The following is a 52201-nucleotide window of genomic DNA, read 5'->3' on the forward strand; positions in this document are numbered from 1 at the left end:
CTGAGGTCAGGACCAGGAACAGCAGCATCACGAACGGGTGGGCGATCTCGAACGGCACGAAGATCCGGGCGGTGGCCAGGATCAGCAGGCCCAGGCAGATCGACTTGGTGGCGGCGGCGCCGACATAGCCGGCGACGGCCTCGAACCAGGCCACCGGGGCCGAGAGCAGCTCATAGATCGTGCCGGCCCACTTGGGCATGTAGATGCCGAACGAGGCGTTGGAGATGCTCTCGCTGAGCAGCGACAGCATGATCAGGCCCGGGATGATGAAGGCGGCGTAGCTGACGCCGTCGATCGACTGCATGCGCGAGCCGATCGCCGAGCCGAACACCACGAAATACAGCGAGGTCGAGATGACCGGCGCCAGGATGCTCTGCAGCAGGGTGCGGAACCACCGCGCCATCTCGAAGCGGTAGATAGCCTTGATCGCGAAAAGGTTCATTGCGGAGCCCTCACCAGGCTGACGAAGATGTCTTCCAGAGAGCTCTGGTCGGTCTTGAGGTCCTTGAAATCGACGCCGTGCTCGGCCAGGCGCTTCAACAGATCGGCGATGCCGGTGTCGTCGGCCTGGGCGTCGAAGGTGTAGACGAGGTCTGCGCCGTCGTTGATCAGGCTGAGCGAGGGATCGGCCAGACCGACCGGCAGGGCGGCCAGCGGCTCGCGCAGGTGCACGGTCAGCTGTTTCTTGCCCAGCTTGCGCATCAGCACGGTCTTGTCTTCGACCAGGATGATCTCGCCCTTGTTGATCACCCCGATCCGGTCGGCCATCTCCTCGGCCTCCTCGATATAGTGGGTGGTCAGGATGATGGTGACGCCGCTCTCGCGCAGCTGGCGGACCATCTCCCACATGTCGCGGCGCAGCTCGACGTCGACGCCGGCGGTGGGCTCGTCCAGAAACAGGATGGTCGGCTCGTGGCTCAGCGCCTTGGCGATCATCACCCGGCGCTTCATGCCGCCCGACAGCGCCATGATCTTGCTGTCCTTCTTGTCCCACAGGGAGAGGTCGCGAAGGATCTTCTCGATCAGGGCGTCATTGCGCGGCTTGCCGAACAGGCCGCGCGAGAAACTGACCGTGGCCCAGACCGTCTCGAAGGCGTCGGTGTGCAGTTCCTGTGGCACCAGGCCGATCTTGGTTCGGGCGGCGCGATAGTCCTTCACCACGTCGTGGCCGTCAGCCAAAACGACGCCCAGGCTGGGATTGACGATGCCGCAGATGATGCTGATCAGGGTGGTCTTGCCGGCCCCGTTCGGGCCCAGGAGCGCGAAGATCTCGCCCCTCTCGATGTCCAGGTTGATCGTCTTGAGGGCCTGATGGCCAGACGCATAGGTCTTGGTCAGACCCTTCACCGATATGATTGAAGTCACGCCGTCTCCCCTAAACGCGACGGTTCAGCGTCGCGCATGCCCTGCAAGGTGGCTGATGCGGGGCTCAAATGGTGTCGCCGTCGGCGGATAACAGGGGCAGACGCCGCGTTCTGTCAGCAGATCTCCGTCAGGTCGGGATCTTGCGGACCTTCAGCACCGCGCCATTGAGGCCGATGACCACCACTTCCTGGCTGATGGCGGGGATCGGCTCCTCGGTCTCGGCCGCCCAGTCCTTGCCGTCGACGAACACCCGGCCGCGGCCTTGCTCAAAGGTCGACAGCACCTGGCCGCGCTGGCCGATCAGCCGTTGCAGCGGGTCGTTGAGGTCCGGCCCCGTCGGCTCCAGCACCGGCCGCAGGAAGCGGCGGGCCAGATAGGTCGAGGCGATGGTCAGGACGGCGAACAGGCCGATCTCGAGCACAGCGCCCGGATGCAGGGCCTGGGCGACCAGGCCTATGACGAAGGCGCTGGCCGCCGGCCACAGGAGCCAGCCCGTCCCGGTCGAGACCTCGATGGCCAGGCAGAGGGCCGCGACGGCCAGCCACAGCCAGAACGGTTGCAGAGCGTAGAAGCCGGCGATCGCGCCCATGACCTAGGCTCCGCGCTTGGCGGGCGGCGGGCTGGTCGGCGCCGCGGTCGATGCGCTCCGCGACGGCGGCGGGGCCTTGGGGGTATCGGCGCCCAGGCTCTTGATCAGCTCGGCGACGCCGGCGACGGTCCCGGTCAGGCCCGAGAAGTCGGCCGGTACGATGACGGTCTTCTGTTGCGGGCTGCGGGCCAGTTCGCCGAAGGCTTCGACGTACTTCTGGGCGATGAAGTAGTTGATGGCGTTGACGTCGCCCTTCGAGATCGCCTCGGAGACGAAGGCCGTCGCCTTGGCTTCGGCCTCGGCTTCCCGCTCGCGGGCCTCGGCGTCGCGGAAGGCGGCCTCGCGGCGGCCCTCGGCCTGCAGGATGGCGGACTGCTTCTGGCCCTCGGCGCGGGCGATCTGGGACTGCTTCTCGCCCTCGGCCTCGGTGATCACCGCGCGCTTCTCGCGCTCGGCCTTCATCTGGCGCGCCATGGCGTTGGTGATGTCCGGCGGCGGCGTCAGGTCCTTGATCTCGATCCGCGCCACCTTGACGCCCCACGGGCCGGTGGCGTGGTCGATGGTCGAGAGCAGCCGGGTGTTGATCGCGTCGCGCTGGCTCAACACCTCGTCCAGCTCCATCGAGCCGACGACGGTGCGCAGGTTGGTCTGGGCCAGCTGGGTGATGGCGTACATCAGATTGTCCACCCGATAGGCGGCCGCGGCGGCGTCCATGACCTGGATGAAGACGATGGCGTCGACCTTCACCGACACGTTGTCCTTGGTGATGACCTCCTGCTGGGGCACGTCCAGCACCTGCTCCATCATGTTCACCTTGCGCCCGATCGTCTCGACGAAGGGAGTCAGGATGCTGATGCCGGGCTTCAGGGTCCGGGTGTAGCGGCCGAACCGCTCGACGGTGAATTCGCGCCCCTGCGGCACGATCTTGATGACGCTCATCACCAGCACGAAGGCCAGGACCAGCAGGACGATTACGACGATGGACGTGCCCAAGAGCAACGCTCCTCTACAAACCTGGGTAGAGGTTAGCGCGCCGCTTCGCCGTACGCCATGGAATCCGGCGCGGGCGGCGGCGACGTCGGGCGCATCGACTGCGAGAGCCTGTGGGCCAGGACCTGGCCCTTGCGGGCGGCGGCCTGCTCGGCCTTGCGGCTGGCCTCGTCGCAGATCGGATATTCGCTGCGACGCGAGGCGAAGCCGGTGTTGAACCGCTCGCGCATCTGGGCGTCGAAGGCCTGGTCGGCCTGCTCCACCTCGGTCAGGCGAACCATGCGCGAGCGCCAGTACTGGTCGTCGACGCCCTCGCAGGCCTGGCGCAGGGCGTGGCTCTCGCCCAGCGTATAGGCCAGGTCCAGCAGACGCTGACGCTCGTCGGCGGCTCGTTCCTGACCGAACGCCTTAGGGGCCAGGACCGGCGAAACGACGAGGGCGCCGAGGAGGACGCCGATAAGGAACGGACGCGACATGAGCCTGTTATCGCCAAACCACGCCCGCCTGTCACCGTCCCGCGCCTGACGGGCGAGCGGTCGGCTTCCGCTTGGGGACAAAATGCCCCTCGGTGTCAAAAAAGCTTGAACAATAAGGGCCTTGTGATCGCCACAGATCAGGCGTTCCCTGTGGATACTGCAAGGAGGTCTGCCCATGACTGAGGTGCATTATGGTGTCGTTCGGGTCGGCGATCGCTGGTCCATCATCGGCGACAACCTGCGCTTTGGCGCTTACGAAACGCGCGGCCAAGCCAGCGCCGCGGCCCGACGCCTGGCCGAGCATCCAGCCGGCCTGGGCCTGCATGTGATGCTGCACGAGCAGGAAGAGGACTGGGTGCTGCCCGGCCCGACGACGCTGAGCTAAGGCATTCCTCCAACCGCTCATCCCCGCGAAAGCGGGGACCCAAGCTGACGCTTCAAACCAAATTCTTGTCATCCCGGAAGCCTCGCAGAGGCTGTCCGGGACCCAGGGGTCGGCGCAGTGCGGCTACCCCTGGGTCCCGGCTCTCCGCTGCGCTGCGGCCGGGATGACAAGCTTTGGATAGGGCGCAAACCGGCGCCTGGGCCCTCACCTCCGGGGAGGCTGGAGGCTGGAGGCTGGAAGATACAGTCTAGGCTTCCGCCGTCTCTTCCTCCTCGCCGTACAGGAACGGCTTGATGACCCGCCACACCTGCAGGATCGACGCGACCGCGCCCACCACGGACGCGACGACCTGGAACGCCTGCCAGACGAAGCCGACCAGCGGGTCCTCGCCCAGCATCGCCACCAGCGGGTAGATCAGGTGACTGACCGCGATCCGGAACTGAGCGTAGGCGGTGGAATACTCCACCGACGCCCCGGCGATAGCGGCGGTGACGATCACCGCCAGCACCGGTGCCCACAGCAGCGGCAGGACCAGCAGCAGGGCCAGGGCCGTAATCAGCGACTTGGTCGACAGGCTGACGTCCTGGGCTAACGTGATCCCGACGCCGGTGATCACCGCCAGGCCCAGCAGGGCCAGGGCGATCGGCAGGGCGAGGTCGGCGGTCTCCGCCAGCGGCGCGCCCACGCCGAAGACCATGGCGGCCATGACCAACAGGGTGACGACGAACGATCCGAGCCACAGCGCGCCGTACTGGCTCAGCCTCCGCCGCAGGTGTCGCTTGGCGATCATGGGTCTACTCCCTGGCCCTTGCGGAGGGTGCTTCGGAAGAGTCTCGCCGTCCACGGGAAACTAAGCCGTGCGCCGCGCGCTTATGCTGTCGAGCTTCACGGGAGGCATGCATGACCGCCATCACCCGCATCGTCCGCAGCACCGTCGAGGGCGACGCCGCGCCGACCTACGATTCCAACCGTCTGCTGGCCGCCCTGCGCCCGGACGCCCTGGCCGAACTGGCCGCGCACATGGTTCTCGTCGACCTGCCGGCCGACGCCGTGCTGTTCGATGTCGGGGACGACGTCGAGCACACCTACCTGCCCTGCGGCCCCACCCAGGCCTCGTTGTTGGTGGTGACCTCGGACGGCCAAGAGATCGAGGCCGCCAGCATCGGCTTCGAAGGCGCGATCGGCGGCGTGGTCAGCGCCGGCTTCAAGCCCGCCTATGGCCGCGCCGTCGTCCGCGTGCCCGGCCACGCCTTCTGCCTGCCGACCGCCAAGCTGGAGGAGGTCAAGCTCCGCCACGCCGTCGTCGGCGACCTGTTCGATCGCGCCGCCGACGCCTTCATCGCCCAGATGATGCAGGTCGCCGCCTGCAACGCCCTGCATCCGATCGAGCAACGTGTCTGCCGCTGGCTGCAGTTCGCCCACGACCGCTCGGGCAAGGAGCCGATCCGCCTGACCCAGGAGACCCTGGCCCAGATGCTGGGCGTGCAGCGCACGACGATCAGCGCCGTCGCCCGCGTCCTGCAGGACGCCAAGGTCATCCACATCGGCCGCGGCAAGGTCGAGGTGCTGGACCGTCCGGGCCTGGAAAAGCGCGCCTGCGAATGCCACGCGGTCTTCGAGGCGCACTTCCAGCGGATCCTGCCCCCGCACAAGCGTTAGACGCGGAAGGCGTTCGCCCGGTCCAGCGCCGCCTCGGCCTCGCTGACGAGCCGCGCCACGATCTCTCCAGCGGGCAGCACCTCGCGCACGCCGCCGGCGCTCTGGCCCATGGCGAAGCAGGACTTGGCCGGGTCGAGACCCTCGATCTGGCCGCCGATGCCGCCCATGGCCCCCGCCCGGATCGAGATCATGGCCTGCTGCGGGAAAGGCTGGATGTCGGATGGCCGGCCCTCCCAGTCGTCGACATAGGGGTTCTTCTTCACCCGCATCGGCTTGCCTGAGTAGCAACGGGTGCGGATCGTGTCTTCGTCGGCCGCCTCGACCACCGCCTGGCGATAGAGGTCGCCGGCGTGAGCCTCGAGGCTGGCGATGAAGCGCGTGCCCATCCAGACGCCCTGGGCGCCCAGGGCCAGGGCCGCCGCGAGGCCCCGGCCATCATAGAGCCCCCCCGCCGCGACGACAGGGATCTTCACGGCCTCGACCGACTGCGCGACCAGCGGCAAGGTGCCGACCAGACCGGTGTGGCCGCCGCCCTCCCCGCCCTGGCAGATGACGGCGTCGCAGCCGGCCTGCTCGGCCTTGACCGCGTGCTTCACCGCCCCGCAGACGACCATGACCTTCAGGCCGGCCGCCTTGAGGCGCGCGATGATCGGCAGCGGCACGCCAAGGCCGGCGATGAAGGACGAGGCGCCCTCCTCGATGATGACCTCGACGCTGGCGGTGAGCGCGTCCGGCGTGGCGGCCAGCAGGTCGACGCCGAACGGCTTGTCGGTGAGGCTTCGGACCTCGCGCATCTGGTCGCGGATGAAGTCCGGCGAGGTCCCGGCCATGCCCAGCACACCGTAGCCGCCGGCGTTCGACACCGCCGCCGCCAGCGGCGCATAGGACACCCCGCCCATGCCGGCCAGAAGGATCGGATGCTCGATATGCAGTAGATCGCAGAGCGGCGTGCGCAGGCCCATGACCGTTCCTCCCGTTGCTTTCAGGGAGGATTTCGCGCCGCGCCCGCGCCCGCAAGCGTGCCGCGAGGTTAGCCTAGCCTAGTTGTGGCGGACCAGCTCGGTCTCGACGTCCGATTCGGCGGTCCAGAAGCAGCTGGCCATGGCCGTCAGGACCAGGGCGATCAGCGTCAGGAAGCCGCGCGGCGGAGCCAGGCTGACAACGTCTTGGGGCGTCATCGTCTTTGTTTCCTCGTCGGCGCCCGGATCTGATGTCCAGGCTGCCGTGGAGAAAGCTTCTCACCGCGCGGACCGTTCCGCAAGGCCCTGTTTTACCTGGGTTTTTATTGGACTTCAGAGTCCAAGAAACACGCCGTCAGAAGATCGAGTATCCGCCGTCGATGACGATGGTCGTGCCCGAGTGGTAGCTCGACGCGTCCGAGGCCAGATAGACGGCCATGCCGCCGAAATCCTCGGGCTCGCCCCAGCGGCGAGCCGGCACGCGCGGGATGACCTTCTCGGCGAAGGCGGCGTTCGCCTGCGCCCCGGCCGTCATGTCGGTGGCGATCCAGCCCGGCAGGATGGCGTTGGCCCGCACGCCATAGCGGGCGTGCTCGACGGCGACCGACTTGATCATCGAGATCACCGCGCCCTTGGTGGCCGCATAGGCCTCGTTGCGGGCCGCGCCCTCGATGGCGGCCAGCGAGGCCACCCCGACCAGCGAACCGCCCGGATCGCCGGTCTTGGCGCGCTCGACCATGTGGCGACAGGCCTCGCGCAGGGTGAAGAACACACCGTCCAGATTGACCGACAGCACCTTGCGATAGGTCTCGGTCTTCATCTCGACGAACGAGGGCGAACCGAAGCCGACGCCGGCATTGGCGAAGACGCTGTCGACCCGGCCCATGGCGGCCACGGCCTCCTCCATGCCTTCGCGGACCTGATCCTCGTCGGAGACGTCGACGGTCTGAGCCTTCACCCGCACGCCCAGCGTGGTCAGCTGCTTCTCGGCCTCGAGATTGCGCTCGGGATTGGAGCCCCAGATGACGATGTCGGCGCCAGCCTCCGCCATCGCCTTGGCCATGCCCAGGCCGATGCCGCGATTGCCGCCGGTGACCAGGGCCACCTTGCCCGACAGATTGAACGGCGCGTAGGCCATGGCGAACCTCCCTCTTGTCTCTGAAACGTTTGTTTGAGGAGAGGCGGTCGGGCGCGGAAGGTCAAGAGCCCCAGAAGTGGAAGGCTTGCCAGCCGGCGCCGACGGCCGGCCGCGACACGCCCAGGAGGTCGGTGACCGTCAGGGCCGCGCCGAAGATGAAGCCGCTGACCCCGGGGACCCAGAAGATCAGGGCGAACAGGATGAGAAAGCCGATCCGCTCGATCTTGACCAGCCTGGCCCGCACGCCGTCGGAGAGGAATGGCCGGATGACGCCGTAGCCGTCCAGGCCCGGGATCGGCAGGAGGTTCAAGACCAGGGCGCTGGCCTGGAGAAGAGCCAGCAGCGACAGGGCGTTGTACAGCGGGCCCGAGGCGACGAACGGCAGGATCACGGCCAGGGCGACCAGCACCGCCAGCGTCCCCAGCGGCCCGGCCAGCGAGGCCAGCGACCGCCAGCCTTTCGACCGCATCAGGTCCTCGCGCAGATAGACCGCCCCGCCAGGAAAGCCGATGCCGCCCAGGGCCAGGGCGATCAGCGGGAAGATGAGGGTGGTGACGAGGTCCGAGTACTTGAGCGGATCGAGGGTCAGGTAGCCCTTCTCGACGATCGTCGTGTCGCCGGCCTTGTGCGCGACGAAGGCGTGGCCGAACTCGTGGACCCCGACGCTGAGGATCCAGGTCGCGGCGACAAAGGCGAAGGCCAGCGGTCCGGCGGGCGGCAGCTCGGTCGCCACCGCCCAGCCCAGACCCACGCACGCGGCGATCAGGATCAGGGCGTTGGGGCTGAGGGAGGTGCGCGGGGCGCGGGCTTCGACGAGGGTCATGGGGTGGATTGAACACGGACGATGGCTGGACGCAACGAAGCGCCGTGACGGAGGGGCGTCTAAGCCCCGAACCGCTGATACGTCTCCGCGATCACCCGCCGTGTTTCCTCCCACTCGACCAGGGCCATGGCCTCGTCCAGCGTCACGAACTTCGCCTCGGCCGCGTCGTCGCCGGCCACGGCCTCGCCGCCGGTCCATCGGGCGGCGTAGTCGATCATCACGTAGTGGCGAGTGATCTCGCCGCCTGGACGGGCCGGGAACACGCCGTCGACCACGTCCAGCAGGCCCAGCAGCTCGGCCTCGACGCCGGTCTCTTCCTTGAGCTCGCGCAAGGCGGCGACCTCCAGGGTCTCGCCCCATTCCAGCCTTCCGCCCGGCAGGCTCCACTGGTTCAGTCGAGGCGGCGTGCCGCGCCGGATCAGCAGGACGTCGCCGCCGCGCAGGCAGACGACGCCGACGGTCGGCACGGGATGGTTCATGGCCAGGTCCTTCAGGGGAAGCCGACCTTGAGATCGACGCTGGATTTCACACCGATGCAGTTTCCGCAGTCGGCCAGCCAAGCCTCCGCCGCCTTGCGCCCCCGCGCCTTGAGGTCGGTCAGGAAACTCCACTCGGTGTTGAACTTGGTGGAGAGCGACAGATCCGCCAGCGGCTTGTCGGCGGTGATGGCGTGGACCAGCATCCGGCGGTAGCGGCCCCGGGCGTTTTCCTTCAGCAGGCCCTCGTCCAGCAGCTTCTGCACGAAGCCGATGGCCCGCAGTTCCGAGGCCAGGGAGGCGTTGAAGGTGATCTCGTTCAGCCGGTCCATGATCTCGCCCGGGGACTTGGGTGTCTCCTCGCGGACGAATGGGTTGAGGCTGACGATCAGGATGTCGTCGGGGGTGTCGTCATAGAACAACGGCCACAGCGGCGGATTGGCCAGGAAACCACCGTCCCAGTAGGGCTCGCCGTCGATCTCCACGGCCTGAAAAACCTGCGGCAGGCAGGCGCTGGCCATGATGTGGCGAGACGTCAGCTCGGTCTCGCGGAAGATCACCGACTTGCTGGTCCGCACCGCCGTGGCGGCGACATAGAGCTTGATCGGGCTCTTCTCGCGGATCTGGCTGAAGGTGATCTCGGCTTCCAGCGTGTCGTGCAGCGGGTTCAGGTTGAACGGATTGAACTCGTAGGGGCTGAGCGACAGGGCGAAGGTCTCGGCCATCCGCCAGCCGGGAGTGTTCTTCAGCCAGTCGGCCCCGCCGCTGAACGCGGAGGTCCAGATCGAGGTGTCGCCGAAGACGTTGCGCCCGCCCTGCCGGTTCACCTGCCGCCAGAAAGATTCGAGACGCTTCCTGGCCCCGGCCTTGCCGTCGTCGATCAGGCCCTGGGCCAGGCAGACGGCGTTCATAGCCCCAGCCGAGGCGGCGGTGGCCGCCCGGATCTCCAGATCGTCCTCCTCCAGCAGGCGGTCGAGCACGCCCCACTCGAACGCCCCGTGCGAGCCCCCGCCCTGCAGGGCCAGGCTCAGCGTCCGGGGGCCGGACTTCTTCTTGATGAAGGGCGGGATGGGCACGCGGCCCAGCCTATTGCGCGACCCAGCCGCCGTCGACCTGGAACGCCGCGCCATTGGCCGAAGCCCCGGCGTCGGAGACCAGATAGAGCAACATGCCGCCCAGCTGTTCGAAGGTGACGAACTGCTTGGTTGGTTGGGCGGCCAGGATCACGTCCTTCATCACCGCCTCTTCCGAAATGCCGCGGGCCTTGGCCTGATCGGCGATCTGGGCCTCGACCAGCGGGGTCTTCACGAAGCCGGGGCAGATGGCGTTGCAGGTGATTCCGTGCTCGGCGACCTCGAGGGCCACCGTCTTGGTCAGGCCCAGGATGCCGTGCTTGGCCGCGACATAGGCCGACTTGAACGGCGAGGCGACCAGACCATGCGCCGAAGCGATGTTGACGATCCGCCCGCGTCCCTGCTCCTTCATGATCGGCACGGCCGCCTTGGTCGCGTGGAAGGCCGACGACAGGTTGATCGCGATGATCAGGTCCCACTTGTCGTCCGGGAAATCCTCGATCGGGGCCACGTGCTGGACGCCGGCGTTGTTGACCAGGATGTCCAGCTCGCCGAACTCGGCCTTGGCGGCGCGGACCATGTCGGCGATCTGGTCGGGCTTGGTCATGTCGGCGCCGTGATACAGCACCTCGACGCCGTGGGTTTCGGCCATCTCGGCCCGGGCGCGCTCGATGGCGTTCATCTCGCCCAAGCCGTTCATGACGATGTTGCAGCCCTGGGCGGCGAGCGCGTCGGCCAGGGCGTGACCGATGCCGCTGGTCGAGCCGGTGACGATGGCGACCTGCCCCTGCAAACCGAAATCCACGGCCATGCGCTCACGCTCCCTGCATTTGCTGCGACGCAGCATATAGCTCGCCCATGCGAGAGGCGAGCGCTTATAAATTCATCGATAGATGAATTCAGGGCTGCGGGCGAGCGAAAACCCAGTCGGCCTCGGTCGAAAGGTTCGGCTTGAAGGCGTAGCCGTCCAGGTCGAACCGCTTCAGCCCTTCGGCGCGGTCGATCCGGTTGTCGATGATGTAGCGAGCCATGCGGCCCCGCGCCTTCTTGGCGAAGAAGCCCAGCACCCGCAGCTCGCCGTGCTTCTCTTCCTTGAAGTGGCAGGTGACCACCGGCAGCTTCAGGGCCTTGGCGTCGACGGCGCCGAAATACTCCTGGCTCGCCAGGTTCACCAGGGTCGGGTCGTCGTGGCCCTCGGCGGCGGCGTTCAGGGTCGTGGAGATCGTCTCGCCCCAGAAGTCGTAGAGGTTGCCGCCGCGCTTGGTCTTCAGCCGCGCGCCCATCTCCAGGCGATAGGGCTGCAGGGCGTCGAACGGGCGCAGCACGCCGTAGAGGCCCGACAGGATCCGCAGGTGATCCTGGGCCCACTCCAGGGCCGGACGGTCCAGCTCGCGGGCGGCCAGGCCGGCATAGACATCGCCGTTGAAGGCGATGATCGCCTGCAGGCCATCCTCGAGCTCGGAGTCGAAAGCCTGGAACCGCTCGCGGTTCAGCTTGGCCAGGGCGTCGGAGATGTGCATCAGCCGCTTGAGGTCGGGCGCGGTCAGCTTGCGCGTGACCTTGGCCAGTTCGGCGATCTGGGGCTTCAGCGCCGGCGTGGTGAGCGGCAGCACATCCTTGGGGGCGGTGAAGTCCAGCGACTTGGCGGGCGAGATGACCATCAGCATGGCCGGGAGATAGAGGCTTAGGGGCGACGGCGCCAGCTATGTCATTCCCCTGAGTCGACACGCCGCCGCATGTCCGCATGGGCGGCGGCGATCAGCTCGGCCAAGGCCGACTCGTCGATCGGCTGGCCCCAGCGCAGTTTGACGTGTCGCATCCGCTTGCCGGCGCCCTCCAGCAAGCCGGCGGCATCCGGCAGCGACGCTCCCTCGTAGAGGCCTATGCTGGCATGGGCGGCGAAGGCGTCGACATAGGCGAAGGCGGCGTCGTCGACGCAGGCGGTCGGATGGCCGTCGTGCAACACCTCGCGAACGTCTTCGCCGCTGGCCCGCAGGCGCTCGAACCAGGGCTCGACAAGCCGGCGCAGCGGATCGTCGGCCGAGAACCAGGCCTCGACCTCAGGGTGACGCCGGACAGCGCTGGCGAACCGGAAGAGCGCGCTCATGCCGCCATCAAGCTCGCCCCGGTCGAGGTTGTCGAGTCCATCACTTTCCATGTTGGAAAGTTTTCACTTGCCATTCTGGAAAGTAGCGGGTTATGACTTTCCGCAATGGAAAGTAAGGAAGTCGCCATGACCCGAGACGAGGACGCCCTGCGGATGCTGGCCGAGGTCGAAGCCGCCAATACCGACCTGGCCGAACGGGCCAAGGCGCCGATCTGGTACCACCCGGCGCTGGGTGTTCTGATCGGCGGGCTGATCGGGGTGCAAGCGCTGCCGATCCCCCTCGTGGTCGCGTTTTATACCGTCTATGTCGCCGGCCTGTGGCTGCTGGTGCGAGCCTACAAGCGTCACACGGGAATGTGGGTCAGCGGCTACCGCGCCGGGCGCACACGCTGGATCGCGGTCGGGCTGGCCGCGCTCGCGACACTCGGTGGACTGATCTCGCTTTGGCTGGTGCACGAGCGGGGGCTAACCCTGGCGCCGCTGGTTTTCGGCGCGCTGGTCGCCGTGATCGTCACCATCGGCGGCTTCGTCTGGGAAGCGGCCTTCCGCGCCGACCTGCGCGACGGCGGCTCGCTGTGAGCGTGGAACTGGACCCGGTGATCCACGCCCCCAATCGCCTGCAGATGTGCTGCATGCTGGCGGCGGTGGACACCATCGACTTCGCCACCGTCCGCGAGGCGCTGGACGTCTCGGAATCGGTGCTCAGCAAGCACGTGAAGACCTTGGAGGAAGCCGGCTACGTCAAGGTCAGCAAGGCCGCCTCCGACGGCCGCCAACGCACCTGGCTGTCGCTGACCAGTCCGGGCCGCAAGGCGCTGAAGGGTCACCTGGCGGCGCTGAAGGCGATGATGGCCGGGGTTCCGGAGACCTAGCGGGTCAGGACGATCGGCTTGACCGCGCCGCCCGAGACCGAGACCAAGGTGACGATCGTGCCGCCCTCCTGGACCATATAGCCGCCGCCATTGCCGGCCGGGCTCTCGATACTGACCACGGCCGCGACATAGTAGTCGCCGTCGGGCAGGCGGTCGAAGGCGAAGCCGCCCTGGGCGTCGCAGGTCTCGATCGTGACGACCGGATCGAACGGCTGAGGCTCCCAGCTCGTCCGGCGGGCGAAGCCGCCCTGCTCCGAACCATAGGCCTGGCGCACGAAGGCGATAGTGGAAGGACCGCGCGGGAACAACCGCACCGGCGAGCCGGCGCAGCTGCGAGTCTGGCCGTTGCGCGTGCGCAGGAAGGCCGTGCCCTTGATGATGTTGCTGCTGCTCACGACCGCCGGCGGCGGCGGCGCGACCGGCCCCCCGGAGAGCGGCGCGGGCGTGTAGACCGTCGGCGCCGCCGGTGCGTAGGTCGGCGCGCGGGAGGGCGGCGGAGCCGGTGTGTAGATCGGCGGCGCCGCGACCGGTTCGGGCGCATAGGCCGATTGCGGAACGGCCGGCGGCGGCGGGACAGGCTCCGGCGGCAGGAGCTCGGCGGGCGGGTCGTAAGGTCCAGTCCGCTCCAGCTTCACGAAGGCCGGATTGGGCACGAGGTCCTGGGTGGCCCCGGTGGCGGAGTCGATGCCGACCCCGATCAGACCACCGATCAGGACGTTGCCGGCCATGCCGGCGGCGCCCGCCTTGGCGGTCTTGTGGGTGACGGTGATGGTGGCCGGGCGGTACCCCGGCTTGGTGACGGTGGCGACAAACTCGCTCTTGCGGCTCATGCGGATCGCGCACGGCGTCGCTTCGCAGAAGTGGCCGTTGGTGGTCTCGACCTTGGCGCCGATCGGGTCGCTGTTGACCTCCCAGGCGTCGGTCGAGCCGCGCGTCACAGACGCGCAGGCGCAGAGCAGGACGCACGCGGACGCCGACGCGACCAAACCAAACTTCATGATCTTTCCCCGCCCATCCCCTGACAGGTGCGCCTTATGGACGCCCAGGAGTTGAGTAACCGTGAAGGCGGCTCGACCCATCCGGGGCGAGACGGCTATGCAGCGCCCATGACCCAGACTTTTGGCCTCGTGGCCGCTCTCGCCTGGCCGCTGCCGATGGTCGTGGCCGCGTTCCTGGTCGCCCGCGACCGGACGCTGAAGTTCCGCATCGTGTGGGCGCTGATGTGCTTCGTCGGCGTCGGCGCGTTCTGGATGCAACAGGGCACGGGCCACTGGGGCTTCATACCCCTGGCGATCAACGTGCTGGGTCCCGGCTCGCAGGCCGGCTTCTACAAGGCCACGATCCCGGCTGGCGCGATCGCCGTGCTGGTCCTGCAGGCCCTGCGCGTCCGCAAGCGGCGCGCCCTGGCCAAAGCCGCCGGCTAGAACAGAATCCTGGGGTTCATGATCCGCTTGGGGTCCAGAGCCCCCCGGATCGCCCGCAGGGCCGCGACCTCGATCGGGTCCTTGTAGGTCAGGGCCTCGGCCGTCTTCATCGCCCCCAGGCCGTGCTCGGCGCTGATCGAGCCGGCGAAGCTGGCGGTGATGTCGTGGACGATCCTGGCGCCCCGCTCGCGCTGGGCGTCATGAGCGTCATCATCCGCGCCAACGGGTTTGAGCACGTCGTAGTGGACGTTGCCGTCGCCGACATGGCCGAAAGCGATGATGCGCACGCCGGGGAAAGCTTCCTCCAGCGCCGCGTCGGCCTTTTCAATGAAGGCCGGGATCTTCGAGACCGGCACCGAGATGTCGTGCTTCCACACCGCGCCCTCGGGCTTCTGGCCCGCCGAGTGCCCCTCGCGGATGTGCCAGAAGGTCTTCTCTTGCGTCTCGGTCTGCGCGACGGCGGCGTCGGCGATCAAGCCGTCGCCCAGGGCCTTGGCCAGCAGGCGTTCCAACGCCGCCTCGGCCGTCCCGGGCTCGCCGCTGGCGATCTCGATCAGCACGTACCAGGGATGCTCGGTCGGCAGCGGATCGCGCAGGCCAGGCACGTTGCGGATGGTCAGGGCGAAACCCAGCAAGCTCATCAGCTCGAAGGCCTCGACCGCGCCGCCGGTCTCGTCTTTCGCCCTCGCGAGAAGCTGGATCGCGTCGGCCGGCGCGTTGAGGCCCACGATCGCCACCGCCCGCGAGGCCAGCGGCGCGTGCAGCTTCAGCGAGGCCGCGGTGACGACGCCCAGCGTGCCCTCGGCGCCGATCAGCAGTTGCTTGAGGTCGTAGCCGGTATTGTCCTTGCGCAGGCGCTTGAGGCCGTTCCAGATCTCGCCATTGGGCAGCACCGCCTCGACGCCCAGCACCTGCTCGCGCATCATGCCATAACGCAGCACGGCCGTGCCGCCGGCGTTGGTCGAGATCAGTCCGCCGATCGTGCAGGAGCCTTCCGAGGCCACGCCGACCGTGAAGCGCCGGCCGACCCGGGCGGCCTGCTGGTGGGCTTCGTGCAGCGTGACCCCGGCCTCCAGCACCATGGCGTCGTCGAGCGGGTCGACGTCGCGGATCGCCTTCAGCTTCTGGGTCGAGAGCAGAATCTCGCCGTGCGGGATCTGGCCGGCGACGAGGCCGGTATTGCCGCCCTGGGGCGTGATCGCCACGCCCTCGGCCGCGCAGATCCCGACCACGGCGGCGACCTCGGCGGTCGTGCGCGGCGTCACCAGCAGCGGCGTCTCGCCCCGCCAGCGACCGCGCCATTCGACGAGGTGTGGCGCGAGCACGTCCGGATCCTGGCTCCAGCCGCCCTCGCCGAGCACGGCCTTGATCCGGGAGACGACATCGGCGGGGACAGGCTTGATCATGGCGCTCAGTATAAGCGGCGGATTGGGTCGATGTCAGCGTCTACGGCGTCGCGGACCTAACCCAAGGCGGGGTCGGGAAGGCCCCGGATGTCGCGCCAATATTCCTCGCGCACATTGTCGTCGATCACGGCCGGATCGCCCGCGCCCTTGAACAGCCGGTCGGCCCCGTCCTTGCGCGCTCGAGCGATCCAGTACGGATGGCCGGTCACGCTGTCCTGGAAGTTGGCTTTCAGGCCCGAGTGGCGCAGGGCCCAGAACGTCTGGCCGGCATAGTGCAGGGTCTCGCCGCTCTTGGACGAGACGACCCGCCCGATCCGCGCCGGCCCGTTGATGCCCTTGGACTTGTCCTCGACATACATGATCCGGGTCTTGCTCTTCATCGGTCTATCCTACGAAGCCGGCCGCGCGACGCAGCCGGTCATTGATCGCTTCGCCCAGGCCGTCTTCCGGGATCGGCGCGACGGCGATGGCCGAGGGGCGAAGACGGTCGGCGGCGCGCAGGTACGAGAACAGGTTGGCGGCGGCTTCGGCCAGGTCGCCGGACGGGCTGAGATTGAAGACGCGCGGACCCTGCGGCCAATCCCCGAACGCCAGATAGGCCTCGGTCGTCTCTGGGGCCTTGGCGTTGATCCGCACCGGCGCGTCGGGGGCGTAGTGCAGGGCCAGGCGGCCGGGCGAGCGCCTGGCGTCGTCTTCCGCTTCGGCCAGAGGCCCGACGATCCGCTGCAACTGGAAGCGCGTGACGGCGCCGGGCCGCAGCAGGCGCGCCTGGCCGTCCAGGACCGAGACCACGGTCGATTCCAGGCCGACGGCGCTCGGCCCCCCGTCCAGGGCGGCGGCGGCCTTGTCGCCGGTCTCGGCGACGGCGTCGGCATAGGTGGTGGGGCTGGGGCGGCCCGAGCGGTTGGCGGAGGGGGCGACGACCGCGCCGCCGAACGCTTCCAGGACCGCGTGCGAAACCGGGTGGCCCGGCACGCGGATCGCCACCGTGTCGAGCCCGGCGCGCGCCAGGTCACAGACGGCGGCCGTGTCCTTGATCGGCGCGACGATGGTCAGCGGCCCCGGCCAGAATTCGCGGGCCAGGGCCCAAGCGCGGTCATCGAGGTCGGCGATCCGCGCGGCGGTCTCCAGGTCAGCGACGTGGGCGATCAGCGGGTTGAAGCGCGGCCGGCCCTTGGCCTCGAAGATCGCCGCCACGGCCGCCGGGTTCGCGGCGTCGGCCCCGAGCCCGTAGACCGTCTCGGTCGGCAGGATGACCAGCCCGCCGGCGCGCAGAGCGGCGGCGGCGGCCTCTACTTCTTCTTGGCGGTCAGGCTGAAGCTGACCTTCACCTTCGCCGCGATTTCGTCCGTCGACGCCCATTCGCCCTGCCCAACTCCAAACGTCGTCCGGTCGAGGGTGGTTACACCCCGGGCGGTCGCCGTGTCGCCGTCGATCTTCAGAGAGAACGGCAGGCTGAGCGGCTTTTTCACGCCGCGCAGGTCCAGGATCCCGTCGGCGACGAACTTACCCTCGCCGGTCTTGCGGAACTTGGCAGCCGTGAAGGTCGCTTTTGGGTGCTCGGCGGTGTCGAAGAAGTCGCCGCTGGGCAGGCTCTGGTCGCGCTGGGCGTCGCCGGTGTCGACCGAGGCCGTGTCGATGGCGACGGTCAGCTTCGAGCGGTCCAGGGCCTCGGGCGAGAACAGGATGTCGGCGGTCCAGGTCTTGAAGCGGCCCTCGATGGCGTTCTCCGACCAGGTGGCGCTGAAGCCCAGGGTCGAGCCCTTCTGGACCGTCCAGTGGACTGGGTCCTTGAGCTCGGAGACTGCCGCGGGGGCGGCCTCGACGGCGGGCGGCGCGGCGTCGACCGGCGGCGTCACGGCGGCGGTCGGAGCTTCGGCCGGAGCAGGTTCGGCGGCTGGCGCGGGCGGCGCGGCGGGCTTGGCCTTGGTGGCGGGCATGTAGAGATAGCCCGCGGCGACCACGGCGGCGAGACCGGCCGCGGCCAGCCAGGCCCGGGGCTCTTTCCAGCCGGGGCGAGCGCCGGGAGCCATGTTGGCGAACACCTCGTCCTTGTCGAGGATCTGGTGCTTGGCCACCGCGCCCAGGTGCAGGATCAGCAGCAGATAGGTGATCTTGACCAGCACGCCGTGGCCCAGCTCGCCGATCTCGTACCAGAGGTGCTTGGGACCGGCCGCCAGTTCGGGCAGGCCAGGAATGTGCGGCCACGGCATCGTCCCGAACAACAGGGTCGGGATCGGCACGCGGCTGGCCGAGACCAGGATCCAGCCCGTCAGCGGCAGGCCGATCATGATCACATAGAAGCCGATGTGAACGAGCTTGGAGGCGACCTGCTCCCACTTGGGCTGTCCCTCGGGCGGGGCCGGCGGCGTGTTGAACAGCCGCCAGGCCAGCCGCGCCAGGCTGAGCAGCAGGATGGTGATGCCGATCGACTTGTGCAGCTGGAACAGGGCGTAGGTGGTCGGGCCCTTGGGCCCGTCGCCCATCCGCCAGCCCAGGATGATCTGGAAGATGAGGGCCGCGGCGATCAGCCAGTGAATGACGATCGCCACCGTCGTGTAGCGCGTACGGCTTGCGGCCATGCGAGTCTCCCAGGTCCCCTGAACTTTAGCTTGGATCATGGCGGGGTTCGCCCGCCATGATCCAGCGCAGTTTTACTTCTTCTGGAATTCGACTTCGATGTTCAGCGTGACGTCGTCGCCGACCAGCGGCACGTACTTGCCGACGCCAAACTCCGACCGCTTGATGGTCGTGGTCGCCGAGAAGCCCGCGCGGGTCTGCAGCGGGTTCATGCCCGGGCCCGAGCCGTTGAAGGTGACGTCCAGCACCACCGGCTTGGTCACGCCGTGGAAAGTCAGGTCGCCGGTCACCGTGCCGTGCTGGCCGTCGCCGACGTTCACGACGGTCGAGACGAAGGTGATGGTCGGGTACTTGGCGGCTTCCAGCCAGCCGTCGCCGATCAGTTCCTTGTTGAACTTCAGGCCGAACTCGTCGGCGCCGGTGGCGGTGTCGATCGAGGCCGGGTCGACCGTGACGGTCAGCTTGGCGGCGGTCGGCTGGGCCGGATCGTACTGGTAGGAAGCGTCCAGCTTGGTGAAGCGCAGGGTGTAGTTCGACAGGCCCATGTGCTTGAGCTTGGCGGTCAGGGAAGCGTGGGTCTTGTCGAGCACATAGCTGCCGGCGGGCATCTTGGCCGGATCGGTCGACGGCGCGGCCATGGCGGCCGGCGCGGTCAGCACGGCCGCGGCGAGCGTGGCGTAGAGGAAGGGCTTGTACATCGGGGCGCTCCAGGGCGGAATTAAAACAGCATTAGTTGCAGTTCCCCGACTTAGGCACTCCAGCACGGCTTTGAAGGGGGCGAAGATCACGAGGCCGTGATCTTCGCCATAAAGACGGGGATGGCTTGGCGACGTTGCGTCACCCCGCCTAAACAGATCGCCGATCCTCTGGAGCTTGTCGGCCATGACCTATCGCGCCCCCGTCCGTGACCTCGCCTTCTCGCTGCGGCATGCGGCGGACTTCGGGCGGCTGGCCGACGCCTTTCCCGAGGCCGACGCCGACACGGTGACGGCGGTGCTGGAAGCGGCCGGCGCCTTCGCCGCCGACGTGCTGGCTCCGCTGAACCGGGGCGGTGATCAGGTCGGCGCCCGGCTGGAGAACGGCGTGGTCCGCTCCGCCCCCGGCTTCGCCGACGCCTACAAGCAGTTCGCGCAAGGCGGCTGGGCCAGCCTGGCCGCGCCGGTCGAGCACGGCGGCCAGGGCCTGCCCAAGACACTCGAAGTCGCGGTGCTGGAAATGATCCAGGCGTCGAACATGGCCTTCGGTCTCTGCCCGATGCTGAGCCTGGGGGCCATCGAGGCCCTGGAGCTGTGCGGCACGGACAGCCAGAAGCACACCTACCTGCCCAAGCTGATCTCCGGCGAATGGACCGGCACCATGAACCTGACCGAGCCGCAGGCCGGTTCCGACCTGGCCGCCCTGACCACGATGGCCACCCCCGATGGCGCCGGCGGCTGGAAGATCACCGGCCAGAAGATCTTCATCACCTGGGGCGACCACGACGCGGCCGACAATATCGTCCACCTGATCCTGGCCCGCACGCCCGATGCGCCTCCCGGCGTGAAGGGCATCTCGCTGTTCCTGGCCCCCAAGGTGCTGGTCGACGCCGACGGCAAGCTGGGCGAGGCCAACGCCCTGCGCGTGGGCGGGCTGGAGCACAAGCTGGGCATCCACGGCTCGCCCACCTGCGTGATGCTGTTCGAAGGCGCCAAGGCCGAGCTGGTTGGGGGCCTGGGCCAGGGCCTGCCCAATATGTTCGTGATGATGAACGCCGCCCGCCTGCAGGTCGGGGCCCAGGGCGTGGCCATCGCCGAGCGCGCCTACCAGCAGGCCCTGCACTTCAGCCAGGAACGCGTCCAAGGCCGCTCGGCCTGGACGGGCGCCTATCCCTCGCGCCTGTTCGACCATCCGGACGTGCGCCGCTCGCTGGTGCTGATGAAGGCCCATATCGAAGCCGCGCGCGGCATCTGCCTGTCGACCGCCGTCGCCGCCGACCTGTCGCGCGCCGCCACCGACGAGGCGACCCGCACGAGCGCCAAGCTGCGCGAGGAACTGCTGACCCCGATCGCCAAGGCCTGGTCGACCGATGTCGGCGTCTGGGTCGCCTCGCAAGGGCTGCAGATTCACGGCGGCATGGGCTTCATCGAGGAGACCGGCGCGGCCCAGCACTATCGCGACGCTCGCATCGCCCCGATCTACGAGGGCACGAACGGCATCCAGGCCATCGATCTCGTGGGCCGCAAGCTGTCGATGGGCGAAGGCCAGGCCGTGGCTGACCTGATGGACGACATCCGCGACACCATCGACGCCCTCAACGCTTCGGCGCTGAAGGCCGTCGGCCTGCGCCTGGGCGCCGCCCTGGACGCCGCCGCCTCGGCCACCGCCTGGCTGGTCGAGCGCCGGACCAAGTCGATGCCCGACGCCCTCTCCGGCGCCACGGCCTATCTGAAGCTGATGGGCGATGTCGTCGGCGGGTGGATGCTGGCCAAGGGCGCCCTGGCGGCCTCGGGCGAAGCCGACGCGGCCTGGGCCGAGAGCAAGCGGGCTCTGGCCCGCGTCTTCGCCGAGAGTGTGCTGGCTCAGGTTCCCGGCGCGGCGGCGGGCGTCATGCTCGGCGCGGCCGACCTGGAGGCGATGACGCCCGAGGTGCTGGGGGCCTGACAACAAACCGTGTCATCCCGGCCGCAGCGAAGCGGAGAGCCGGGACCCAGGGGCGAGCGGCGGTGCGCCGGCCCCTGGGTCCCGGGTCGGCTACGCCGCCCGGGATGACACCGTTTTCTTGCGCGTTCAGGCCTACGCCTTGAAGAACGCCAGCAGGTCGGCGTTGATCACCTCCGGGTGCGTGGACGCCATGCCGTGCGGCAGGCCCGGATAGGTCTTCAGCGTCCCCTTTTTCAGAAGCTTGATGGCCAAGTGGGCGCTGTCGGCGATCGGGACGATCTGGTCGTCTTCGCCGTGCATGATCAGGACCGGCACGTCGATCTTCTTGAGATCCGGCGTGAAGTCAGTCTCGGAGAAGGCCTTGATGCAGTCATAGTGGGCCTTGGCCCCGCCCATCATGCCCTGGCGCCACCAGTTGTCGATCAGGCCCCGGCTGACCTTGGCGCCCGGACGATTGAAGCCGAAGAACGGACCTTCCGGGATGTCGCGGAAGAACTGGGCGCGATTGGCCAGCAGGGCCGAGCGGAACCCGTCGAACACCTCGATCGGCAGACCGCCCGGATTGGCCGGGGTCTTCAGCATGATCGGCGGCACCGCGCCGATCAGTACGGCCTTGGCGACGCGGCCCGGCTTGGCGCGGGCGACATAGTGAGCGACCTCGCCGCCGCCGGTCGAGTGGCCGACGTGGATGGCGTTCTTCAGGTCGAGGTGGTCGGCCAGGGCGATGACGTCGGCGGCGTACGCATCCATATCATTACCCGTATCCGTCTGGGTCGACCGGCCATGGCCGCGACGGTCGTGAGCGATCACGCGATAGCCCTTGCCCAGGAAGAACATCATCTGGGCGTCCCAGTCGTCGGCGCTGAGCGGCCAGCCGTGGTGGAAGACGACCGGCTGGGCGTCCTTCGGACCCCAGTCCTTGTAGTAGATCTGGACGCCGTCCTGGGTGGTGACGAAGCCGCTTTGCGAACGGTTGGCGGCATGCGGCGTGGCGACGGCGGCCTTCGGGGTCGCGGCCTGGGCGCTCTGGCCCAGCGAGGCGGCCGCCACGGCGGCGAGACCGAAGCCGGCGGTCATCACGCCGCGACGGGAAGCTTGGTTCGACTGGCTCATGGATCAACCCTCATTTTCTAACCGCGATAATTGTTATCGCTACAACGAGTAGCGATCTAAACCGCGGCGGCGGCCCTGTCCATCATTTTATTTATCGCGACATCATTTTTCGTGATAGGAAGGATCCATGACGACGAAGACCCCACGCCCATACCCTCTGGATCAGCAGATCTGCTTCACCCTGTACGCCACCAGCATGGCGATCACGCGGGCCTACAAGCCCCTGCTCGACGCGCTGGGCCTGACCTATCCGCAGTACCTGGTGCTGAACGTGCTGGGCGAGGCGCCTGAAGGCAAAGGAGGCGGGATCACGATCGGCGGCATAGCCGAACGGCTGGACCTGGAGTCCAGCACCGTGACGCCGCTGGTCAAACGCCTGGAGGCCGCCGGTCTGGTCGCGCGGCGGCGCGGGCTCGAGGACGAGCGCCGTGTCGAGGTGACGATGACGGAGGCTGGACGCGCCCTGCTGGGCCGCTCGGGATGCCTGAACGACATGCTGCTGGAGCGGTCGGGCATGGAGGGCGAGGACCTGGGGGCGCTCAACAAGCGGATCCAGGCGCTGCACGAGGCCATAGTCAAAGAATAAAGGGCGCGGCGGCGGCCGCCGCGCCCTTCGGGTCTTACAGCTGCTCGAGCAGGTACTCGGCCGACGAGACCTTGAACTGGCCGGCTTCCTCGACGTGCAGCTGGGTCACGACGCCGTCCTTTGCGATCAGCGAGTAACGCTGCGAGCGCTCGCCCATGCCGAACTTCGAACCGTCGAAGTCCAGGCCGACCGACTTGGTGAAGTCGCCATTGCCGTCGGCCAGCAGCAAAACCTCGCCGTCGATGCCCTGGTCCTTGCCCCAGGCCTTCATCACGAAGACGTCGTTGACCGAGACGCAGGCGATCGTGTCGACGCCCTTTGCCTTGAGTTCCGCGGCCTTCTCCTTGAAGCCCGGCAGGTGCTTGGCCGAGCAGGTCGGGGTGAAGGCGCCGGGGACGGCGAACAGGGCGACGGTCTTGCCCTTGAAGATGTCGTCGGTGGTGATCGGCGCCGGCCCTTCGGCCGTGCTGGTCATGAAAGTCGCCGCGGGCAGCGTGTCGCCAACCTTGATCGCCATGGGCCGTGTTTCCTCGTGTGCGTGTGAAATCGCGCCTGCTCGAATATCCCTCGCGAGAGCAGACGCCAAGCACGCTTTGAAACGTTCAACGACTTGAAACCGTCACGACGAAAGCCAATGCTCTTACCATGGACACCTTCATCGAAGACGGCCCCCACGGCGAGGAGGACGGCGATTTCCTGGTCGGGCGGCTCTTGGTGGCCATGCCCGGCATCGAGGACCCGCGCTTCGAGCGCATCGTGCTCTATCTGTGCGCCCACGACGAGGACCAGGCCATGGGCCTGGCGGTCAACCGCCCGGTCGAGGGCCTGACCGTGTTCGAGCTGCTGGAGCGCCTGGGCGTGAAGTCACGGCTCCAGGCCCCGAGTGATCTGGTGCTTCTGGGCGGCCCGCTGGAGCGCGAACGGGGCTTCGTGCTGCACACCGACGATTTCATGTCGCCGGACTCGACCCTGCCCGTGGCCGACGGCCTGAGCCTGACCGCCACCCGCGACGTGCTGGACGCCCTGGCCAGCGTCAACCGCCCGCGCAAGGCGATGCTGGCCCTCGGCTATGCCGGCTGGGGTCCGGGACAGCTGGAGCAGGAGCTGCGCGACAATGTCTGGCTGATCTGCGACGCCGACGAGGCCCTGCTGTTCGACGAGGACCACGAACACAAGTGGACCCGGGCGCTGGCCAAGCTGGGCGTCACCGCCGACCACCTTTCGGCGACGGCGGGACGGGCCTAGCCCCGCGCCTTCACCGGCGCGGCGCCATCCACATAGGCTTCGTTCAGATAGACCTCGGCCTCCTGCGGCGACAGCGCCGGCGCGTAGCCGAAGCCCTGGCCGTAGTCGCAGCCCAGCGACTGCAGGGCATGGGCCATCTCGGCGTTCTCGACGCCCTCGGCCACGACTTCCAGATCCAGGTCCTGGCCCAGCTTGACGACCGAGCGGACGATCTTGGCCGAGCCGGCGTTGCTGCCCATGGTGCGGACGAAGTAGCGGTCGATCTTCAGCGTGTCGAACGGCAGGCGCGTCAGGTACGAGAGCGACGAGAAGCCGGTGCCGAAGTCGTCCAGCGCCAGGCCGGCGCCGGCTTCGCGCAGGGTCTTCAGGATCACGGCGGCCCGCTCGGGGTCGCGCATGATGTCGCTTTCGGTCACTTCCAGCTTCAGGGCGCCGCGCGGCAGGCGGTTGACGCGCAGGGTTTCGGCCACGTCGGTGACCAGGCCCGGACGGTCGATCTCGCCGGTCGACAGGTTGACGCTGACGGTCAGGGCGCCCATCGCCGGATGGCTGTCGCGCCACGTGGCCAACTGCTTGGCGGCGGTGTGCATCATGTGCGCGCCGAGCTCGCTCATCAGCCCCATCTCTTCGATCAGCGGCAGGAACTCGTCGGGCGGCAGCATGCCCCGGCGCGGGTGGATCCAGCGGGCCAGGGCCTCGAAGCCCGACAGCGCGCCCGTCGACAGGCGCACGACCGGCTGGAAGTAGGGTTTGATCTCGCCGCGCGCGATGGCGCCCCGCAGGTCGGCCTCCAGGGCCAGGCGCGAGAGGCCGTCGGTTTCCATCGAACGGCCGTAGGCGGCGGCCCCGCCACGGCCGGCGGCGGCGGCGGCCTCGACGGCCAGCTCGGCGCGACGCAGCAGTTCGCAAGCGTCCGGAGCGTCCAGGCCGCCCTCGGCGGAGACGGCGCCGATCGACAGGGTCGGGTGGATGTCGAACCCGGCCACGCGCAACGGCTGCTCCAGGGCCGAGCGCAGCATCTCGGCCGGCTCGTAGCCCTTGGGCGCGCACAGCACGGCGAACTCGTCCTCGCCGATCCGGCCCAGCAGGGCGTCGCCCGGGAACGAGGCGGCCAGGCGGGAGCCGAGGGCGGCCAGGACCAGGTCGGCGCGTTCGTGGCCCAAGGCCTCGTTCAGGCGGCGCAGGCGATCCAGGTCGGCCACGACCAGTTCGTGCATCCCGTCCTGTTGCAGGCGCTCGCGGGCGCGGGCGATGAAGCTGCGGCGATCCAGCAGGCCTGTGAGCTCGCAGCGCTCCGAGGCCGAGAATTTCGTTTCGGGGGCGACGACGCCGGCGGCGCGGACGCCCTCCTCCAGCCAGACGCCCCGCCACAGGCAGGTCTCGCCGCCGCGCACGCGGAAGCGGGCGATGACCTCGCAGCCAGGCTCGCGCAGCTTGAGGACTTCCTCGGCCTGCGCGCGGTCCTGCGGCAAGGCCAAGGCGCGAAAGGCGGCGGAGGAACATTCGGGGGCCAGCGGCCCCAGGCCCAGGGCGCGGGCGGCGCCATTCAGGCGGAGGCGATCGGCTTCGGGCTCCCAGATCCACAGCGCGACATCGGCGCCGCCCAACGCCTCGAGCGTGGCGGTCGTGTCCCAGTTCCGTCGTTCGCTGGTCTTGAAAGACATGCCCGTCCCAAAAACTCGTCGGTCGGGCCGCGGCGCTACTCGGGCGCGACCATGCCGAACAGACGATGATCTCGCCAACCGCCGTTAATTTTCAAATAAGCGGGCGCATATCCCTCCTCAGAAAACCCACATTTCAATAACAGGGCGGCCGAGGCGGCGTTCTGCGGCATGCACGCGGCTTCAAGTCTGTGGAGACCCAGACCCTTGAAAGCAAAGCGGATCAGGGTCTGGACGGCGTCGCTCATCAAGCCTTGCCGTGTAAAGGACTGGCCGATCCAATATCCAATCGAGCCGGTCTGAGCGACGCCACGTCGCACATGAAAAAGTCGCACGGCGCCGACCAGGACGTTGTCCGAACGACGAAAGATGAAGAATGGATAGGCTTCGCCCATCTCCAGCTCGCGGGCATAGGCGCTGAGTCGGGCGCGAAAGGCGGCCCGGGTCAGGTCGTGTTCTGGCCAGGTCGGCTCCCACGGCTCCAGGAAAGATCGGGACTGGGCGCGCAGGGCCGCCCAGGCGCGATGATCCTGCGGACGCGGCGGCCGCAGATAGACGGCGCGGCCCTCCAGCTGCAGGCGGGGGCGAGTCTTCAGGAACGGTAGAAGGACGGACAAGGACGAAGCTCGATCTCAATCACGGCCGTCACCTTCCGATGTCAGCTTTTGGGGGACAATGCTTTGCCGAACGCCTCGCCGGCCTTCAGCGCCGACTTGGCGCCGAGCACGGCGGTGGCGGCCTGGCCGGCCAGCAGGCGCCGACCCAGACGCGCAACGTCGGCGGGGGTCACCGCATCGACCTCCGCGGCCAGTTCGGACGGCGGATAGAGGCGGTCGAACAGCAACACCTGCCCGGCCCCCTGCTCGGCGCGCGACAGCGGCTGCTCGCGGGCCATGAACATGTGCGCCTTCAGTTGGGCCTTGGCGCGGGCCAGCTCGGCGTCGTCGATGCGCTCGACCAGCTTGACCAGTTCCTCGGCGCAGACCTTGGCGGTCTCGACCGCGTCGCCGGCCGCGCAGCCGGCATAGATGCCCAGCGCCCCGTGGTCGGCATAGGTGTCGGCATAGGCGTCGATATTGTAGGCGAGGCCGCGCTTCTCGCGGGCTTCCTGGAACAGGCGCGAGGACATGCCGCCGCCCAGGGTCTCGGCGAAGATGCGCAGGGCGAAATAGTCCCGCTCGCGCGCGCCGCAGGCCGGCAGCATGAACACCAGATGCGCCTGCTCCAGCTTGCGGGTCTCGGCCCGCGGGCCGCCGATGAAGGCCGCGGCTTGCGGGACGGGCGCGCCAGGCGTGGCGGGCAGGTCGCCGAAAGCGCGCTCGGCGGCGGCCATCAGCTCCGCCTCGTCGACCGCGCCCGTGGCGCTGACCACCAGGCGGTCGGCGGCGTAGAGCTGGGCGCGCCAGTCGGACAGGGCCTCGACCGTGGCGGCCTCGACCGTGGCGTCGCTGCCCAGGATCGGACGGCCCAACGGGTGGTCGCCCCAGCTGGCGCGCTGGATCAGGTCGAAGACATAGTCGTCGGGCGCGTCGGCGGCCTCGGCGATCTCCTGGGCGACGACCTGCTTCTCGCGGGTCAGGTCGGCGGGATCGAGCGTCGGGCGACGGACAAGGTCGGCGATGACGTCCATGCCGAGATCCAGGCCGCCCTTCAGCGCCCGGACCTGGAAACTGGTGCGCTCATAGCCGGTCGCGGCGTTGACCGAGCCGCCCTGGTTCTCGATGACCTCGACGATGTCGCGAGCCGAGCGTCCGCCCGCGCCCTTGAAGACCATGTGCTCCAGCAAGTGCGACCAGCCCGACCGCGCCGGATCCTCATAAGCGGCCCCGCGCCCCGCCACGACGGAAAGGGCCAGGGTTTCGAGGCCCGGCATCGGGTCACAGACGACGCGGACGCCATTGGGCAGGGTGCGGAGGATCGTGGTCATGAGCGGCGGTATCTAGGCGCTCGCGCGCCTAAACACTAGCCCAGCCTCAAGTATTGGCCGCGAAGGTCCGCACGAAGGCCTTGATGGACGCGCCGTCGGCCGGCAGGCGCTCGAACTTTTCCGGTTTCTTGGAGAGGTCCGGCGTGGCGCGCGGGGTCAGGGGCAGAAGGCCCGTGGCGGCCTGGACCGCTTCGGGGAACTTGGCCGGATGGGCGGTCGACAGCACCACCACCGGGACCGAGGCGGGGACGTCCACGCCCCGCGCGGCGGCCAGGCCGACGGCGGTGTGCGGGTCGATGACCTCGCCGGTCTCGTTCAGGGTCGAGAGCATGGTCTTGGCGGTGTCGGCTTCACTGACCGACGCGCCGCGGAAAAGCTCGCGCATCCAGGCGTGCGCGCCCGGCGGAATGTCCAGCAGACCGGTGTCGGCGAAGGCGCGAAAAGCCCGCCCGGTCTCGGTGCCGTCGCGGCGGACCGCTTCGAAATAGAGCCGCTCGAAGTTGCTGGCGACCTGGATGTCCATGGCCGGGCTCTGGGTCGCGGCCACGGCGCCGCGCGCATAGCGGCCGGTCTCGATGGCGCGCGCCAGGATGTCGTTGGAATTGGTGGCGGCGGTCACCGAGTGGATCGGCAGACCCAGCTTCTTGGCCACGAAGGCGGCGTAAGCGTCGCCGAAATTCCCCGTGGGCACCACGAAGGCGACCTCGCGGTTCGGAGCGCCTAGCGCGACGGCCGAGGTGAAGTAGTAGACGCTCTGGGCCGCGATCCGCGCCCAGTTGATCGAGTTGACGCCCGACAGATCGACGGCGTGGCGGAACTGGTCGTCCTGGAAGGCCTGCTTGACGATGGCCTGGCAGTCGTCGAACGACCCCAGCACCGAGATGCAGGCCACATTGGCGTCGACGGCCGTGGTCATGAACCGGCGCTGCACCTCGCTGATGCGGCCTTCCGGGAAGAGGGCGACGATGCGGGCGTTCTTGCGGCCCCGGAACGCCTCGACGGCCGCGCCGCCGGTGTCGCCCGAGGTGGCGCAGATGATGGTCATCTTCCGCGACTGCCGCTCGAGTACGTAGTCGTACAGCCGGCCCAGCAGCTGCATGGCGACGTCCTTGAACGCCAGGGTCGGGCCGTGGAACAGCTCCAGCAGGTAGCGGTTCGGGGTCAGCTGCTTCAGCGGCGTGACAGCGGTGTGGGCGAAGGTGGCGTAGGCCTCCTCGCACATGTTGAGCAGGTCCTCGGCTGGGATGTCGTCGCCGACGAACTTGCCGACCACGGCGGCGGCCACCTGGGCATAGGGCTGGCCCGCGAAGCTCGCGATCTCGGCCGCCGAGAAGCTGGGCCACTCGTTGGGCACGTACAGGCCGCCGTCGGGGGCCAGGCCGGCCAGCACCGCATCCAGGAAGCCGATGGGCGCGGACTGGCCGCGGGTCGACACGTAGCGCATCAGGGTCTCACTCTCCGCCAGAGCATGGCGGCATAGATAAACAGCAGGGTTACGGCAAGACCGAACCACGTCAGGGCGTATTCCAGGTGCCGATTGGAAATTTCTGCCGGCAGCGGCGCGGGGGTGATTCCGGCCGGCGCGGGGGCCTCGCTCTCGGCCATCAACACCAGCGGCGCGGGTTGGCGGCCGGGAAAGCGCTTCAGGACCTCGGCCCGGTCACCGCCCAGTTGCTTGATCGGCATCAGCACGCCGACCACCCGACGCGGCGTGTCGAAGGACCGCGGCGGCGGCGCCACCTGCCCGGTCAGGGCGGGGACGACGCCACGGTCCACAAGGATCATGTTGTAGGGACCGGCCAGGACAGCGCAGGGGGCTTGGGCGCGCCAGACCACGTCGCCGTCGCGAACGCCATAGACCAGCGGCAGGGGCTGGCCGGCGACGTCGCCACAGTCGACGCTCACCCGGGTCCAGGCCAGGTCCTTGGCGCGGGCCTCGGCCGTCAGCACCTGGATCAGCGGCAAGGCCGGCGCCGTCTTCAGGACCTCGATCCGCGCCAGTATGCCTTGCTTCCAATGCAGGCGCTGGACCTGCCAGGCGCCCAGGCCGCAGAGGATGGCGAAGGCGATCCCCGTGGCGATCGTCAGGCCGATCGGGAAGCCGGACTTCCTGGCTGCGGACTCAGACATGGTCGCGACCAGCTTCCGAGGCCTTGTGGGCGACCTGGGCGGCGACCATCAGCCCCTTGGCCGGGCGCATGAGGCCCAGGCTGATGATCACCACCGCGGGCAACCAGACAACCAGCAGCGCCCAGATTGGCCAGTTCCAGGCGAACATCGAAAACAGCGCCCCGAAGGCGCAGACCGATCCGGCGATCAGGATGACGAAGGTCGCCGCCCCGTCGCCGGTCTCGAACTTGCTCAGGTCGAAGCCGCAGGCCTCGCAGGATGGCGCCAACTTGAGGAAGCCCTCGAACAGATGGCCTTCCCCGCAGTTGGGGCACAGGCCGCGCGCGCCGGCGGCGTAGGGGTTGGTCTTGTGGGTGGAAGAAGGGGTCATGGGTGCGGGCCTCCGAAACGAAAAAGGCCCGGAACGCTGATCCGCGCTCCGGGCCCCTCAGGATCTTGCGACCCCCGAGCGCGTCGCCGCGCTCAAACTTTGAGGCTAGAGCCCTCTCATGAGGGCTCTAGTGGGGCGAGGCCCCGAAGATCACGTAGATGAACGCGAACAGGAACAGCCAGACCACGTCCACGAAGTGCCAGTACCAGGCCGCCGCTTCGAAGCCGAAGTGCTGCTTGGGCGTGAAGGCGCCGTTCATCAGGCGGATCAGGCAGACCAGCAGGAACAGGGTGCCGACGAACACGTGGAAGCCGTGGAAGCCGGTGGCCAGGAAGAAGGTCGAGCCATAGAGGCCCGAGTTCACGGCGGCTTCCGAGTAGAACAGCTTCTCGTGGTTGATGTGGCTGTACTCGTAGATCTGGATGGTCGTGAACAGCACGCCCAGCAGGATGGTCAGGATCAGGCCCCACCTGGCGCCCTTGCGGTCGCCGACCTGCAGCGCGTGGTGCGCCCAGGTGACCGTGGTGCCCGAGAGCAGCAGGGTCAGGGTGTTGACCAGCGGCAGGTGCCAGGGCGAGACGGTCTCGACGCCGGCGGGCGGCCAGGTGGCCCAGGCGGTGCGGACTTCCTCGATCGCCGACAGGGTGCGGTGATGATGGAACAGCGCCATCTCGAAGAACATCCAGAACCACGCCACGAAGAACATCACTTCCGAGGCGATGAACAGGATCATGCCGTAGCGCAGGCCGATCGAGACGACCGGGGTGTGGTCGCCGGCCTTGGCTTCCTTGGCCACGTCCGACCACCAGCCGAACATGGTGTAGAGCACGCCCGCGATGCCGGCGGCGAAGATGGCCCAGTTGCCCTTCTCGATGCCGAGAACGCCGCCCTTGATCCAGCCGATCAGGCCGATGGCCATGACGGTGGCTGCGGCCGAGCCCACGAAGGGCCACGGGCTGGGCGGAAGGATGTGGTAGTCGTGTTTGACGGCGCCGGCCATGTTGCTGCTAACCCTTATATCCCTCTGATCACGGTCGCTGGTCCCCCGCGCCGTGGTCGTTGTGAAACGCTATAGCCCTCTCGACGGTGCGCCGCCAAGGGGTTCCACGATGCGAGGCGTCGCCGCCGCCGCAACTTTGGTCTTCTTGCCGTCGTCGACGGCGGGGAAGAACGTGTAGCTGAGCGTGATCTCGTTCTTTCCGACGGTCTCGGGATCCTTTACGTATTGCGGATCCACGAAGTAGACGACCGGGAACTCCACCGTCTGGTGGGGCTGGATCGTCTGGCTGGTGAAGCAGAAGCACTCCAGCTTCTGGAAATACGGCCCCGCCGATTCCGGCACGACATTGTAGAGCGCCCGGCCGGTCATCGGCTTGTCGGTGGGGTTGGTGACCTTGAAGAAGGCCAGGCCCGTCTCGCCGATGCGCACGTCCTGGCTGGACTGCAGCGCCTGGAATTTCCAGGGCAGCTCGCGGATGTTGGCGTCGAAGCGGATGGTGACCTTGCGGTCGAGGATCTTGTCCGGCTTGGCCTCGGCCTTGCGGACCGTGCCGTCGAAACCGGTCGCCTGGCAGAACAGCTTGTACAGCGGGACGGCCGCATAGGCCGCGCCAACCATGCCGAAGAAGGCGGCGGCGCAGATCAGCGCCACCTTGCCGTTGCGGCGCGCGGCCTGCTCTTGCGGGGTCAGGTCCGCCTTGGGGGGGCGTTTCTTAGGGGTGCGGGTGGGCGACATTGGCGCCGAGCCTCACGAGGGTGACGACGAAGACCATGATGACGAAGGCCACGAGGCCCAGGCCGAGCGCGATGTTGCGCCCGTCCCGCGCCTTCTTGGCGGCGTCCCTGTTGGCTTGAGTGTCTAGGGGTTGATTCACTTGAGCAGCTCCAGGGCGCGCACGCCCGACACGGCTTCGCCCAACAGGGCGGCGAACATCGCGAAAAGATAGAGGATCGAGAAGGCGAACAGGTTGCGGGCGGCTTTCGAGCCGGCTGCCTTCTCGTCCTCGGTGACCTCATAGAGGGCGCGGTCGGTCACGCGCGGGTCGGCCGCGTCGCCCGCCTTGCTGGCGAAAACGCGCCAGGCGAGGATCAGGAACACCGCGCCGCCCAGACCGGCCACGGCCAGGTAGATCGGACCGCCCAGGCCGGTCAGCACCGGCGCCAGGCAGATCGGGATCAGGATCAGGCTGTAGATCAGGATCTGCTTGCGGGTTTCCTTGGCGCCCTTGACCACCGGCAGCATCGGCACCCCGGCCTTGGCGTAGTCCGTGGTGACGTACAGCGACAGCGCCCAGAAGTGCGGCGGGGTCCAGAAGAAGATGATGGCGACCATCAGCCAGGCGTTCAGCGGGGCCGAGCCCGTGGCCGCGGCCCAGCCGATGGCGGGCGGCAGGGCGCCGGCCAGACCGCCGATGACGATGTTCTGCGCCGTCCAGCGCTTGAGCCACATCGTGTAGACGACGGCGTAGAAGACGATGGTGAAGGCCAGCAGGGCGGCCGCGAACCAGTTGATCGCGAAACCCAGGAACATCACCGACAGGAGCGAGAGCACGACGCCCAGCGAGGCGGCCTCCTCGCCCTTGACCTTGCCGGCCGGGACCGGACGGCCGCGCGTGCGGCGCATCTGCTGGTCGATGTCGGCGTCGTACCACATGTTCAGCGCGCCCGAGGCGCCGGCCCCGACGGCGATGCACAGCACCGCGATGGCGCCCAGGACCGGATGGATCGGCGCGCGGGCGGCCAGCAGGCCCGTCAGGCCCGTGAACACCACCAGCGACATGACGCGCGGCTTCATCAGCTGGAAGTAGTCCTGCCAACGCGCGGCCTGAGACAGGTCTGGCTGCGACGTGTCGGGCTGAACGGTCTCCGGGGTCATGGCGAGGGTCTTCGACATCGGGGTGAACATATCGGTCTTGAATGGGCGAAGGGCGCGGCCCGGACCCTTAAGGATCCTGACCGCGCCCCTTTTTGCTTCAGGTCAAACCCGGAAGCCGGCCTTAGTGGTAGCCGTCTTCCTTGATCACCGGCGGTTCGCTGAACTGGTGGAACGGCGGCGGCGAGGACAGGGTCCATTCCAGCGTCGTGGCGCCTTCGCCCCACGGGTTGGCTTCCGCCGGGCGGCGACGGATCGCGGCTTCCAGCAGCATGATCATGAAGATGCCGACGGCGACGACGGTAATCATGTAACCGACCGTCGAGACGTAGTTCCACTTCGTGAAGGCATCCGGATAGTCGACGTAGCGACGCGGCATGCCTTGCAGGCCGAGGAAGTGCTGCGGGAAGAAGATCAGGTTCACGCCGACGAACATCACCCAGAAGTGGGCGCAGCCGAGGAACTCGTTGTACTTCACGCCCCACATCTTCTCGAACCAGTAGTAGAAGCCCGCGAAGATGGCGAAGACGGCGCCCAGAGACAGCACGTAGTGGAAGTGGGCGACCACGTAGTAGGTGTCGTGCAGGCTGTAGTCGATGCCGGCGTTCGACAGGACCACGCCGGTCACGCCGCCGACGGTGAACAGGAAGATGAAGCCCATCGCCCACAGCATGGGCGTCTTGAAGTCCAGCGAGCCGCCCCACATCGTGGCGATCCAGCTGAAGATCTTCACGCCCGTCGGGACGGCGATGATCATCGTGGCGGCCACGAAATAGGCGCGCAGGTTGATGCTCATGCCGACCGTGTACATGTGGTGCGCCCACACGACGAAGCCGACGAAGCCGATGGCGACCATGGCGTAGGCCATCGCCAGGTAGCCGAAGACCGGCTTCTTGGAGAAGGTCGAGACGATGTGGCTGATGATGCCGAACCCGGGCAGGATCAGAATGTACACTTCCGGGTGACCGAAGAACCAGAACAGGTGCTGGAACATGACGGGGTCGCCGCCGGCGGCCGGGTCGAAGAAGTGGGTGCCGAAGTTACGGTCGGTCAGCAGCATGGTGATGGCGCCGGCCAGGACGGGCAGCGACAGCAGCAGCAGGAAGGCGGTGATCAGCACCGACCAGGCGAACAGCGGCATGCGGTGCAGGGTCATGCCCGGCGCGCGCATGTTGAAGATCGTGGTGATGAAGTTGATCGCGCCCAGGATCGAGCTCGCGCCGGCCAGGTGGAGCGACAGGATCGCCAGGTCCATGGCCGGACCCTTGTGGCCGATGGTCGAGAGCGGCGGATAGATCGTCCAGCCGCCGCCGAAGCCGTGGCCGGGACCGCCGTCGACGAACATCGAGGTGACCAGCAGGACCCAGGCGGCGACCAGCAGCCAGAACGAGATGTTGTTCATCCGCGGGAAGGCCATGTCCGGCGCGCCGATCATGATCGGGACGAACCAGTTGCCGAAGCCGCCGATCATGGCGGGCATGACCATGAAGAAGATCATGATCAGGGCGTGGGCGGTGACCACGGCGTTGTAGCCGTGCTTGCCCTTGAAGATGCCCATCTGCGCCAGCATGCCGGTGTCCGAGAACACCTGGATGCCCGGCTCCATCAGCTCCCAGCGGATCAGGCCCGACAGGGCCCCGCCGACGATGCCCGCCATGATGGCGAACAGGATGTACAGGGTGCCGATGTCCTTGTGGTTCGTCGAGAAGAACCAGCGGGCGATGAAGGGCGGCTTGTGGTCGGCGTCGTCATGACCGCCGTGCGCGTCGTGAGTGTCTGCGGCGTGAGCCATCGGACTTCTATCCTACGATCGTATCTTAGGCCGCCGGCGCGGCGGGAGCCGCGGCCGGAGCGGAAGCGGGGGCGGGAGCCGAAGCGGGGGTCACGGCGGCGTCCGCCGGAGCGGCCGGCGCGGCGGCCGGAGCCGGCGGAGCGACCTTCTCCTTGACCCAGGCGTCGAACTCGCCTTGCGAGACCACGCGGATCTCGATGGGCATGTTCGAGTGGTCAACGCCGCAGAGTTCCGAGCACTGGCCGTAATAGACGCCGGTCTTCTCGGCCTTGAACCAGGTTTCGTTCAGGCGGCCCGGGATGGCGTCGATCTTCAGGCCGAAGGCCGGCAGGGCGAAGGCGTGGATCACGTCGGCGCCGGTGACCTGGACGCGGACGACCTGATTGACGGGAACGACCATCGCCTTGTCGGCGGCCAGCAGGTACGGGACCTTCTTGGCGTCGGCCTGTTCCTTGGTCAGCGGCAGCGACACGATCTCGCTGATCTTCTGGTCCGGGTACTCGTAGCCCCAATACCACTGATAGCCCGTGGCCTTCACGGTCATGTAGGGCTTCGGCATGTTGTTGTAGGCGAACAGCAGGCGGAACGAGAAGATGGCGATGACCATCAGGATCAGGACGGGGAACACCGTCCAGATGATCTCGATCGTGGTGTTGTGGCTGAACTTCGCCGGAACCGGGTTCGCCTTCTTATTATAGCGAACGATGATCCAGATCAGCAGGCCCAGAACCAGCAGGGTGATGGCCGTGATGATCGGCATCAGCACCAGGTTGTGGAAGCGGATAGCGTCGTGCTTCAGGACCGAGGCGGCCGGCTGAAGGTCAATGGCCCCCGGCGTCGGCTGGCCCAGCAGATCCTCGGCGAGGGCGTTCCCCGCGAGCATCCCAGAAAACACCATTGCGGCGGCGAGGGCGGACGCGCCCGTCATGATCCGCCGAATCCCCGAAAATTGCGCCTTCATATCCCTCACGGCCCGTTTCAGCGGCGGTTTTTGAGCCCGATCAAGGCCGCGCCGCGCCGACTTGCATATTACAATCCCGGAGCGCTCCACAATCGACTTCGCGCTCGTAGAATCGCGCGTCGACGTCAGCCCGCCCCGAGGATCGGTCCGGAGGCTGCATACGCGCATCCCTAGCGGTTGCCAAGCGCCAGAGACCACGCGCGCGGCATGGGATTGCCCGTAATCCCGGCCTAGGGCCGCTCCAGTCAAGAACCATTCTCATCAAGCCCAAAAACCTCCGTCCGCATCATTACGTATCATTCATGAGTAGGTACCTTGCACCACTCAGTACCTGGCGGTAGAAGAGAGCATCAACGGAGGCAAGGACGCCGTGCCGGAAACGATTGAAATCCAACTGAAGAAAGGCGTGCTGGCGCTGTGCGTGCTGGCCCTGCTCTCGCACGCCGACAGCTACGCCTACGAGATCGCCAGCAGGCTGACGAGGGACATCGATATGGGGGAAGGGACGATCTATCCGCTGATGCGCCGCATGCAGTCGGATGGGCTGGTCGAGACCTATCTGGTTGAAAGCCAGAGTGGTCCGCCGCGCAAATACTACCGCTTGACCACCACCGGGCGTCAAAGCCTGGAGCAGCAGAGGGCCGAATGGTCGGCGTTCTCGCGAGCGGTCAACGACATCGTGGGAGCCGCCGCATGAACCGCGCCGAGTTCATCACCCGTCTGCGACGGGGTCTCGCCGGCCTGCCGGTGACCACCATCGCCGACATCGTCGCCGATCACGAGGCGCACTTCGCCGACGCGCAAGCCGCCGGTCGCAGCGAGGCCGAAACGGCGGCGGCCCTCGGCGATCCCGACCGCCTGGCCCGCGAACTGCGCGCCGAGAACGGTCTCAAGCAGTGGGAGGAGAAGAAGAACCCCTCCAACGCCCTGGCCGCCGTCCTGGCCCTGCTGGGCCTGGGGGCCCTGGACGTGATGTTCCTGCTGCCCCTGCTGATGGGCGTGCTGGGCGTCCTGTTCGGGATGCTGGTCGCGGTCGTGACCATCTTCATCGCGGGCGGCTTCGTCTTCGCCGCCGGCCCGCTGACCGGACCGCCCGGCGGACCGCTCACCGCCTTCCTGGCGGGTCTGGGCATGATGGGCGTGGCCACCTGCCTCGGCGCCCTGCTGACGCTGGCCACCGTCGGGGTCTTCAACGCGGTCGTCTGGTACGCCCGCCTTCACTTCCGGCTGCTGAAGCCGGCCATGGACCAAGCCTGAGCGGCATTAGGAGGGGACAATGTTGATCCGCAATACGCTCATCGTCGCCGGGGCCAGCTTCGTGCTCGCCGTCGGCTGCTTCGCCGGGGTGGCGGCTCTCGCCGGCCCCGACATTCTCAAGAACGGCTGGACCCTGCCGCTGGAGCATGACGAGACCATCGTCATCCGCGAGAACGGCAAGGTGGTCCGCACTGGACGGCACTTCGTCCAGGGCCGGCACGCCGAACCCAGCGTCGACCGCACCTTCGCCTGGACGGGCAAGGACGAGCTGATCATCGACCTGCCGGTCGACGTGGTCTTCGTCCAGGGCGCCGAGGCCAAGATCGTCGCCTCGGGACCCAGGAGCTATATCGACCGCCTGCGCGTCGAGGGCGGCCGCATCACCCTGGGCGACAACGACGGCGTCGACCATGACAGCATCACGATCAACGCGTTCGGCGTGCATGTCGAAAGCGACTCCGATCGGGTGAGGATCACGGTCATCGCCCCGGACGTCACCAAGTTCGACGTCCGCGGTTCGGGCGACCTGGAGGTCCGCAAGTACGACCACCCGGCCTTCGCCGTGTCGGTCAGCGGCAGCGGCGACGTCGAGGCCGCCGGCCGGGTCGAGACCATCGCGGTCGACAATTCGGGCTCGGGCTACGTCAACCTGACCGACCTGAAGGCCAAGGACGCGGTGTTCGACGTTTCCGGCAGCGGCGGCGGCGCCCTGTTCGCCACCAACAAGGCCAAGATCGACATCTCCGGCAGCGGCGACGTCGAGCTGCGCACCGAACCCAAGACGGTGACCAGCGAGATCAGCGGTTCGGGCGAGATCCGCCGCGAATACTGATCTTCGAGATATCCGATCTCCCCGGCGAAGCCGGGGCCCAGATGCAAGAGCGCCCGCGTTCCGGACAGGATCGTGGGCGTTTTTTGCATGCGCCTCGCAGCCATAAGACCTGGATTCCGGCTTTCGCCGGGAAGATCGGAAGCTGGTGTGACGAAGGGGGCGGGGTGACGGACGCGCTCGGAAGTCCTACCTGTAGGGCCATGAACGCTCCGCTCTCCGCCTCTTCCTTGGCCGCCCCTTCCCTTCTGGACGCCGCTGGCGTCGATCGCGACCGCGCCCAGTCGATTCTCGGCGAAGCCCTCGCCGGCGCCGACGATGGCGAACTGTTTCTCGAACGCTCCGAGAGCGAAGCCTTCGTCTTCGACGACGGACGCCTGAAGAGCGCCTCCTATGACAGCGGCGAAGGCTTCGGCCTGCGCGTCGTGGCCGGCGAGACGGCGGGCTACGCCCATGCCGCCGAAATCTCCGAAGCCGCCATCCGCCGCGCCGCCGATTCGGCCAGCCTGGCCAAGCGTGGCTACAGTGGCGTCAGCGCCGAGGGTCCACGCTCGACCAACGAGCGCCTGTACGGCGAGGACGACCCCGTCAGCGCCCCCGACTTCTCGGACAAGGTCAGCCTGCTCCAGGAGATCGACGCCTTCGCCCGCGCCCGCGACCCGCGCGTCGTGCAGGTGATGGCCTCGCTGGCCGGCGAGCGCCGGGTGGTCGAGATCCTGCGCGCCGACGGCAAGCTGCTCCGCGACGTGCGCCCCCTGGTGCGGGTCAATGTCCAGGTCACGGTCGAGAAGGATGGCAAGCGCGAGAGCGGCTCGTCCGGCGCCGGCGGCCGCGCCGGCTTCGCCGCCTGGATCTCGCCCGACAAGTGGCGGGACCAGGTCGACGAAGCCCTGCGCATGGCGCTGGTCAATCTGGACGCCGTCGCCTGCCCGGCCGGCGAGATGGACGTGGTGCTCGGCCCCGGCTGGAACGGCGTGCTGCTGCACGAGGCCGTCGGCCACGGCCTGGAAGGCGACTTCAACCGCAAGGGCATCAGCGCCTTCTCGGGCCGCATCGGCGAGCGCGTGGCGGCCAAGGGCGTCACGGTGTTCGACGACGGCTCGCTGCCCGGCCGCCGCGGCTCGCTGACCATCGACGACGAGGGCACGCCCACCGAGCGCACGATCCTCATCGAGGATGGCGTCCTCGTCGGCTACATGCACGACCGAATGAGCGCGCGCCTGATGGGCATGAAGGCCACCGGCAACGGCCGCCGCCAGTCCTACGCCCACATGCCTTTGCCGCGCATGACCAACACCGGCATGCTGGCCGGCAAGGACGATCCCCAGGAGATGATCGCATCGCTGAAGCGCGGCCTCTACTGCGCCAATTTCGGCGGCGGCCAGGTCGACATCACCAACGGCAAGTTCGTCTTCCAGTGCACCGAGGCCTATCTGGTCGAGCACGGCAAGATCACGGCCCCGGTCAAGGGCGCGACCCTGATCGGCGACGGCCCGTCGGCCCTGACCCGCGTGACGATGATCGGCGACGACTTCGACTTCGACCCCGGCATCGGCGTGTGCGGCAAGTCCGGCCAGGGCGTGCCCGTGGGCGTGGGCCAGCCGAGCCTGAAGATCACCGGCCTCACCGTGGGCGGGACGGCGGTTTAACCCAAACTCCGATTTCCCCGGCGAAAGCCGGGACCCAGATGCAAGAGCGCCCGTGTTCCGGAGAGGATCGCGGGCGTTTCTGCATGCGCCTCACAGCCTTACGATCTAGGTCCCGGCTTTCGCCGGGAAGATCGGATTAAAGGGTGCGCTCCAGATAGGTGACCGTCTTCTTCCCGCCGTGGATCTGGGCCGTCCCCACGGGGACGAAGCCGAGCGCGGCGTGGAACTTGTCCGAAGCCGGGTTGGGCGGATCGGAATTGACCTCGCAGACGATCCGCTCGTGCCCCGCCGCCCTGGCCACGGCGAACAGGTCGGCATAGAGCGCGCGCGCCAGGCCCCTGCCCCGCGCGCTGTCGGCCACCACCACCCGGTCGACATAGACGAAGGCCGGGTAGCGCGCGCGGAACCACAGATAGTTGACGCTGTCATAGTCGGCGGCCTGGTCGAAGGTCAGAAGCAGCGCGTCGGCCACGCCCACCCGGCGCGCCACGAAAGCCTCGGCGACCAGATGCGCCAGCCGCTCGGGCTCCAGCCACGACAGCTCGACGGCGTGGGTGTTGTTCAGCGCCAGCAGCGCCTGCCCGTCCGGACCGGTCAGGTCGTCGGTCGTCAGCGGCTTCACAAGGTCGGTCATCGGGCCCTCCGTCGGGTCTCGGACCTATGGCTCGGCGGCCGCCCGCGCAACCTTGCAAAGGTTTAATCCACCTGTCGGGCTTGTAACTTCCCTCGCGGCGCGGCGAGCGCCACCTTGCCTCCAGGTTTTCACCGACGAACTTCGGGTAGGAGCGGAAACGGACTTCGGGGTTTGAGCCACCGCGAAGGACGGTCCCACCTGGGGTCGAGGCGCGGCCCCTCCGCGCCTCGTGAGAAGGGCCCCAGTCCATGCTGGGGCCCTTCGTTCCTTATTCAGTCTAGGCCCCCGAGGCGTCGGCGACCGTCGGGCCGGTGGTGTCGTCGGCGCCGTGTGACCACTTCTTGAGGACCGGCGAGAGCAGCAGGAAGCCGATCCCGATCACCACCGACACCAGGCCGATGACGTTGAACACCTTCAGCGAGGCGGCGAGCGCCGCGCCGGGGTCCAGCACCTGGCCGCCGACCGTCTCGGTGGCCGCCAGGCCGGCGATCTTGCCGCCGACCCACTGGGCGATGGCCACGGCCATGAACCAGACCGCCATCATGAACGACACCACCGCGGCGGGCGACAGCTTGGTCATCTGCGACAGGCCGACCGGCGACATGCACAGCTCGCCGGTGGTGTGCAGCATGTACATCAGCGCCAGGAAGATCAGCGGCATCTTGAAGGCGCCGTCGGCGAAGGTGGAGCCCCACTGCAGCAGCAGGAAGCCGGCGCCGACCTGGATCAGCGCCAGGCCGAACTTGACGACCGGATTGGGGTCCTTGCCGCGCGCGCCCAGGAAGGTCCAGAGCGCGGCCAGAACGGGCGCGAAGATCAGGATCCAGCCGGCGTTCAGGGCCTGGGTCTGCGGGGCGTTGAAGCTGGTGTTGACCCAGAAGGTCGAGGCCGCGTCGATGCCGGCCTTGGCCAACTGCTCGGGCGTGGCCAGGGTCACCGCGCCGCTGAACAGCCGGACGGGCTCGCGGACGAGATCCAGCTGGACGTTGGTCGCGGCGAACAGGCTCAGCGACGAGCCGGCCTGCTCGAACAGCGTCCAGAACACCACAGCGCCGAAGATCAGGAACACCGCCAGGGCGAGGCGCTCGCGCTCTTCCTTGCCGCATTTGCGGAACATGAACCAGCCGATGTAGCCCAGCGAGGCCAGGATGCCGATGTTCAGGGCGACGCCGACCACGGCGTTGAACTGCACGAGGAAGAAGATCCCGATCAGACCCAGCAGGGAGACGGCGTAGATGGCCAGCTCGCGGTTGATGGGACCCAGGACCTTTTCCTTCAGGACCTTGGGCTGGGGCGGCTCGGCCTTGCCTTCCAGCCAGGGCTTGCCCAGCACGAAGACCACGAAGCCGGCCAGCATGCCCACGCCGGCCAGGCCGAAGCCGGCCCACCAGCCGACGTTCACGCCCAAAAGGCCGCAGAGGATCGAAGCCCAGAACGAGCCAAGGTTGATGCCGTAGTAGTAGAGGGTGAAGCCCGGATCCCGGCGCGGATCGCCTTGCGGGTACAGCTGGCCGACGATGGTCGAGATGTTGGGCTTCAGGAAGCCGACGCCCAGGATGATCAGCGACAGCGAGAACCAGAAGATGTTCAGGTACAGCGGATCGCGCCCCGTCACGTCCAGCTTGTAGTCGGCCTTCGGGAGGACGGCGGGCAGCGGCGCGCCGGCCGGCAGATCCTTGATCTCGAACTCGCCAGCCTTGGTGGCGGCCACGTCATAGGGCTTGCCCGCGATCACCAGCTTGGCCACGCGGTCCTGTCCCCGGCCCTCCGCCAGAAACTCATAGGTCGCGCCCTGATAGGTCAGGGTCTGCACGGCGGGCTTGCCCTCGATCGCCATGGCCAGGTGACCCGCGACGAGCAGGATCGCGCCGAACGCGACCGCCTTGCGCGTGCCCAGCCACTTGTCGGCCAGGAAGCCGCCAATCAGCGGCAGCAGATAGACCAGCGCGGTGTAGGAGCCGTAGTGGCCGGACGCGACCTTCGGGTCGAACAGGAAATGCTGAGTCAGATAGAAGATCAGGATGGCGCGCATGCCGTAGTAGGAGAAGCGCTCCCACATCTCGGCCAGGAAGCAGATGATCAGGCCGCGCGGGTGGCCGCGCAGCAGCTGGACCAAGACGGGAATGCCGGTCACGAGCGTGACCAGGATCCCCGCGGCGATGACGATATTCATACGCTAGCCTTGAAACATGACGAGAGACGGGAACCTGACCCCCCGGTCAAATCATCCCCGTCGACCCCAATTTGGCGGGGAGAAGATCACGCGGCTGACGGTTTCACAAGCAACGGCTTGCCGCTGACGTAAACGGCCCCATGTTCGCTTGGGAGCTTGGCGGTCGCCCCGCGCGTTTGGCTAGGCGAACCCTTTGCCACGACGGGAGCCCGCCATGAAGATCCCCGACGAAGACCACCCCATCACCATTGAGCGCGCCCCGACGACCGTGCGCGTCCTGTTCGAAGGCCATGAGATCGCCGACAGCGACGACGTCCTGGTCCTGAAGGAAGCCAACTATCCGCCGGTCTATTACTTCGCGCGCGAGGACGTGCAGATGCTGTTCCTGCGTAGGACCGACAAGGTGACCCATTGCCCCTACAAGGGCGACGCCAACTACTTCACCATCTATCGCGACGCCAAGGTCATCGAGAACGCCGTGTGGTCCTACGAGGCTCCGTTCGCGGCGGTCAGCCAGATCGCCAATCGCGTGGCCTTCTATCCCGAGCACGTCGAGTTCCAGCTGGGCGAGCTTACGGCCGCCCGGACCGAAGCGGTCGATGTCGACGACGCGATCCGCCACACCGATAGCGGTTCGGGCCGCAGCCAGGCCGAGCACTGGCCGCCGAACGTCGACATGCCCGATCCCGAACGGGCCGAGCGCGACATCGACCAACCCTACAGGGGCGTCGGCGCCCCGTAGCGCGACGCCCGGCTTAAACCGACCTTAACTCTTGGGAGCGTGACCATGCGGTTCAGCTCCCGTCAGAGGGGCGCGGAGGAAACCATGGCCTACGTCTCATACGATCGGGCTGTTCACGCGACCAATCCCGTTCGCCGCCTCGCCTGGGGTCGGCTCTTCACGCTCGCCGCCGCCATCGGCCTGTGGGTGGCGGTTATCGTCGGAGTCCGCGCGATCTTCTAGAGCGCCGGGTCAGTGCGTGTGGCTGGCGGCGGCCGCGCCGCCCAGGCGCATGACCGTGATCCTGGCGACCATCCGCGCTGAACGGGCCGGACGCAGGTCGCCCTCCACGACGAGTTTGAAGGGGCCGTCCTTGGCCGCCAGCGGCGCGCCGTCGGCGCGGTCGGCCAGGATGATGCGGTTCGCGCGCGTCCCAGGATCCGCCTCGGCCAGGCCCAGCGCCACCGCGTAGCCGTCGTTGGCCTCGACCAGCACGACATCGGCCATCTCAGGCCCGCGCAGCGCCTTGCCCGTCGGCGCGCCGGCCTTGGCCAGCACATCGATCAGCAGCGGCCCCTCATAGACATGGCTTTCGCCGTGACCCGCGAAAGCCATGGTCTGGCGCGGCAAGGCGGCCAATTCGGCGGCGGTCAGGGTCACGGCCTGGCCGTCGGGCCCGACCAGCGCCAGGTTCTGGGCCAGCACCGGCGTCGCGAGGACGGTGAGCGCAACGGCGCCGAGCAGCAAGCGAAGCATTCGAAACCCTCGTTATGCAGTCAAGATACATAACGAGATTTCACGCCACGCTCCACCTCGATCTCAGTACGCGCAGTCCGTGAACACCCGACTGATGTCGCCCCGCCATGCGCCGTTGTAGAGCGACAGCAGCTTTTCGGCGGGGGTGACGCCGCTGTCGGCGATCTGTTCCAGCTCGCCCAGATAGATGGTCTCGTCCAGGAAGCCGCCGTTCAGGTGGGCGCGGTTCTTCAGGCCCGACTTGGCGATGGCCACGAAGTCCTTGGCGACGTCCTGGGCCGTGCGGCCGGCGACGGTCGCCTTCAGGCCCAGCTTCGGCACATCGCGGCGCAGGCCCTCGCGGTCCTCCAGCGTCCAGTCCTTGCAAAGGTCCCAGGCGGCGGCCAGGGCCGCGTCGTCATAGAACACGCCGGTCCAGAGGGCCGGCAGGGCGCACAGACGGCTCCACGGGCCGGCGTCGGCGCCGCGCATCTCCAGATAGGTCTTCAGGCGCACTTCCGGGAAGGCGGTCGTCGTGTGGTCGACGAAGTCCTTGATCGTGGCGATCTCGCCCGGCAGCTCGGGCAGCTTGCCCTCGATGAAGTCGCGGAAGGATCGTCCAGCCACGTCGATATACTTGTCGCCGCGCTTGACGAAATACATCGGCACGTCCAGCGCGTAGCGGGCGTAGCGCTCGAAATCGAAGCCGTCCTCGAACACGAAATCCAAGAGGCCCGTGCGGTTCGGATCGGTGTCGGTCCAGACATTCGCCCGCGCGGAGAGGAAGCCGTTCGGCTTTCCTTCCGTGAACGGAGAATTGGCGAACAGCGCCGTGGCGATCGGCTGCAGGGCCAGGCTCATGCGGAACTTGGCGACCATGTCGGCTTCGCTGGAGAAGTCGAGATTGGCCTGCACCGTGCAGGTGCGCAGCATCATGTCGAGGCCCAGATTGCCGACCTTGGGCATGTAGTTTCGCATGATGACGTACCGGCCCTTGGGCATGACCGGCACCTGCTCGCGCGTCCACAGCGGCGAGAAGCCCACGCCCAAGAAGCCCAGACCCAGCTCGTCGGCGACGGTCTTGACCTCGTCCAGGTGCTGGCCGGTCTCGTCGCAGATGTCGTGCATGGTCGCCAGGGGCGCGCCGCTGAGCTCGAACTGGCCGCCCGGCTCCAGGCTGACATTGGCCCCATTGCGCTCGAGGCCGATGACGACCTCGCCCTCCATGACCGGGGTCCAGCCGAAACGCCGCAGGCCGGTCAGCAGGGCGTGAATCCCCTTGTCGCCCTCGTATGGAACCGGCGCGTGCGATCCCAGATAGAAGCCGAACTTCTCGTGCTCGGCCCCCACGCGGAAAGCCTCCTTGGGCTTGCTGCCCGCAGCGAAATATTCGGTCAGATCGGCGAGCGTCAGTTGACACTCTTGGACGTTAGCGGTGTCGGCCATGCAAGCCGTCCCTCCCCAGGGTGCGATGCTGCGGGAGGAGAGGGCCCATTCTCTCCGCCGACGGCGAACTTCAGTCTCGCCCAGTTGGGCGTTTTCTTTGCGAACCTCAAGGGGCGACCTTGAGCATATATTTTTACCGCCAATCCCCAGCGGCCGCCTGCCACAGGGTCATGGCCGAGATCGCGGCGGTGTCGGCCCGCAGGATGCGAGGGCCAAGCGACACCGGCGTGACGAAGGAAAGCCCCCGCAGCCGCTCGCGTTCCTCCGGCGCGAACCCGCCTTCCGGACCGATCAGGATGGCGGCCGGCGCGCCCGTTCCCGCCAGCGCTTCGATCGCCGGCTTCGCATCGCCGCCCTCGTCGCAGAACACCAGCCGCCGGGCCGGATCCCAGTCGTCGAGGATCTTGTCCAGCTTCTCCGGGTCGGCGACCTCGGGCACGTCCAGGCGACCGGTCTGCTCGGCGGCCTCCATGGCGATGGCGTCCAGGCGCGCCAGCTTGACGAAGTCGACGTTCGTCCGTCGGGTGATGGTCAGCCGCACACGGCGCGCGCCCAGCTCGGCTGCCTTCTCGACGATGGTCTCGACCCGGCCGCGCTTGACCATGGCGATGATCAGGTCGAGGTCCGGCCCGATCTCCATCGGCCGGGCCTGTTCCTCGGCCTTCAGCAGGCAGCCGCGCTTGGTCGACTCGATGATGCTCGCGCGCCACTCGCCGTCGCGGCCGTTGAACAGCAGAACCTCCGCCCCGACACCCAGGCGCATCACCGATGTCAGATAGCGCGACTGGTCGACGGTGGGGACGACGCCGGCCCCGGCGGAGAGATCGTTGGGAACGAAAAGACGGATCATGCGGCTCTTCTAGCGCAACTCCTCTTTCCGGGGGTAGGCTCCGCGCATGAGCAAGCACGACGACTACGAGAACGAACTCGCCCAGCTGCAGCTGGCCCTGATCGCCATGCAGAAGAAGGCCATCAAGGACGGCTGGAAGATCCTGGCCGTCTTCGAGGGCCGCGACGCCGCCGGCAAGGACGGCACCATCGCGCGCATCACCGAGCACCTGTCCAAGCGCGACACCACGATCGCGGCCCTGCCCAAGCCGACCGACCGCGAGCGCAGCGAGTGGTATTTCCAGCGCTATGTCGACTACTTGCCCGCCTGTGGCGAAGTGGTGATCTTCAACCGCTCCTGGTACAACCGGGCCGGGGTCGAGCGGGTGATGAACTTCTCCACGCCCGAGCAGCAGGAGCAGTTCCTGCGCGACGTGCCGGCCTTCGAGCGGATGCTGGTCGAGAATGGCCTGCGCTACGTCAAGTTCTGGCTCGACATCAGCCGCGACGAGCAAGCCCAGCGCCTGAAGGCCCGCCGCGAGGACCCGCTGAAAGCCTTCAAGACCAGCGACCTGGACAAGGTCGCCGAGGAAAAGTGGGACGACTACACCAAGGCCCGCGACGAGATGTTCATGCGCACCCACAGCGATGTCGCGCCGTGGATCTGCGTGCGCGCCGACCACAAGAAGGAAGCCCGGCTCAACGTCATCCGCTGGCTGCTGCACGCGGCCGGCGACAAGAAGCTGGCCAAGGGCGTGGCCAAGCCGGATCCCAGCGTGATCTTCTCGTTCGAGCCGACCGCGCTGAAGGATGGGCGGCTGGCGCGCTAGCTCAATAACCAAACCGATCTTCCCGGCGAAGGCCGGGACCCAGATCGAACCCACGGACATCGGGATGTCCGCAATGCGGTTGGCGCGTCATGCCCCGCCGCTCAGGCTGGATCTGGGCCCCGGCCTTCGCCGGGGAGATCGGAGTCTTGGGTTAGCGCGCCCCGTACAGCGCCATGACGTCCCGGCGGAACGCCGCGCCGCTGTCGGGGCGGCTGTAGAACATGTGCCCGCCCGGATAGTTGGACAGGGTCACGCGGCCGTTGGCCGTGGCCGGAATGGCGTCGACGATCAGGCGCGAGGCGAAGAACGGGCACGACAGGTCATTGTAGCCGTGGACGATCAGCACCTTCAGCTTCGGGTCGACCGAGACGACCTTGCGCAGGTCGGAGACCGACTCGGTGTCGGCGCCGCGACCGCGATCCCACAGGCGGTTGACGTTGCCCGACAGGGCCTCGTAGCGCGCCTCGGGCTTCCAGCCGACGATGCGGGTGGTGAAGTCGACGATGGCGCTGGTCGTCGGCGCGATGATCGCGTCGAGTATCGGGTCGTTGACCTCCTGCTCGGGCGCGTTGGGGAAGGGATCCAGCGAGGTGACGTTGCTGTCGTAGCGGCTGCCCAGGCGCCCCTTGTCGCGGAACACCTCGCGCAGGAACGACTGGGTCTCCAGGCGGCCGCCGGCGCGACGGACATAGGTCGGATCCAGGCCCGTCATGGCCGAGACCTTGGTCGTCAGACGGTCCAGGGCGGCGGGGTCCGAGCCCTTCATCAGGTCGACCATGTATTCGCCGCGCGTGTAGTCCTCGACGGCCTTGATGGTCTCGGGCGTCAGCTTGCCGTCGCGCTCCAGCTTGGCGGCGGCGATGGACGGCAGGGTCCACATGGCCGGCAGGGGCGAGACCTCCTGGCTGGCGCGGCCGGCGCTGGACAGCAGCGGCGAGACCAGCACGACGCCCTTCACCGCGACGCCCAGATCCGTCTGCAGCTCATAGGCCAGGCGCGGACCGCGGAAGCCGCCGTAGCTTTCGCCAACCAGGTACTTGGGCGAGGCCAGGCGCTCGGTCTTGACCAGGTAGTCGAAGACGATGCGCGACAGGTAGTCGATGTCCTGCTTGACGCCGTAGAAGCGCTTCTTGGTCTCGTCCTCGCTGACCAGCGAGCGCGAGAAGCCGGTGCCGACCGGGTCGATGAAGACGAGGTCGGTGAAGTCCAGCCAGCTGGCGGGGTTGTCTTCCAGCTTGCTGAACGACGAGGGGCTGTCGCCCTCGGCGCCAAACTGTACGCGCTTGGGGCCCAGGGCGAAGTTCAGATAGACCGAGGCCGCGCCAGGGCCGCCGTTGAAGGCCACCGTGATGGGGCGATTGGGATCGCGCGGGCCGTCGACGATGTACGAGGTGTAGACCACCTCGGCGACCTTCTTGCCCTTCTCGTCCCGCACCGGCAGCACGCCGACCGTCGCGGTGTACGCGACGACCTTGCCGCCGATCGTCGCCGTCTGCTTGACGGACTTGTCGGCCGGGAACGCCGGCAGGTCGGACTTGGCCTCGGCGGCCGGCTTGTCGCCGCCCTTTTCCTGGGCCAAGGCCGGGGCGCCGCCGAGCACCGCCGTGACGAGAAGGGCCGCGACGCTGGCCCGGAAAAGCTGTTTCATTACTACCCCTCCAAAGAGGCTGAAATTGCTAAGCCAAGCGGGGAAGCTTCACAACCGCGCGCGGGCGTGATGGTCTGAGGCCGACAAGGGGAGACGCCGGATGAGCTCGACCGACGCCATGACGGCGCGAAAGACGGCCGCGACGCGCCTGGCCATCGGCCTGGCCCAGGGGATCGCCCTCTTCCTGCTGCAGAAGGCCGACGAGTCGAAGGCCTGGCCGGCGACCGTGCCGATGCTCTACGCGCCGCTGCTGGTCTGCGCCCTGATGGTCCCGATGATCCCGCTGGCCGCGCTGTCGGCCATGCGGCGCACGGCGCTGATCGCCTGGACCGCCGTCGCGGTCGCCCTGGCGGCGATCCTGGCCGTCCACGCCGCCTGGACCGGGGCCGAGCCTCAACGCCTGGGCGCGGGCCCTCTGTCGCCGCCGATCTTCATCGCCGCGGCCGCCCTGCTGTTCATCGCCCATCACCTGGTCCAGCCGGCCGACGCCGCCCGCAAGCCGGTCGCGCCCTATGCGGACTATTTCGACCTGGCCTTCACCAACCTGATCCGGCTGTTCCTGTCGCTGGCTTTCACCGGGGCCTTCTGGCTGCTGCTGTTCCTGGCGGGAGCGCTGTTCAAGTTGATCGGCGTCCAGGCGATCCAGAAGCTGATCGGCGAGACCGCCTTCGCCTTCCCGGCTACCGGCCTGATGTTCGCCGCCGCCGTCCACATGGCCGTGCAGTTGACCGAGGCCCGCGCCGGCCTGGTGCGCGGCGTGCGCACGGTCGGCCTGACCCTGCTGGCCTGGCTGTCGCCGCTGATGGTGGTGATCGCCGGCGGGTTCCTGGCCACCCTGCCCTTCACGGGCCTGGCCCCGCTGTGGGGCACCAAGGCCGCCACGTCCCTGCTGCTGTCAGCCGCCGCCGCCCTGATCATCCTGGTCAACGCGGCCTATCAGGACGGCGTCGAGCCGCCCTCGACGATCCCGCGCTGGGCGGCGCGGATCGCCGGCCTGCTGCTGATTCCGATCGTGATCCTGGCCGCCTACGCCCTGTGGCTGCGGGTCGACCAATATGGCCTGACGCCCGACCGGGTGTTCGCCGGCGCCTATCTGGTGGTCGCGATCGGCTTCACCATCGGCTACGCGTTCGCCGCCCTGAAGCCCGGCCCGTGGATGAAGACCCTGGAGCCGACCAATCTGATCATGGCCGCCGTCTCGGTGCTGCTGCTGCTCGCCCTGTTCACCCCGATCGCCGACCCGGCGCGACTGTCGGTAAACAGCCAGGTGAAGCGACTGGAGCGCGGCAAGGTCGCGGCGGAGAAATTCGACTTCCAGTTTCTGCGCTTCGACAGCGGTCGGTACGGGCGTTTGGCGCTCGAACGCCTGAAGGCCCATCCCGACGCCGAAGTCGCCAAGCGTGCTCGCGAGGCCGCCGCCAGCACCGAGAAGCGCTACGCCGCCAGCGAAGCGCGTCCCAACTTCAAGGCGATGTCCGTCTATCCGGTCGGCAAGGCTCTGCCCAAGAGCTTCATCGCGCAGGACTGGTCGAAGCCGTCGGGCTCGAACTGCACTGGCGCCGCCATGCAGTGTCCGGCCCTGGTCGCCGACGTCGACGCCGACGGCAGGGACGAGGTCCTGCTGGCCGAGGGCGACCGCCTGAAGGTGTTCTCGGAGGGCGCGGATCACACCTGGAGCCTGACCGCCATCGCCTTGGCGGGCTGCGAGAGCTATGACCTCGAAACCTGGATGAAGGCCGGCCCGCCCACGCTGGGCGAGCCCGTCGCTCGTCGCGACCTGATCCTCGATGGTCGACGCTTGCCCCTCCAGCCCGCGAGCAAAGACTGCCAGGCCAGCGGCGCGCCGACCGCTCCGCCGAAGGACGGCGCTGTCAGCCCCGACAAGAAGTGACTACGCCACCCCCGCGCTGATCGCGTTCAGCCGGGCATAGACCCCGCCCTGCGCCGTCAGCTCGGCGTGGCGCCCCTCCTCGACGACGCGGCCGCCCTGGAAGACCAGGATGCGGTCGGCGCCGCGCACGGTCGACAGGCGGTGGGCGATGACGATCGTGGTCCGGCCCTCCATCAGCGCCTCGGCGGCGGCCTGGACATGGCCCTCGGTCTCGACGTCCAGCGACGAGGTCGCCTCGTCCAGGACCAGGATCGGCGCGTCGGTCAGGAAGGCGCGCGCGATGGCCACGCGCTGGCGCTCGCCGCCCGACAGCTTGACGCCGCGCTCGCCGACCAGGGTGTCGTAGCCCTTGGGCAGGCGCAGGATGAAGTCGTGGGCGCGGGCCTTCTTGGCCGCCGCCTCGACCTCCTCGCGGGTCGCGCCGGGCTTGCCATAGGCGATGTTCTCGTAGAGCGAGCGGTGGAACAGGGCCGGATCCTGCGGCACCACCGCGATGGCGCGGCGCAAGGACGCCTGGGTCACCTTCGACACGTCCTGGCCGTCGATCACCACCGCCCCGTCCTGCAGGTCATGCAGGCGCTGGACCAGCTTGACGAAGGTCGACTTGCCCGAGCCCGTCGGCCCGACCAGCGCCACCCGCTCGCCGGGCGCGATCTTCAGGGAGAAGTGGTCGTACAGCGGCGCGCCGGCCGCCTTGTAGCGGAAGGTCACGTTCCTGAACTCGATCGCGCCCGCGCCCGGCTTGAAGTCCGGCGCGCCAGGGGCGTCGGCGATCTGCGGCTCAAGGCGGGTCCAGGCCGCGACGTCCTCGGTGTCGTCGATGCCCTTCTGCAGCATGCGGATATTCTCGCCCAGGTTCCGCAGATAGCCGCTCATCAGCATGAAGGCGGTGATGGCGAAGGCGACGTCGCCGGGCGTGGCCGTGCCCTTGGCCCAGCCCCAGACCATCGAGCCGGTCAGGCCCGCCTGCAGCAGCACGAGCAGCAGGTTCTGGCCCAGCCACACATCGGTGAAACGGCTCCAGGTGACCATGACAGCCTCGCGCCAGGCGGCGGTGACCTCGGCCAGGCGCGCGGCCTCGCGCTGTTCGGCGCCGAAGCTCTTGACGGTCGGGTTGGAGGTCACGGCGTCGGCCAGAGCCCCGCCGATCTGGGAATCCAGGGCGTTGGAGCGCAGGTTGCTGGGCCGCACATAGCGCTCGGTGATCCACAGGTTCACCGACAGATAGGCGACGACCACGACCAGCGACACCGCGCCCGCCAGGGGCTGGCGCAGCAGCATGCCGATCGACAGGCCGACCAGCACGATGATCCCCGGCCCCAGCCAGATGGTCACCGCGTCGGTGACGCTGTCATAGCCCCACATGGCCCGGGTCAGCTTGCGCACGGTCGCGCCGGCGAAGCTGTCGGCATGCCAGTCCGACGAGAAGGCCTGCACCTTGGCGAAGCCCTCGTTGGTCATCTCCTCCATGTTCCGGGCCGCCAGCGGGATCCAGAACCGATGGGCGATGTTGCGGATCACCGCGAAGGCGAAATACACGCCGACGAAGACGCCCAGGGCCTTCCAGGCACCGGCGTCGCCGCGCGGCTTGCTGGTGACGGTGTCGACGAGGTGGCCCGAAGCGTAAGGCAGCGCCAGGTCGAAGGCGATCGCCAGCAGGGTCAGGCTGACGCCGAAGCCGAACAGCACCGGCCGCCGCTTCCAGAACCGGGCCACGAAGCCCAGCACCTGGCGGTTGGACAGCGCGCGCTTGCGGGCGCCGGTTTCGTCTTCATCCTCGAAAGCGTCGGTCATGGCGCGGAGATAGTGCTTTCCCGCCTGTTCGTCAGCCCCGCCGCTTGCGCCCGCCGCCGAACGGTCGCCAGCGCAGGAACCACAGGATCGCCGGCCCGACCACCGGCACGCGCAGCATCGGCCGCACGGCGTGGGGGCGGGTCTTCA

At 68.0% G+C, this 52201-nt stretch carries 60 protein-coding genes and 2 pseudogenes (2 of these 62 running past the window's edge); 17 read left to right on the forward strand and 45 right to left on the reverse strand.

The features are described 5' to 3' along the window. The 5 genes from AC1RNC_RS20615 to AC1RNC_RS20635 all read right to left on the reverse strand — a co-directional run. On the reverse strand, window positions 1-442 hold the 5' portion of the coding sequence (locus AC1RNC_RS20615) for an ABC transporter permease (RefSeq protein WP_492888137.1). The gene continues 320 nt to the left of window position 1, outside the view; the window shows 442 of its 762 coding nt (coding positions 1-442); its start codon is at window positions 440-442; the stop codon falls past the left edge of the window. After that, entirely contained in the window at window positions 439-1365 is a 927-nt protein-coding gene (locus AC1RNC_RS20620; RefSeq protein ID WP_492888138.1) for an ABC transporter ATP-binding protein, read from the reverse strand. The genes AC1RNC_RS20615 and AC1RNC_RS20620 overlap by 4 nt, the downstream gene beginning before the upstream one ends. 127 nt (window positions 1366-1492) lie before the next feature. Further along, window positions 1493-1954: an NfeD family protein gene (locus tag AC1RNC_RS20625; RefSeq protein WP_492888139.1), complete on the reverse strand. Its 462-nt coding sequence runs from the start codon at window positions 1952-1954 to the stop codon at window positions 1493-1495. Window positions 1955-1957: 3 nt separating this feature from the next. After that, complete coding sequence (locus AC1RNC_RS20630; protein WP_395445904.1) at window positions 1958-2893, reverse strand: SPFH domain-containing protein; 936 nt, start codon at window positions 2891-2893, stop codon at window positions 1958-1960. Between the two features lie 86 nt (window positions 2894-2979). Then, a complete protein-coding gene (locus tag AC1RNC_RS20635) occupies window positions 2980-3420 on the reverse strand; it encodes a TIGR02301 family protein (protein ID WP_492888140.1) in 441 nt (146 codons plus the stop codon). 157 nt (window positions 3421-3577) lie between these two features. Between AC1RNC_RS20635 and AC1RNC_RS20640 the strand changes: the two genes are divergently transcribed. Continuing rightward, window positions 3578-3805, forward strand: a complete 228-nt coding sequence (locus AC1RNC_RS20640) for a hypothetical protein (protein ID WP_492888266.1) — start codon at window positions 3578-3580, stop codon at window positions 3803-3805. A 52-nt stretch (window positions 3806-3857) separates the two neighbouring features. On the opposite strand, the gene AC1RNC_RS20645 is transcribed toward AC1RNC_RS20640, so the two are convergent. Together AC1RNC_RS20645 and AC1RNC_RS20650 are read right to left on the reverse strand one after the other, a co-directional pair. Continuing rightward, window positions 3858-4013: a hypothetical protein gene (locus AC1RNC_RS20645; protein WP_492888141.1), complete on the reverse strand. Its 156-nt coding sequence runs from the start codon at window positions 4011-4013 to the stop codon at window positions 3858-3860. A gap of 39 nt (window positions 4014-4052) precedes the next feature. Beyond that, window positions 4053-4595: a hypothetical protein gene (locus AC1RNC_RS20650; RefSeq protein ID WP_492888142.1), complete on the reverse strand. Its 543-nt coding sequence runs from the start codon at window positions 4593-4595 to the stop codon at window positions 4053-4055. A gap of 110 nt (window positions 4596-4705) precedes the next feature. Between AC1RNC_RS20650 and AC1RNC_RS20655 the strand changes: the two genes are divergently transcribed. Then, window positions 4706-5464, forward strand: a complete 759-nt coding sequence (locus tag AC1RNC_RS20655; RefSeq protein WP_492888143.1) for a Crp/Fnr family transcriptional regulator — start codon at window positions 4706-4708, stop codon at window positions 5462-5464. On the opposite strand, the gene AC1RNC_RS20660 is transcribed toward AC1RNC_RS20655, so the two are convergent. The 9 genes from AC1RNC_RS20660 to AC1RNC_RS20700 form a co-directional block, all read right to left on the reverse strand. Continuing rightward, entirely contained in the window at window positions 5461-6426 is a 966-nt protein-coding gene (locus AC1RNC_RS20660; RefSeq protein ID WP_492888144.1) for an NAD(P)H-dependent flavin oxidoreductase, read from the reverse strand. The two genes, AC1RNC_RS20655 and AC1RNC_RS20660, sit on opposite strands and share 4 nt — an antisense overlap. Before the next feature lie 78 nt (window positions 6427-6504). Continuing rightward, window positions 6505-6642, reverse strand: coding sequence for a hypothetical protein (locus AC1RNC_RS20665; RefSeq protein WP_492837424.1), 138 nt, complete (start codon window positions 6640-6642; stop codon window positions 6505-6507). A gap of 136 nt (window positions 6643-6778) precedes the next feature. Then, complete coding sequence (locus AC1RNC_RS20670) at window positions 6779-7561, reverse strand: SDR family NAD(P)-dependent oxidoreductase (protein WP_492837425.1); 783 nt, start codon at window positions 7559-7561, stop codon at window positions 6779-6781. Window positions 7562-7622: 61 nt separating this feature from the next. Continuing rightward, window positions 7623-8384 carry a site-2 protease family protein gene (locus tag AC1RNC_RS20675; RefSeq protein WP_492888145.1) on the reverse strand — a complete coding sequence of 254 codons (762 nt, stop codon included), beginning with the start codon at window positions 8382-8384 and terminating at the stop codon, window positions 7623-7625. 59 nt (window positions 8385-8443) lie between these two features. After that, complete coding sequence (locus AC1RNC_RS20680) at window positions 8444-8863, reverse strand: NUDIX hydrolase (protein WP_492888146.1); 420 nt, start codon at window positions 8861-8863, stop codon at window positions 8444-8446. Window positions 8864-8874: 11 nt separating this feature from the next. Beyond that, window positions 8875-9936 carry a patatin-like phospholipase family protein gene (locus AC1RNC_RS20685; protein WP_492888147.1) on the reverse strand — a complete coding sequence of 354 codons (1062 nt, stop codon included), beginning with the start codon at window positions 9934-9936 and terminating at the stop codon, window positions 8875-8877. A gap of 10 nt (window positions 9937-9946) precedes the next feature. Then, a complete protein-coding gene (locus AC1RNC_RS20690; RefSeq protein ID WP_492837430.1) occupies window positions 9947-10744 on the reverse strand; it encodes a 3-hydroxybutyrate dehydrogenase in 798 nt (265 codons plus the stop codon). A gap of 88 nt (window positions 10745-10832) precedes the next feature. Continuing rightward, window positions 10833-11600, reverse strand: a complete 768-nt coding sequence (gene yaaA / locus AC1RNC_RS20695) for a peroxide stress protein YaaA (protein WP_492888148.1) — start codon at window positions 11598-11600, stop codon at window positions 10833-10835. 41 nt (window positions 11601-11641) lie between these two features. Continuing rightward, window positions 11642-12091: a DUF1801 domain-containing protein gene (locus AC1RNC_RS20700; protein WP_492888149.1), complete on the reverse strand. Its 450-nt coding sequence runs from the start codon at window positions 12089-12091 to the stop codon at window positions 11642-11644. A 75-nt stretch (window positions 12092-12166) separates the two neighbouring features. Here AC1RNC_RS20700 and AC1RNC_RS20705 point away from each other — a divergent pair, with 75 nt between their 5' ends. After that, window positions 12167-12619 carry a hypothetical protein gene (locus AC1RNC_RS20705; RefSeq protein ID WP_492888150.1) on the forward strand — a complete coding sequence of 151 codons (453 nt, stop codon included), beginning with the start codon at window positions 12167-12169 and terminating at the stop codon, window positions 12617-12619. Continuing rightward, the gene (locus AC1RNC_RS20710; RefSeq protein ID WP_492888151.1) at window positions 12616-12912 is read left to right on the forward strand and encodes a transcriptional regulator; all 297 of its coding nucleotides are present in this window, start codon (window positions 12616-12618) and stop codon (window positions 12910-12912) included. The genes AC1RNC_RS20705 and AC1RNC_RS20710 overlap by 4 nt, the downstream gene beginning before the upstream one ends. Here the strand turns inward: AC1RNC_RS20710 and AC1RNC_RS20715 are convergent. Further along, a complete protein-coding gene (locus tag AC1RNC_RS20715; protein WP_492888152.1) occupies window positions 12909-13910 on the reverse strand; it encodes a hypothetical protein in 1002 nt (333 codons plus the stop codon). The genes AC1RNC_RS20710 and AC1RNC_RS20715 overlap by 4 nt on opposite strands. A 108-nt stretch (window positions 13911-14018) precedes the next feature. On the opposite strand from AC1RNC_RS20715, the gene AC1RNC_RS20720 reads away from it, so the two are divergent. Further along, window positions 14019-14336: a hypothetical protein gene (locus tag AC1RNC_RS20720; RefSeq protein WP_492888153.1), complete on the forward strand. Its 318-nt coding sequence runs from the start codon at window positions 14019-14021 to the stop codon at window positions 14334-14336. On the opposite strand, the gene AC1RNC_RS20725 is transcribed toward AC1RNC_RS20720, so the two are convergent. From AC1RNC_RS20725 to AC1RNC_RS20745, 5 genes are all read right to left on the reverse strand, one after another. Further along, window positions 14333-15742, reverse strand: coding sequence for an FAD-binding oxidoreductase (locus AC1RNC_RS20725; RefSeq protein ID WP_492888154.1), 1410 nt, complete (start codon window positions 15740-15742; stop codon window positions 14333-14335). The genes AC1RNC_RS20720 and AC1RNC_RS20725 overlap by 4 nt on opposite strands. 56 nt (window positions 15743-15798) lie before the next feature. Further along, window positions 15799-16122 carry a 1-deoxy-D-xylulose-5-phosphate synthase gene (locus tag AC1RNC_RS20730; protein ID WP_492888155.1) on the reverse strand — a complete coding sequence of 108 codons (324 nt, stop codon included), beginning with the start codon at window positions 16120-16122 and terminating at the stop codon, window positions 15799-15801. Between the two features lie 4 nt (window positions 16123-16126). Continuing rightward, the gene (locus tag AC1RNC_RS20735; RefSeq protein WP_492888156.1) at window positions 16127-17104 is read right to left on the reverse strand and encodes an L-threonylcarbamoyladenylate synthase; all 978 of its coding nucleotides are present in this window, start codon (window positions 17102-17104) and stop codon (window positions 16127-16129) included. Beyond that, a complete protein-coding gene (locus tag AC1RNC_RS20740) occupies window positions 17035-18324 on the reverse strand; it encodes a YceI family protein (RefSeq protein ID WP_492888157.1) in 1290 nt (429 codons plus the stop codon). Before AC1RNC_RS20740 ends, AC1RNC_RS20735 begins: the two co-directional genes overlap by 70 nt. A gap of 72 nt (window positions 18325-18396) precedes the next feature. Continuing rightward, window positions 18397-19020: a YceI family protein gene (locus AC1RNC_RS20745; RefSeq protein ID WP_492888158.1), complete on the reverse strand. Its 624-nt coding sequence runs from the start codon at window positions 19018-19020 to the stop codon at window positions 18397-18399. Between the two features lie 184 nt (window positions 19021-19204). Here AC1RNC_RS20745 and AC1RNC_RS20750 point away from each other — a divergent pair, with 184 nt between their 5' ends. Both AC1RNC_RS20750 and AC1RNC_RS20755 read left to right on the forward strand, forming a co-directional pair. Beyond that, window positions 19205-20962, forward strand: a complete 1758-nt coding sequence (locus AC1RNC_RS20750) for an acyl-CoA dehydrogenase family protein (protein ID WP_492888159.1) — start codon at window positions 19205-19207, stop codon at window positions 20960-20962. Between the two features lie 7 nt (window positions 20963-20969). Further along, a pseudogene (locus tag AC1RNC_RS20755) lies at window positions 20970-21080 on the forward strand (hypothetical protein); the annotation flags it as partial. A 14-nt stretch (window positions 21081-21094) separates the two neighbouring features. Here AC1RNC_RS20755 and AC1RNC_RS20760 read toward each other — a convergent pair. After that, on the reverse strand, window positions 21095-22075 hold the full coding sequence (locus tag AC1RNC_RS20760; protein ID WP_492888160.1) for an alpha/beta fold hydrolase: 981 nt from the start codon (window positions 22073-22075) through the stop codon (window positions 21095-21097). A 127-nt stretch (window positions 22076-22202) separates the two neighbouring features. On the opposite strand from AC1RNC_RS20760, the gene AC1RNC_RS20765 reads away from it, so the two are divergent. Then, entirely contained in the window at window positions 22203-22661 is a 459-nt protein-coding gene (locus AC1RNC_RS20765) for a MarR family winged helix-turn-helix transcriptional regulator (RefSeq protein WP_492888161.1), read from the forward strand. A 34-nt stretch (window positions 22662-22695) separates the two neighbouring features. Here AC1RNC_RS20765 and AC1RNC_RS20770 read toward each other — a convergent pair whose 3' ends face one another. Continuing rightward, on the reverse strand, window positions 22696-23178 hold the full coding sequence (locus AC1RNC_RS20770; RefSeq protein WP_492837445.1) for a peroxiredoxin: 483 nt from the start codon (window positions 23176-23178) through the stop codon (window positions 22696-22698). Between the two features lie 128 nt (window positions 23179-23306). Here AC1RNC_RS20770 and AC1RNC_RS20775 point away from each other — a divergent pair, with 128 nt between their 5' ends. Further along, entirely contained in the window at window positions 23307-23906 is a 600-nt protein-coding gene (locus AC1RNC_RS20775) for a YqgE/AlgH family protein (protein WP_492888162.1), read from the forward strand. On the opposite strand, the gene AC1RNC_RS20780 is transcribed toward AC1RNC_RS20775, so the two are convergent. The 12 genes from AC1RNC_RS20780 to coxB all read right to left on the reverse strand — a co-directional run bounded on the left by AC1RNC_RS20780 (window position 23903) and on the right by coxB (window position 35619). After that, window positions 23903-25570, reverse strand: a complete 1668-nt coding sequence (locus tag AC1RNC_RS20780) for a putative bifunctional diguanylate cyclase/phosphodiesterase (RefSeq protein WP_492837447.1) — start codon at window positions 25568-25570, stop codon at window positions 23903-23905. The genes AC1RNC_RS20775 and AC1RNC_RS20780 overlap by 4 nt on opposite strands. A 35-nt stretch (window positions 25571-25605) precedes the next feature. Further along, on the reverse strand, window positions 25606-26184 hold the full coding sequence (locus AC1RNC_RS20785) for a GNAT family N-acetyltransferase (protein ID WP_492888163.1): 579 nt from the start codon (window positions 26182-26184) through the stop codon (window positions 25606-25608). Between the two features lie 41 nt (window positions 26185-26225). Then, window positions 26226-27494 carry a M16 family metallopeptidase gene (locus tag AC1RNC_RS20790; protein ID WP_492888164.1) on the reverse strand — a complete coding sequence of 423 codons (1269 nt, stop codon included), beginning with the start codon at window positions 27492-27494 and terminating at the stop codon, window positions 26226-26228. Window positions 27495-27540: 46 nt separating this feature from the next. Next, window positions 27541-28938 carry a threonine synthase gene (gene thrC, locus AC1RNC_RS20795; RefSeq protein ID WP_492888165.1) on the reverse strand — a complete coding sequence of 466 codons (1398 nt, stop codon included), beginning with the start codon at window positions 28936-28938 and terminating at the stop codon, window positions 27541-27543. Continuing rightward, window positions 28938-29624, reverse strand: coding sequence for an SURF1 family protein (locus AC1RNC_RS20800; protein ID WP_492837451.1), 687 nt, complete (start codon window positions 29622-29624; stop codon window positions 28938-28940). Before AC1RNC_RS20800 ends, thrC begins: the two co-directional genes overlap by 1 nt. Beyond that, the gene (locus tag AC1RNC_RS20805) at window positions 29617-29994 is read right to left on the reverse strand and encodes a DUF983 domain-containing protein (protein WP_492888166.1); all 378 of its coding nucleotides are present in this window, start codon (window positions 29992-29994) and stop codon (window positions 29617-29619) included. The genes AC1RNC_RS20800 and AC1RNC_RS20805 overlap by 8 nt, the downstream gene beginning before the upstream one ends. A gap of 127 nt (window positions 29995-30121) precedes the next feature. After that, window positions 30122-30994, reverse strand: coding sequence for a cytochrome c oxidase subunit 3 (locus AC1RNC_RS20810; RefSeq protein ID WP_492888167.1), 873 nt, complete (start codon window positions 30992-30994; stop codon window positions 30122-30124). A 69-nt stretch (window positions 30995-31063) separates the two neighbouring features. Continuing rightward, window positions 31064-31729, reverse strand: coding sequence for a cytochrome c oxidase assembly protein (locus AC1RNC_RS20815; RefSeq protein ID WP_492888168.1), 666 nt, complete (start codon window positions 31727-31729; stop codon window positions 31064-31066). Further along, entirely contained in the window at window positions 31707-31868 is a 162-nt protein-coding gene (locus tag AC1RNC_RS20820) for a cytochrome c oxidase system small membrane protein (protein ID WP_099575476.1), read from the reverse strand. Before AC1RNC_RS20820 ends, AC1RNC_RS20815 begins: the two co-directional genes overlap by 23 nt. Then, window positions 31865-32887: a heme o synthase gene (gene cyoE, locus AC1RNC_RS20825; protein WP_492888267.1), complete on the reverse strand. Its 1023-nt coding sequence runs from the start codon at window positions 32885-32887 to the stop codon at window positions 31865-31867. Before cyoE ends, AC1RNC_RS20820 begins: the two co-directional genes overlap by 4 nt. Window positions 32888-32990: 103 nt before the next feature. Then, window positions 32991-34658 carry a cytochrome c oxidase subunit I gene (gene ctaD / locus AC1RNC_RS20830; protein WP_492888169.1) on the reverse strand — a complete coding sequence of 556 codons (1668 nt, stop codon included), beginning with the start codon at window positions 34656-34658 and terminating at the stop codon, window positions 32991-32993. A 25-nt stretch (window positions 34659-34683) separates the two neighbouring features. Further along, a complete protein-coding gene (gene coxB / locus AC1RNC_RS20835) occupies window positions 34684-35619 on the reverse strand; it encodes a cytochrome c oxidase subunit II (RefSeq protein ID WP_492888170.1) in 936 nt (311 codons plus the stop codon). Between the two features lie 370 nt (window positions 35620-35989). Here coxB and AC1RNC_RS20840 point away from each other — a divergent pair, with 370 nt between their 5' ends. The 4 genes from AC1RNC_RS20840 (at window position 35990) to tldD (ending at window position 39354) form a co-directional block, all read left to right on the forward strand. Next, a complete protein-coding gene (locus tag AC1RNC_RS20840) occupies window positions 35990-36316 on the forward strand; it encodes a PadR family transcriptional regulator (protein ID WP_492837456.1) in 327 nt (108 codons plus the stop codon). After that, window positions 36313-36876 (forward strand): DUF1700 domain-containing protein, encoded by a 564-nt coding sequence (locus AC1RNC_RS20845; RefSeq protein WP_125155027.1) that lies wholly within the window; start codon window positions 36313-36315, stop codon window positions 36874-36876. Before AC1RNC_RS20840 ends, AC1RNC_RS20845 begins: the two co-directional genes overlap by 4 nt. A 19-nt stretch (window positions 36877-36895) precedes the next feature. Next, window positions 36896-37708, forward strand: a complete 813-nt coding sequence (locus AC1RNC_RS20850; RefSeq protein WP_492888171.1) for a GIN domain-containing protein — start codon at window positions 36896-36898, stop codon at window positions 37706-37708. A gap of 200 nt (window positions 37709-37908) precedes the next feature. Next, window positions 37909-39354, forward strand: a complete 1446-nt coding sequence (gene tldD, locus AC1RNC_RS20855; RefSeq protein WP_492888173.1) for a metalloprotease TldD — start codon at window positions 37909-37911, stop codon at window positions 39352-39354. 136 nt (window positions 39355-39490) lie between these two features. On the opposite strand, the gene AC1RNC_RS20860 is transcribed toward tldD, so the two are convergent. The 3 genes and pseudogenes from AC1RNC_RS20860 to AC1RNC_RS20870 all read right to left on the reverse strand — a co-directional run. After that, window positions 39491-39988, reverse strand: coding sequence for a GNAT family N-acetyltransferase (locus AC1RNC_RS20860; RefSeq protein ID WP_492888174.1), 498 nt, complete (start codon window positions 39986-39988; stop codon window positions 39491-39493). 277 nt (window positions 39989-40265) lie between these two features. Then, on the reverse strand, window positions 40266-42161 hold the full coding sequence (locus tag AC1RNC_RS20865; RefSeq protein ID WP_492888175.1) for a peptide MFS transporter: 1896 nt from the start codon (window positions 42159-42161) through the stop codon (window positions 40266-40268). Between the two features lie 51 nt (window positions 42162-42212). Then, a pseudogene (locus AC1RNC_RS20870) lies at window positions 42213-42308 on the reverse strand (hypothetical protein); the annotation flags it as partial. A gap of 67 nt (window positions 42309-42375) precedes the next feature. On the opposite strand from AC1RNC_RS20870, the gene AC1RNC_RS20875 reads away from it, so the two are divergent. After that, on the forward strand, window positions 42376-42903 hold the full coding sequence (locus AC1RNC_RS20875; protein ID WP_492888176.1) for a DUF427 domain-containing protein: 528 nt from the start codon (window positions 42376-42378) through the stop codon (window positions 42901-42903). Between the two features lie 84 nt (window positions 42904-42987). Beyond that, window positions 42988-43125, forward strand: a complete 138-nt coding sequence (locus tag AC1RNC_RS20880; RefSeq protein WP_492888177.1) for a hypothetical protein — start codon at window positions 42988-42990, stop codon at window positions 43123-43125. A 9-nt stretch (window positions 43126-43134) separates the two neighbouring features. Here AC1RNC_RS20880 and AC1RNC_RS20885 read toward each other — a convergent pair whose 3' ends face one another. The 3 genes from AC1RNC_RS20885 to AC1RNC_RS20895 form a co-directional block, all read right to left on the reverse strand. Further along, window positions 43135-43638, reverse strand: coding sequence for a molybdopterin-dependent oxidoreductase (locus tag AC1RNC_RS20885; RefSeq protein ID WP_492888178.1), 504 nt, complete (start codon window positions 43636-43638; stop codon window positions 43135-43137). A 63-nt stretch (window positions 43639-43701) separates the two neighbouring features. Then, entirely contained in the window at window positions 43702-45063 is a 1362-nt protein-coding gene (locus AC1RNC_RS20890) for a glutamate--cysteine ligase (RefSeq protein ID WP_492888179.1), read from the reverse strand. A gap of 133 nt (window positions 45064-45196) precedes the next feature. After that, entirely contained in the window at window positions 45197-45913 is a 717-nt protein-coding gene (locus AC1RNC_RS20895) for a 16S rRNA (uracil(1498)-N(3))-methyltransferase (protein ID WP_492888180.1), read from the reverse strand. 46 nt (window positions 45914-45959) lie between these two features. Between AC1RNC_RS20895 and ppk2 the strand changes: the two genes are divergently transcribed. Then, window positions 45960-46721, forward strand: coding sequence for a polyphosphate kinase 2 (gene ppk2, locus AC1RNC_RS20900; protein ID WP_492888181.1), 762 nt, complete (start codon window positions 45960-45962; stop codon window positions 46719-46721). Between the two features lie 151 nt (window positions 46722-46872). Here ppk2 and AC1RNC_RS20905 read toward each other — a convergent pair whose 3' ends face one another. After that, entirely contained in the window at window positions 46873-48369 is a 1497-nt protein-coding gene (locus AC1RNC_RS20905; protein ID WP_492888182.1) for a S10 family peptidase, read from the reverse strand. Window positions 48370-48487: 118 nt separating this feature from the next. Here AC1RNC_RS20905 and AC1RNC_RS20910 point away from each other — a divergent pair, with 118 nt between their 5' ends. Next, window positions 48488-50260, forward strand: a complete 1773-nt coding sequence (locus AC1RNC_RS20910; RefSeq protein WP_492888268.1) for a DUF4153 domain-containing protein — start codon at window positions 48488-48490, stop codon at window positions 50258-50260. Here AC1RNC_RS20910 and AC1RNC_RS20915 read toward each other — a convergent pair whose 3' ends face one another. Continuing rightward, the gene (locus AC1RNC_RS20915; protein WP_492888183.1) at window positions 50261-52054 is read right to left on the reverse strand and encodes an ABC transporter ATP-binding protein; all 1794 of its coding nucleotides are present in this window, start codon (window positions 52052-52054) and stop codon (window positions 50261-50263) included. Between the two features lie 31 nt (window positions 52055-52085). After that, on the reverse strand, window positions 52086-52201 hold the 3' portion of the coding sequence (locus tag AC1RNC_RS20920) for a DUF454 family protein (RefSeq protein WP_492888184.1). Its footprint extends 163 nt past the window's final position; only the last 116 of its 279 coding nucleotides appear in the window; its start codon lies beyond the right edge, outside the window; the stop codon is at window positions 52086-52088.

This window comes from Caulobacter sp. GW822-FHT01G02, from assembly GCF_058802865.1.

Excerpts from the sequence above, each read along its gene's own strand:
- AC1RNC_RS20625 (WP_492888139.1), bottom strand. The coding sequence starts at position 1,954 with ATGGGCGCGATCGCCGGCTTCTACGCTCTGCAACCGTTCTGGCTGTGG.
- AC1RNC_RS20630 (WP_395445904.1), bottom strand. The coding sequence starts at position 2,893 with ATGAGCGTCATCAAGATCGTGCCGCAGGGGCGCGAATTCACCGTCGAG.
- AC1RNC_RS20635 (WP_492888140.1), bottom strand. The coding sequence starts at position 3,420 with ATGTCGCGTCCGTTCCTTATCGGCGTCCTCCTCGGCGCCCTCGTCGTT.
- AC1RNC_RS20650 (WP_492888142.1), bottom strand. The coding sequence starts at position 4,595 with ATGATCGCCAAGCGACACCTGCGGCGGAGGCTGAGCCAGTACGGCGCG.
- AC1RNC_RS20655 (WP_492888143.1), top strand. The coding sequence starts at position 4,706 with ATGACCGCCATCACCCGCATCGTCCGCAGCACCGTCGAGGGCGACGCC.
- AC1RNC_RS20660 (WP_492888144.1), bottom strand. The coding sequence starts at position 6,426 with ATGGGCCTGCGCACGCCGCTCTGCGATCTACTGCATATCGAGCATCCG.
- AC1RNC_RS20665 (WP_492837424.1), bottom strand. The coding sequence starts at position 6,642 with ATGACGCCCCAAGACGTTGTCAGCCTGGCTCCGCCGCGCGGCTTCCTG.
- AC1RNC_RS20670 (WP_492837425.1), bottom strand. The coding sequence starts at position 7,561 with ATGGCCTACGCGCCGTTCAATCTGTCGGGCAAGGTGGCCCTGGTCACC.
- AC1RNC_RS20675 (WP_492888145.1), bottom strand. The coding sequence starts at position 8,384 with ATGACCCTCGTCGAAGCCCGCGCCCCGCGCACCTCCCTCAGCCCCAAC.
- AC1RNC_RS20680 (WP_492888146.1), bottom strand. The coding sequence starts at position 8,863 with ATGAACCATCCCGTGCCGACCGTCGGCGTCGTCTGCCTGCGCGGCGGC.
- AC1RNC_RS20690 (WP_492837430.1), bottom strand. The coding sequence starts at position 10,744 with ATGGCCGTGGATTTCGGTTTGCAGGGGCAGGTCGCCATCGTCACCGGC.
- yaaA (WP_492888148.1), bottom strand. The coding sequence starts at position 11,600 with ATGCTGATGGTCATCTCGCCCGCCAAGTCGCTGGACTTCACCGCCCCC.
- AC1RNC_RS20700 (WP_492888149.1), bottom strand. The coding sequence starts at position 12,091 with ATGGAAAGTGATGGACTCGACAACCTCGACCGGGGCGAGCTTGATGGC.
- AC1RNC_RS20705 (WP_492888150.1), top strand. The coding sequence starts at position 12,167 with ATGACCCGAGACGAGGACGCCCTGCGGATGCTGGCCGAGGTCGAAGCC.
- AC1RNC_RS20715 (WP_492888152.1), bottom strand. The coding sequence starts at position 13,910 with ATGAAGTTTGGTTTGGTCGCGTCGGCGTCCGCGTGCGTCCTGCTCTGC.
- AC1RNC_RS20720 (WP_492888153.1), top strand. The coding sequence starts at position 14,019 with ATGACCCAGACTTTTGGCCTCGTGGCCGCTCTCGCCTGGCCGCTGCCG.
- AC1RNC_RS20725 (WP_492888154.1), bottom strand. The coding sequence starts at position 15,742 with ATGATCAAGCCTGTCCCCGCCGATGTCGTCTCCCGGATCAAGGCCGTG.
- AC1RNC_RS20730 (WP_492888155.1), bottom strand. The coding sequence starts at position 16,122 with ATGAAGAGCAAGACCCGGATCATGTATGTCGAGGACAAGTCCAAGGGC.
- AC1RNC_RS20735 (WP_492888156.1), bottom strand. The coding sequence starts at position 17,104 with ATGGGCGTCGACGGACGAAATCGCGGCGAAGGTGAAGGTCAGCTTCAG.
- AC1RNC_RS20740 (WP_492888157.1), bottom strand. The coding sequence starts at position 18,324 with ATGGCCGCAAGCCGTACGCGCTACACGACGGTGGCGATCGTCATTCAC.
- AC1RNC_RS20745 (WP_492888158.1), bottom strand. The coding sequence starts at position 19,020 with ATGTACAAGCCCTTCCTCTACGCCACGCTCGCCGCGGCCGTGCTGACC.
- AC1RNC_RS20750 (WP_492888159.1), top strand. The coding sequence starts at position 19,205 with ATGACCTATCGCGCCCCCGTCCGTGACCTCGCCTTCTCGCTGCGGCAT.
- AC1RNC_RS20760 (WP_492888160.1), bottom strand. The coding sequence starts at position 22,075 with ATGAGCCAGTCGAACCAAGCTTCCCGTCGCGGCGTGATGACCGCCGGC.
- AC1RNC_RS20765 (WP_492888161.1), top strand. The coding sequence starts at position 22,203 with ATGACGACGAAGACCCCACGCCCATACCCTCTGGATCAGCAGATCTGC.
- AC1RNC_RS20770 (WP_492837445.1), bottom strand. The coding sequence starts at position 23,178 with ATGGCGATCAAGGTTGGCGACACGCTGCCCGCGGCGACTTTCATGACC.
- AC1RNC_RS20775 (WP_492888162.1), top strand. The coding sequence starts at position 23,307 with ATGGACACCTTCATCGAAGACGGCCCCCACGGCGAGGAGGACGGCGAT.
- AC1RNC_RS20780 (WP_492837447.1), bottom strand. The coding sequence starts at position 25,570 with ATGTCTTTCAAGACCAGCGAACGACGGAACTGGGACACGACCGCCACG.
- AC1RNC_RS20790 (WP_492888164.1), bottom strand. The coding sequence starts at position 27,494 with ATGACCACGATCCTCCGCACCCTGCCCAATGGCGTCCGCGTCGTCTGT.
- thrC (WP_492888165.1), bottom strand. The coding sequence starts at position 28,938 with ATGCGCTACGTGTCGACCCGCGGCCAGTCCGCGCCCATCGGCTTCCTG.
- AC1RNC_RS20800 (WP_492837451.1), bottom strand. The coding sequence starts at position 29,624 with ATGTCTGAGTCCGCAGCCAGGAAGTCCGGCTTCCCGATCGGCCTGACG.
- AC1RNC_RS20805 (WP_492888166.1), bottom strand. The coding sequence starts at position 29,994 with ATGACCCCTTCTTCCACCCACAAGACCAACCCCTACGCCGCCGGCGCG.
- AC1RNC_RS20810 (WP_492888167.1), bottom strand. The coding sequence starts at position 30,994 with ATGGCCGGCGCCGTCAAACACGACTACCACATCCTTCCGCCCAGCCCG.
- AC1RNC_RS20815 (WP_492888168.1), bottom strand. The coding sequence starts at position 31,729 with ATGTCGCCCACCCGCACCCCTAAGAAACGCCCCCCCAAGGCGGACCTG.
- cyoE (WP_492888267.1), bottom strand. The coding sequence starts at position 32,887 with ATGTCGAAGACCCTCGCCATGACCCCGGAGACCGTTCAGCCCGACACG.
- ctaD (WP_492888169.1), bottom strand. The coding sequence starts at position 34,658 with ATGGCTCACGCCGCAGACACTCACGACGCGCACGGCGGTCATGACGAC.
- coxB (WP_492888170.1), bottom strand. The coding sequence starts at position 35,619 with ATGAAGGCGCAATTTTCGGGGATTCGGCGGATCATGACGGGCGCGTCC.
- AC1RNC_RS20845 (WP_125155027.1), top strand. The coding sequence starts at position 36,313 with ATGAACCGCGCCGAGTTCATCACCCGTCTGCGACGGGGTCTCGCCGGC.
- AC1RNC_RS20850 (WP_492888171.1), top strand. The coding sequence starts at position 36,896 with ATGTTGATCCGCAATACGCTCATCGTCGCCGGGGCCAGCTTCGTGCTC.
- tldD (WP_492888173.1), top strand. The coding sequence starts at position 37,909 with ATGAACGCTCCGCTCTCCGCCTCTTCCTTGGCCGCCCCTTCCCTTCTG.
- AC1RNC_RS20860 (WP_492888174.1), bottom strand. The coding sequence starts at position 39,988 with ATGACCGACCTTGTGAAGCCGCTGACGACCGACGACCTGACCGGTCCG.
- AC1RNC_RS20865 (WP_492888175.1), bottom strand. The coding sequence starts at position 42,161 with ATGAATATCGTCATCGCCGCGGGGATCCTGGTCACGCTCGTGACCGGC.
- AC1RNC_RS20875 (WP_492888176.1), top strand. The coding sequence starts at position 42,376 with ATGAAGATCCCCGACGAAGACCACCCCATCACCATTGAGCGCGCCCCG.
- AC1RNC_RS20880 (WP_492888177.1), top strand. The coding sequence starts at position 42,988 with ATGGCCTACGTCTCATACGATCGGGCTGTTCACGCGACCAATCCCGTT.
- AC1RNC_RS20885 (WP_492888178.1), bottom strand. The coding sequence starts at position 43,638 with ATGCTTCGCTTGCTGCTCGGCGCCGTTGCGCTCACCGTCCTCGCGACG.
- AC1RNC_RS20890 (WP_492888179.1), bottom strand. The coding sequence starts at position 45,063 with ATGGCCGACACCGCTAACGTCCAAGAGTGTCAACTGACGCTCGCCGAT.
- AC1RNC_RS20895 (WP_492888180.1), bottom strand. The coding sequence starts at position 45,913 with ATGATCCGTCTTTTCGTTCCCAACGATCTCTCCGCCGGGGCCGGCGTC.
- ppk2 (WP_492888181.1), top strand. The coding sequence starts at position 45,960 with ATGAGCAAGCACGACGACTACGAGAACGAACTCGCCCAGCTGCAGCTG.
- AC1RNC_RS20905 (WP_492888182.1), bottom strand. The coding sequence starts at position 48,369 with ATGAAACAGCTTTTCCGGGCCAGCGTCGCGGCCCTTCTCGTCACGGCG.
- AC1RNC_RS20910 (WP_492888268.1), top strand. The coding sequence starts at position 48,488 with ATGACGGCGCGAAAGACGGCCGCGACGCGCCTGGCCATCGGCCTGGCC.
- AC1RNC_RS20915 (WP_492888183.1), bottom strand. The coding sequence starts at position 52,054 with ATGACCGACGCTTTCGAGGATGAAGACGAAACCGGCGCCCGCAAGCGC.